The sequence below is a fragment of the Streptomyces sp. NPDC003456 genome (genome assembly GCF_042878735.1).
Classification (GTDB): domain Bacteria; phylum Actinomycetota; class Actinomycetes; order Streptomycetales; family Streptomycetaceae; genus Streptomyces.
In genome coordinates this window covers 508,039-563,359 of the sequence record NZ_JBIAOK010000006.1, presented here as the reverse complement: position 1 = coordinate 563,359, position 55,321 = coordinate 508,039, and the positions used below count along the sequence as shown (strand labels likewise).

Here is a 55,321-nt window from a genome sequence, read left to right as displayed (position 1 = left end):
CGAGGACACCTGGCCGCCCGACCCGGAGTGCCCGCCTCCCCCCGCATCCCGACCCCGGGCAGGCCGCCCTCAAGACGAGCCGGGATCCGGCGGCCGGGAGGGCGGCCTGGGCCGACCGGGTAGATCCCGCCCCGGGCAGGATGAACGGCACGCGCCCGGCGGGCAGTGACCTCCCGTGGCCCCCGCACCGCAACCGGTCCCCCGCGGCCCGCGCCGGCACCTCTGGCCGCGGGTGCTGGTCCTGCTGCTCGCCCTGCTCCTGCCGGGCGCACACGCCACGACCTCCTTGGGGCCGGTCCTCACCGTCGCCGGGGAGAGCACCACCGCCGAGGCCGACGTCCTCGACACGGCCCTGCGTCCCCCGGCGCGAGCCACCCGGCGCACGAAGGCCACCCCGCGCCGCACCCCGCGCCCTGCCGCCTTCCGGCCCGCGCGCACGGCCCGCCCCTCCGCGCCCGTGCCGCCGGGCCCCCCGCACGACCCGCGCCCCCCGCGTTCCTGGGTTCTGCGCTGCTGACCGGACCCGCCACCGGTCCCCCAGCCCTTACGAACCAGAAGGAACGGCACCCCCATGCTTCACGACCCCTACGCGGTCCTGCGCGCGCTGCTGCGCGCCGAGGCCGCCCGCAGCGCCCCCAAGGCCGACCGCCGCACCCGCCCGCCCGAGCCGCCGAGGCCCCCGGAGGAACGCGACCGCGGCTGATCCGCCCGCGGCGGCGGAGGCACCCCGGCCGGCCGGTCTCCGCCGCCGCGCGCGGACCGCGACACCGAGACGCACCCGTGCCCGTGCCCGCAGGGACGGCGCACGGGCGCCCGTCGGGGACAGGCGGCCGGAGTCAGCCTCTGCGGCGGTCCGGCGGCGCGCCGTGCCTACGAAGAAGACCCGACCTCTTTCGAGCGAATCAGGCGCACGGTCCTGGCGAGAGCCGCGGCCGAACGTCCTGGTTCTGCGGACCGGAGAAGGCGTAGCCGGAGACGCTCCCCAGAGCCTCCCGGGGCAGGGCGGCGTTACGGGCGGACACCCCGGGGGCCGGAGTGGACGGCATGGACTCGTGATCCGGTATGTTCGCGCCGCTGTTTCCGGTTCGTACCGCCTTGCATGGATTTTTTCAGCGCCGCACTCCGCCGCCATGGCTGCGCCCGGAAGGTCTTGACCGGTAGGCTTTCCGTGTGATCTTCAAGCGCATCGGAAACGGCCGGCCGTACCCCGACCACGGCCGGGAAAGCACCCGGCAGTGGGCGGACGTCGCGCCGCGCCCGGTCCGCCTCGATCAGCTCGTCACGACGAAACAGCAGCTCGACCTGGAGACGCTCCTCGCCGAGGACTCGACCTTCTACGGCGACCTCTTCGCGCACGTCGTGAAGTGGCAGGGCGACCTCTACCTGGAGGACGGCCTGCACCGCGCGGTGCGTGCGGCGCTCCAGCAGCGCCAGGTGCTGCACGCGCGCGTGCTCGAGCTCGACTGACCCACGCGGCGCCCGCCGCCCGCACCCCCGCCGGGGGCCCGTTGGCCCTTTCGGGTTCCACTGGGCGATGTCGAATGATCATCTAGTAGGCATCGTCGCCCGGGCGCACTACGCTGCGCTCATGAGCATGCTGACTCCCCCCGGCATGGGCGGCAAGTACCGCATCACGGGCAACAAGTACCCCCGGATGCGCCGGCCCCGGCGGCACGGCAGGCTCGTCGCGTTCGGCGTGACCTCCGCCGTCGTGCTGGGCGTGGGCGGCTGGGGCACCCTGCAGCTCATCGACGTCTTCACCGGCGGCGGCCGGAAGGCCTCGGCGGCCGGCGGCGGCACCGAGTGCGAGCCGACGACCAGGACGAGCGCCGCGCCCGTCGCCCGGGCCGTGCCCGAGCCGCGCACGATCACCGTCAACGTCCTCAACGCCACGACCCGCAGCGGCCTGGCGAAGAAGACCGCCGACGAGCTGAAGAAGCGCGGCTTCAAGATCGGCGACGTGGGCAACGCGACCAAGGACTACGACAAGAAGGTCAAGGGCACCGGCGTCCTGCTCGGTCCCTCGGCCGCCCTCGACACCACGCTGCCGGTGCTCGGCACCCAGCTCCCCGCGGCCGAACGGCGTACCGACGCCACCCGCAAGGGCACCGTCCTCGACCTCGTCATCGGTGACGCCTTCAAGGACCTGGCCAAGAAGCCGGACGCCGACCGGGCACTGACCGAGATGGCCAGACCCGAGCCGGCGCCCAAGTCGAAGAAGAAGTGCTGAGACCTGCCGTCGAGAACCCCGGCCGCACGGCCGGGGCGACCCGACCGGGCTACTCGGCCGCCCCGTACATCCGGTCCCCCGCGTCTCCGAGGCCGGGGACGATGTAGCCCTGCTCGTTCAGGCGCTCGTCGACCGAGGCGGTCACGACCGTCACCGGCGTGCCCGCCAGCTCGCGCTCCATGATCTCCACGCCCTCGGGCGCCGCCAGCAGCACCACGGCCGTCACGTCGTCGGCGCCGCGCCGGATCAGCTCCTGGATCGCCGCGACCAGCGTGCCGCCGGTGGCGAGCATCGGGTCCAGCACGTACACCTGACGCCCCGACAGGTCCTCCGGCATGCGCGTGGCGTACGTGGAGGCCTGCAGCGTCTCCTCGTTGCGGATCATGCCCAGGAAGCCCACCTCGGCGGTCGGCAGCAGCCGCACCATGCCGTCGAGCATGCCGAGCCCGGCCCGCAGGATCGGCACCACCAGCGGGCGCGGGTGCGACAGCTTGACGCCGGTGGTCTGCGCGACCGGCGTCAGGATGTCGACCTGCTCGGTGCGCACGTCGCGCGTGGCCTCGTAGGCGAGCAGGGTGACCAGCTCGTCGGCGAGGCGGCGGAAGGTCGCGGAGTCGGTGCGCCGGTCGCGCAGGGTGGTGAGCTTGTGGGCGACCAAAGGGTGGTCGACGACGTGGAGACGCATGGGCCCCACATTAACCGGGCAGGGTGACCCCGGCCGCACGGCAAGGTCCCCGCAGGCCCGTCACCCGCTCGCTGGCGTCAAACCGCCCGTCCGGGGGAAGGTGGGAGGGACGGACTGGGGGTGGTGAACCAGATGCCCGACCGGGATGCCCGATACGATCCGTCGCCGCGCGTGCGGCCGGTGGCGGACCCGGAGACCGACCGGATGCCGGAGAACGGCCGACGGCCGAGGACCGGCAGGACGCCGGAGGACGGCCGGATGCCGAGGACCGGCCGAATGCCGGAGAGCGACCGTATGAACGAGCCGGACGAGACGTACGTGACGGACGAGACGGACGCCGAGCGCCGCAGGCGCCGCGCCCGGTTCCTGCGCGACCTGGCGGAGGCGCGCGCACTGCGCGACCGCGTGCAGCCGCGCCGCGCCAAGACGGCCCGGCTGCGGCACGCGATGCGCATGCGCACCTTCCGCTGGTAGGCGACGGACGGGCGAACCGCCGGAGAAGATCACGAACCGCGCGGCCGTTCTTCGCGGGTGACCGTGCGTGAGGCGGGGCAAAGCCGCGTACGATCCGCAGGTGGCGGCAACGAGCGTGCCGTCGAAACTGCCGGACACAGGGAGCCGAAGACGTCCCCTGAACGCCTTGTTTCTGCCACGATTCCGAGTGGGCGGGGCTCGGACGAGCACTCCCGCCCGCAACCTCCGCCGGGGGGACCCCCAACCGGCACGCCTATGACCAGTGGGAGAGTCACGGTGTACTTCGCCGCACTGCTCGCGCGCACCGAAGACGGGTGGGAAGCGAGCGACACAGAGCTCGACGATGTGGAAACCCTGTCGGATCTGGCCGACCTGGCCCGTGAAGCCTCCCCCGACGAGGACACGGTGCTCGTGCTCATCGAGCAGGAGGACGCCTGGTTCGGCGTCGTCCGCGTGGACGGCGAGGAGGATCCTCGCATCTACGTCTCGGACGCCGCCGCCGCTGCCCGCAGCAGCTACGGCGAGATCCTGCTCACCGACGAGCTGCTCGGCCGGGATCCGGACGACGGGGACGACCTCGACGCCCTCGACCTCGACGGCACCGAGGACGGTGAGTCCGACGACGAGGAGGCCGACGACGACGGCGACGGGGCGGCCGGCTCCGCCGACGCCGTGCCGCACGGCCCGGTCGGCGACGCCGCGGTCCTCGACGACCTCGGCGTCAGTGAGAAGGAGCTGCGCTCCATGACGACCGACGCCGTCACCGAGATCGCCGAGTCGCTGGGCGCCTCGGAGACCCTGGAGACGGTCCGCTGACCGCTCGCACCGCCGCAGGGCCGCCGGACCCGGTACCCGACCCCGTACGGGACCCCTGGCGGCCCGCGATGCGGCTCGCCCTGGACCAGGCCGCCGAGGCGGCCCGGGGCGGGGACGTCCCCGTCGGCGCCGTCGTGCTGGCGCCGGACGGGGCGACCGTGGTCGCGACCGGGCACAACGAACGCGAGGCCGGCGGCGACCCCACCGCGCACGCGGAGGTCCTCGCCGTCCGGCGGGCCGCGGCCGCCCTCGGGCAGTGGCGGCTGGCCGGCTGCACCCTCGTGGTCACGCTGGAGCCCTGCACGATGTGCGCGGGCGCCGTCCAGCAGTCCCGCGTCGACCGGCTCGTCTACGGCGCCCGCGACGACAAGGCCGGTGCCGCCGGCTCGCTGTGGGACCTCGTGCGCGACCGCCGCCTCAACCACCGCCCCGAGGTGATCGAGGGCGTGCTCGCGGACGAGTGCGCCCTGCTGCTCACGGAGTTCTTCCGCGGCCGCTGAGAGGTCGCCGCAAACCGATTTCGAAGCACGCCGCACCTTGCTGTAAGGTCTCCCTCGGTAGCGTGTCCGAGCGGCCGAAGGAGCTCGCCTCGAAAGCGAGTGTGGCGCAAGTCACCGAGGGTTCAAATCCCTCCGCTACCGCTGGAGAAGGGCCCCGTCGCGAGACGGGGCCCTTCGTGCGTTCCGCCCTTCGGGGTGCCCGGCCCGTCGTGCGATCATGTGCGCTGCATGGGACACCAGTGACAGGGGAGGCCGCGATGGCGGTGAACGCGAAGAAGGTCGCCGTCTACGTCCTCGTGGTCTTCGCGCTGTACGTGATCATCACGGACCCGGAGACGGCGGCCGACTACGTCCAGATAGGGTTCCAGGGCATTTCGGACGCCGCCGGGGCCCTCGGCGACTTCGCCACCTGGGTCGCCAAGGGAGGAAAGTGATGATCCGCCACCTGGTCCTCTTCAAGCTCGACGAGGGCGTCGGACGCGACGACCCCCGGGTCGTCGCGGGCGTCGAGGCGTTCCGCGCCCTCGACGGCACGATCCCCGAGATCCGCCACTGGGAGCTCGGCTGGAACGTCAGCGACCGCCCCATCGCCTACGACTTCGCCATCAACTCCGCCTTCGAGGACGCCGAGTCGCTGCGCCGGTACGTCGAGCACCCCGACCACCAGGCCGGTGTCGCACTGTGGCGGGAGTTCGCCACCTGGGTGATCGCCGACTACGAGTTCTGACCCGGCCGCACCCGACCGCCCCGAGCCCCCCGTCGACAGGACGGGGGGCTCTTGCGTGAGGCTGTTCAGTTATGCGGGCTTTCATCACTCAACACGGAGTGATTGGGTGCTTGCACACAGTGCACATGTCTTGTGATGCTATGACCGCTTTTGATGGAAGAGTTGACCGATGAGTTGACGATGACGAGGTGGAGTTGACCGTGCTGGCCAGTACCGCACCTCAGGCACCGTCCCCTCAGGCGCCCGCGCCCCAGACACCGGCAGCGGCAGCCGCACAGGCACCGGCACAGGCGCAGCCCGCCCCTCCCGCTCCGGCCCCCGAGGCCGCTCCCCAGCGGAGCCGGGGCGCCGACACCCGGGCGCTGACCCAGGTCCTCTTCGCCCAGCTCAAGGAGCTCCAGCCGGGCACGCCGGAGCACGACCGCGTGCGCGGGGCGCTCATCGAGGCGAACCTCCCGCTCGTGCGCTACGCGGCCGCCCGCTTCCGCTCCCGCAACGAGCCAATGGAGGACGTCGTCCAGGTCGGCACGATCGGGCTCATCAACGCCATCGACCGCTTCGACCCGGACCGGGGCGTGCAGTTCCCGACGTTCGCGATGCCGACGGTCGTGGGCGAGATCAAGCGGTACTTCCGCGACAACGTCCGCACGGTCCACGTGCCGCGCCGGCTGCACGAGCTGTGGGTGCAGGTCAACAGCGCGACGGAGGACCTGACGACCTCCTTCGGCAGGTCCCCGACGACCGCGGAGATCGCCGAGCGGCTGCGCATCGGCGAGGACGAGGTGCTGTCCTGCATCGAGGCCGGGCGCTCGTACCACGCGACCTCCCTGGAGGCCGCGCAGGAGGGCGACGGGATGCCGGGGCTGCTGGACCGGCTCGGCTACGAGGACCCGGCGCTGGACGGCGTGGAGCACCGCGACCTCGTACGGCACCTGCTCGTGCAGCTGCCGGAGCGGGAGCAGCGGATCCTGCTGCTGCGGTACTACAGCAACCTCACGCAGTCCCAGATCAGTGCGGAGCTCGGAGTTTCGCAGATGCACGTCTCGCGCCTACTCGCGCGTAGCTTCCAGCGATTGCGGTCTGCGAACCGGATCGACGCCTGACCGCAAACGCGAGCGAGAGGTCACCGGGGGGAGGGAATCGCTCATCAGGGCGGTTGCCGACAGTTCCCGGCCGACAACCCGTCAGACCCCTTGTTTGCAGGGCTGATTCGCGTCTCACATGTCGACAAGTCACTACAGCGCGTTGCCGACATGTGACATTCTGCGGGAAGCGCGTTTGCCGGAGCTTCGGCTCCGGTATTCAGGTGAAGGCTGCGTTCCCCGGTGGAGCGTCCGCCGCGACCGTCCCGCGACCCAAAGGGGGTGGCATGTCCGCAGAACAGGGCAGCTCGAAGGTGCTCACGCTCGCGGAGAGCGACACAGCTCCCCATGCTCTCGACTCACTCGGCCCCATCGACGAGGCTCCCGCCCTCGTGGCGGAGCCCGTCCCGGTCCTTCCGGCCGCGGGCGCCATCGACACCCGCACCCTGTCCCGCTCCCTGTTCCTGCGGCTGGCGGCGCTCGACGAGGACAGCCCCGAGCGTGCGTACGTCCGTGACACGCTCATCGAGCTGAACCTGCCGCTGGTGCGGTACGCGGCCGCGCGTTTCCGGTCGCGGAACGAGCCGATGGAGGACATCGTCCAGGTCGGCACCATCGGGCTGATCAAGGCGATCGACCGGTTCGACTGCGAACGGGGCGTGGAGTTCCCGACGTTCGCGATGCCGACGGTGGTCGGGGAGATCAAGCGGTTCTTCCGGGACACCTCGTGGTCGGTGCGGGTGCCGCGGCGGCTTCAGGAGCTGCGGCTGGCGCTGACCAAGGCCAGCGACGAGCTCTCGCAGAAGCTGGACCGGTCGCCGACGGTCACCGAACTCGCCTCCGTGCTCGGGGTGTCCGAGGAGGACGTGGTCGACGGGCTGGCGGTGGGGAACGCGTACACGGCGTCCTCGCTTGACTCGCCGGCCCCGGAGGACGACGGTGGCGAGGGGTCGCTGGCGGACCGGCTGGGGTACGAGGACACGGCGCTGGAGGGCGTGGAGTACCGCGAGTCCCTCAAGCCGCTGCTGGCCAAGCTCCCGCCCCGGGAGCGGCGGATCATCATGCTGCGGTTCTTCGCGAACATGACGCAGTCGCAGATCGGCGAGGAGGTCGGCATCTCGCAGATGCACGTCTCCCGGTTGCTGACGCGGACGCTCGCGCAGCTGCGGGAAGGCCTTATCTCGGACTGACCGCACCGCGGACCGCGACGGGCCGCCGAGGGCCGAGTGCCTGCGGCGGCCTGCGCCGTGTGCGCGTCCCGTGCCGCCCTCCGGCGCCGTCCGGCGCGCGGGCCGCCGTGCCGGGCCGAACGCCCGGCGGCCGGCGCCCGACGGCAGGAGTCCCCGTACGGGTTACGACAGCGCCAGCCAGGCGACGCCCGCGATGATCGCCACGGCGACGATGACGCCGACGACGACACCGATGCGCGGTCCGCCGGAGGTGGTCGCGGCCCGGCGCCCCTGCGGCGCCTCGTCGACGAAGGCGCGGAACATCTGGGTGTTGCCGGCGGGGTCGTGGTGGCCCTGCGGGGCCTGGTTGTTAGCCATGGCCCGAGACCCTAGCGAAAACGCCGGGGCTCCCCAAGTGGGGGTTCGCGTTCCGGTCGGCCTCGCGTGAACCCCGCTTCCAGGCCCGCCACCTGCACATTTACTCTCGCAATACACGCCTTTGCCAACTTTTGGCCCCGCACCACCCCTTTTTATTTGCCTACAGCAACCAACGTTCCTATGGTTGCCCTAAGCAACGAAAGCGGGAGGTGTCATGGCCGGGAGGGCGCAGTACGAGGAGCTGGTGCGCCAGTTCAGCGCCTTCGGCGCCGTGAAGCGGGAGCTGGGCCGGATCATGCCGGCCGAGTGCCCCGGCGGCTCGGCGGCCGTACTGACGCTGCTGGGCCGGCACGGCGACATGCGCATGAGCCGGCTGGCCGAGCTGCTCGCGGTGGACATGTCGGTCACCAGCCGCCACGTCGCGCACGTGGTCGACCGGGGCTGGATCGAGCGCTCCCCGGACCCGGCGGACAAGCGCTCGCGCATCCTGCGCCTGACCCCCGCGGGCCGGGCACAGCTCGACGAGCTGTCCCGGCGGACCACCGAGGTCCTCGCCGAGCGCCTCAGCGACTGGACCGACGAGGAGGTCGGCCGGCTCACGGACCTGATGGCGCGGCTGCGGGAGAGCTTCGACTGCCGGCCCGCGGCCCGGGCGGCATCGCCCGCTCTCGAACAGACCACCCGTACACCCGCAAGCACGTAAGCAAAGGAAGCCCATGGCAACGACCACACCAGCCGGTGTGCGGGCTCATGCCAAGCACGGGGGAGGCTCCCACGGCTCCTCCGGCGACGCTCCGATGACACACCGCCAGATCATGGAGGCCCTCACCGGCCTGCTGCTCGGCATGTTCGTCGCGATCCTGTCGTCGACGATCGTCTCCAACGCCCTGCCCCGGATCATCGGCGACCTCGGTGGCGGCCAGAGCGCCTACACCTGGGTCGTGACCGCGTCCCTGCTGACGATGACCGCCACCACCCCGCTGTGGGGCAAGCTCGCGGACCTGTTCTCCAAGAAGCTGCTCATCCAGATCGCGCTGGTCGTCTTCGTCCTGGGGTCGGCCGCGGCGGGCATGTCGCAGAACCCCGGCATGCTGATCACCTTCCGCGCCGTCCAGGGCATCGGCATGGGCGGTCTGTCCGCCCTGGCCCAGATCATCATGGCGGCGATGATCTCGCCGCGTGAGCGCGGCCGGTACAACGGCTACCTGGGCGCCGTCTTCGCCACCGCGATGGTCGGCGGACCGCTGGTCGGCGGTGTCATCACCGACACCGACTGGCTCGGCTGGCGCTGGTGCTTCTACGTCGGCGTCCCCTTCGCCGTGATCGCCCTGATCGTGCTGCAGAAGACCCTGCACCTGCCCGTGGTCAAGCGGAAGGTCAAGGTCGACTGGGCCGGCGCCTTCTTCATCACCGCGGCCGTCTGCCTGCTGCTCATCTGGGTGACCTTCGCCGGTGACAAGTACGACTGGGTCTCCTGGCAGACCTACGCCATGGTGGGCGGCTCCGTCGCGCTGCTGGCGCTGTTCGTCCTGGTCGAGGCCAAGGCGAGCGAGCCGATCATCCCGCTGCGGCTGTTCCGCAACCGCACCATCACGCTGGCCTCGCTGGCCTCGCTGTTCGTCGGTGTCGCGATGTTCGCCGGGACCGTCTTCTTCAGCCAGTACTTCCAGCTGGCCCGGGACAAGTCGCCGACGATGTCCGGCGTCATGACCATCCCGATGATCGCGGGCCTGTTCGTCTCCTCCACCGTCTCCGGCCAGATCATCACCCGCACCGGCCGCTGGAAGGGCTGGCTGCTCGCCGGCGGCGTGCTGGTGACGGCCGGACTCGGGCTGCTGGGCACCATCCGCTACGACACCGAGTACTGGCACATAGCGATCTTCATGGCGCTGATGGGCCTCGGCATCGGCATGATGATGCAGAACCTGGTGCTGTGCACGCAGAACCAGGTGGAGGCGGGCGACCTGGGCGCCGCCAGCTCCACGGTGACCTTCTTCCGGTCCCTGGGCGGTGCCGTGGGCGTCTCGGCGCTGGGCGCCGTGCTCGGCAACAAGATCACCGACTACGTCAAGGACGGCCTGGCCGGACTCGGCGCCAAGGGCGAGGCCCTCGGCCACGCCGGTACGGGCGGCGGCGGCATCCCGGACCTGGACACCATGCCCGCGCCGATCCGCACGGTCGTCGAGAGCGCCTACGGCCACGGTGTCGCGGACGTGTTCCTCTACTCGGCCCCGATGGCGCTGCTCGCCCTGCTGGTGTCGCTGTTCATCAAGGAGGTCCCGCTGAAGACCAAGGGCGCCCTCGCCCAGGCCGCGGAGTCCCGGACGCCCGCCGGGGCTCCCGCCGAAGCCGCCGCCGAGCCCGTCGCCACGGACAAGGCCGCGCCCTCCTGGGCCGCGACCGGGACCGCCGACGGGACCGGACCGGAGGAGACGCAGCGGCTCGCCGCCGTGGCGACCGCGGCCCGGCCCGAGCAGCCCGCGCCGGGCGGGGGCGGGGTGCCGGTGCGCGGCTTCGTGCGCGGGAACGAGTCCGCGCCCGTCCCGCAGGCGGCCGTCACCCTCATCTCGCTGGCCGGACGCCAGCTGGGCCGGTCGGTGGCGCAGGCCGACGGCTCCTACGCGCTGGACGCCCCGGGCACCGGGTCGTACGTGCTGATCGCCTCGGCCGACGGCTACCAGCCGCAGGCCTCCACGATCGTGGTGAACGGCGAGCCGGTCGCCTACGACGTCCTGCTCAGCGGCACCAGCGGGCTGACCGGCCTGGTGCGCGCCGCGGAGAGCGGGCAGCCGGTCCGGGGCGCCATGGTCATCGTGACCGACGTGCGCGGCGACCTGCTGGCCACCCGGGCCGCCGACGAGCAGGGCGAGTTCTCCTTCGCCGAGCTGGTGCCGGGAGCGGTGACCGTGGCGGTCAACGCCGCCGGGTACCGGCCGCGCGCCCTGCCCGTCGAGGTGGGCGGCGCCGGGATCACCCGCGTCGAGGTCGACCTGGAGGCCGGCGCCCGGGTGCAGGGCGTCGTCCGCGCCCCGCACGGCCCGCTGGCCGACGCCCGGGTGACGCTGGTCGACCAGGCGGGCAACGTCGTCGGCTCGGCCACGACCGGGCCGGACGGGGCGTACGCCTTCACCGACCTGGACGGAGGCGAGTACACCGTGATCGCCACGGGCTACCCCCCGGTGGCCACCGCCCTGACGGTGACCGGCGCCGGCACCGACGCCCACGACATCGACCTCGCCCACCCCGGCGAGTAGCAGACCCCGGCCCGTGGCGGGCGGGCGCGCTCCGAGCGGAGGTGCGCCCCCTGCCGCGGGCCGGTCTCATTCCGAGGAGTTGTACGAGATGGGACTGACCGCGAGGATCCGCACCCGGGACGGATGGGCCGTGTCGCACGCGGTCGTCACGGTGGCGGACGCGACCGGCGCGCAGGTGCTGCGGGCCGAGGCCGACGCGGAGGGCGCCGTCCGGGACGCGACACCGCTGCGGCCGGGGGCGTACACGGTGATCGTCACGGCCGTCGGGTACGCGCCCGCCGCGTCCAGTGTGATCGTCACGGCGAGCGGGCGGGCCGAGGCCGGCACCGTGACGCTGGCCCGCCAGGGCGGCACCGAGCTGCCGCCGCCCGGGCCGTGGACCGTCGACCCAGTGCACTCCAGCGTGGCCGCGGTGGCCCGGCACCTGGGCATCTCCAGCGTGCACGGCCGGTTCACGGAGTTCACCGGCGCGATCGAGATCGCCCCGGGCGACGTCACCGCGTCCCGGGTGGAGGCGGTGATCCGGGCCGCGTCCGTCGACACCGGCAACGGCATGCGCGACGGGCACCTGAGGTCGCCCGACTTCCTGGACGTCGAGCGCTTCCCGGAGATCACCTTCCGGTCCACGGGCCTGACGGCCGCCGGGGCCGACCGGTGGACCGTCCACGGCGAGCTGGGCATGCGCGGCGTCGTCCGGCCGGTCGACCTCGACCTGGCCTACCTCGGCACGGGCCCGGACCCGTGGGGCGGCACCCGCGCGGCGTTCCGCGCCACGACCGAACTGCGGCGCGAGGACTTCGCGATGAACTACAACCAGGTCCTCCAGGCGGGCATCGCCGCCATCGGCACGACCCTCAGGGTGGAGCTGGACATCCAGGCCGTGCAGGGCGGGTCACTGCCGGCGGTCTGAGCCCGGGGCGGACACCTTCGCCACCAACTGGCCGCACAGGTCCCGCAGTTTGACGTTGCGGTCCTGTGAGGCCCGGCGCAGCCGCTCCAGCGCGGTGCGCGCGTCGAGGCGCTCGCGGGCCATGAGGATGCCGATCGCCTGGTCGATGACGCTGCGGGAGAGCAGCGCGGTGCGCACGTCGGCCGCGGACTGGCGGCGCCGCTCGATGGCCAGCGCCACGTTGATCGCCTCCCCGGCGCGGGCGGCGAAGGCCCGGGCCGCCTCCCGGCCCGGGCCGAGCTCCCCCGTCCCGGCGCCGTAGTAGTTGATCGCCGCGCCCGTCTCGCCCTCCACGGCGACGGGCACCGCCAGCACGCAGCGGACACCCACGGACAGCGCGTAGCCGGTGTACGCCGGCCAGCGGGTCTCCGCCGCCAGGTCCGGGGCGTACTGCTCGCCGCCCGTCTCGGCGGCGTCCACGCAGGGCCCGGCACCGTACTCGTACTGGCGCAGGTCCAGGCCGCTCGGCATGCCGTCGCTGCCCGCCAGGGTGAGCAGCCGGCCCGCCCGGCGCACCGTGACGCTGCACGCGACGGCCCCCGGCACCTCCTGGACCGCGCGGTCGGTCAAATCGCGCAGCAGGGTGTCGAGACCACTGCTGCGCACCATCGCCTGGTCCAGCGTGCCGGACGTCTCGGAGCTCATGGCGTACGGGTATCCCGTCGCCCGGCGAACACGCCCGCGGACAAGCGGGCGCCTCTCAGGGCCCGTTGTGGATGTCGACGATCCGGCGGGCGATGTCGCGCAGCTTCACGTTCTCCCGCTGGGAGGCCCGCACCAGGCTCTCGAAGGCCGCGGCCGCGTCGATGCCCTGGCGCTCCATGAGGATGCCGGTGGCCTGGCCGATGAGGTCCCGGGTGTGCATGGCCTCGGTCAGCTGCTCGCGCACGGTCGCGGAGTCCAGGGCGATGCTGACGTGCGCGGTGAACAGCCGGCCGATGCGCGTGGCGTCCTCGTCGAAGGCGCCCGGCTTGCGCGCGTAGGCGGTGAGCACGGTCAGCCTGCGGCGGTCGGCGCGCAGCCGCAGCGACAGCGCCGAGCGCAGGCCCAGCGCCGCCAGCACGTCCCCGCCGTCGTCGGCCTCGCTGTCCGTTATCGACGCCACCGGGCCGTCCCACATCCGGTCCCAGAGGCCGTGCTGCCCGTCGCCGGTCCGCCCGGCCTCGGCCGAGCGGACCACGTCGTCGGTCCAGGCGAGCGTGCGCGGCGCGGTGCCGCGCTCGATCTCGCAGATCCCGGCGTGTTCGGCCCCGGGCAGGATGTCCACCGCCAGGCGGGCGGCCGTGCGCAGGGTGCTGTCCGGTGTGAGGGTTTCGTGCAGTTGCTGAGAAGCCGCCGTCAGCGCTTCGGCCAGCTCGAAGCCAGCCGGAAAACGGGGCAAACCAGGAAACTCGGACGCAGCCACCACGAACCTCTTCGGCATGCACGGCCATGGCCGTGCGCAGGAGAGCTCCGCAGCACATTCCCGACTGCGAGCACAGGACGGACAGCACTCTAACCGTTCGGTTGCCTCGAAGTGACGCCCGGCCGACGGCGGCCGGGCCTGGGCCGCTTCCGTCCTCGCCGCCCGGCGTGATGAAATGGCCGCGGGTCAGGAAGCGGCCTTACCGGTACCCGGACGAACGTCTGTCAGGTGATCGCCGTGACCTTCTTCCCGAATCCCACAGAGCCGCACGACCTGCCCGGCCGCGTCCATCTCACGATGCCGCCGGAGATCGACTTCTGCACCGCCGGGAAGCTGCTCCCGCACATCATGTCCGCGGTCCGGGACCGCGGTGACCGGCTGAAGGTCCTCGTGCTGGACCTGACCACGACCTCCTTCATGGACTCCCAGGGCATCCGCCTGATCAACGAGGTGCGGCACGGCCTGCGTCCCGGCGCCCGGGTGCGCCTGGTGGCCCGCCCGGAGGGCATCGCGAGCCGGGTGCTGGAGCTGACCGGGATGCGCCGGGACGTGCCCGTGTACGACAACCTCGCCGAGGCCCTGGCGACGTAGGCTGCCGGGCATGGCACGGAACATCGCGACGAACACCCGCGTCTCCCTGGACGAGTTGCTCGCCTTCGTACGCCCCCGCCACCACGCGATCCTGCTCACCCGCAGGGGTGACGGCAGCCCTCAGGGCTCACCGCTCACCTGCGGGGTGGACGACTCGGGTCGGATCGTGGTGTCGACCTACCCGGAGCGGGCCAAGACCCGCAACGCCAAGCGGGACCCGCGCGTGAGCCTGATCGTGCTCAGCGACGACTGGAACGGTCCCTGGGTGCAGATCGACGGCACCGCCGAGGTGGTCGACGCGCCCGACTCCGTCGAACCGCTCGTGGAGTACTACCGCAACATCTCCGGGGAGCACCCGGACTGGGACGAGTACCGCGCGGCCATGGTCGAGCAGGGCAAGTCGATCATCCGGATCACCCCGCAGCGATGGGGGCCGGTGGCCACCGGCGGGTTCCCGGCGCGGCTCGTCGAGGGGGAGTAGGGCCGCAGGGCCTCACACGCGGCCGACCGTCGCCTCGATCCCGGCGATCAGCAGTTCCAGCGCGAAGTCGAAGTCGCGCTCCAGCATCTCGGCGACGGTGTCGCCGCCGCGCGCCGCCATGATCTCCTGGGACTCCCGGACGACCTCGGCGGCCTGCGGGGCGGCCCGCACCGCGGTCAGGGCCTCCTGGAAGTACTCGTCCACCGTCAGGCCGCCGGCCGCGGCCCGCGCGGCGAGATGGCCCTCCAGGGTGCCGTAGCCGTAGACGAACTGGAAGACGGCGGAGATCGTGCTGGTCATGCGCTGCGCGGGCAGCCCGGTCCGGCGCACCACGCGCTGGACCACCCGGGAGAACGCCAGGCTGTTGGGGCCGATGTTGAGGTAGGCGCCGACCAGCGGGGACACCCAGCGGTGGCGCACCAGCAGCGTCCGGTACTCGTGGGCCAGCGCCCGCACCTGCGCGCGCCAGTCCTCCCCGGCGTCCGGGTCGGGCAGCCGCATCTCGCCCATGGCCTCGTCCAGGGCGAGTTCGAGGAGGTCGTCCTTGGTGTCGACGTACCAGTAGACGGACATCGCGGTGACGTTCAGCTCGGCGGCCAGGCGCCGCATCGAGAACCCGGCCAGGCCCTCCGCGTCCAGCAGCCGCACGCTGGCCTCGACGACGCGCGCCCGGTCCAGCCCCGAGGGCTGCCCGCCGCCGCGCCGCCGGTCCGCCTTGCCCTCCAGCCAGACGCTGGTCCGCGGCCTGTCCTGCCGGGCCGTCCTCACCATCGCGCACCTTCCTCGATCCTCGCAACGCGGCTCGTGCCGGCCGCGTTCGCCCTCCGCCGGTCCCGGGGACCGGGTCCGGCGGACGGCCCCGCCGCGACCGGCCGCGGCGGACCCGCATCCGCACGACGCCGGCCGGCGCCGGGCCCTCAGGCGGCTTGTGCCCGCTCCGCCCGCCGCAGCAACGCCGCCGCGACCAGTCCGCCCGCCAGGACGGCGACCGCCCCCACCAGCTGACTGGTCTCCAGACCGGCGGCGAACGCATCCGAGATGCGGGCCTTCTCCTCGGCCGAGTCCGCCGCCGCCAGCGCCGCCGGGAGCGAGGCGGCGGACACCGCGACGAGCGAGGCGAAGCGGGAGTTGAGCACCGCTCCGAGGACGGCGACGCCCAGGCCGTTGCCGAACTCCGCGAGCGTGCCGTTGATCCCCGCTCCCACGCCCGCCTTCTCGGGCGGGATCACCCCCATGATCGCGTTGGCCATCGCGGGCATCGACAGGGCCACGCCCGCGCCCATGACCACCAGCCCGAGCAGCATCCCGCCGTACCCGTGCCCGCCGAGCAGCGCGATCGCCGCGAGTCCCGCCGACACCAGGGTCATGCCGAGCGCGATCGCGGCCGGCGTGCCCGCCTTGAGCACCAGCTTCGCCCCGACGCCGGTGAAGTTGAGCGCCACGACCGTCAGCGCCAGCGGCGCGGTCCGCAGCCCCGCGTCCAGCGGCTCGTAGCCGAGGACGAACTGCAGGTGCTGGGTGAGCAGGAACAGCGAACCCGTCATGCCGAACGCCACGAGGACAGCGCCCGCGACCGCGCCGACGAACCGCCGGTCGCGGAAGAAGTGCATGTCGAGCATCGGGTGCTCGATGCGCAGTTCCCACAGCACGAACAGGCCGAGGACGGCCAGGCCGACGAGCGCGGGCAGGAGCACCCGGGCCGAGGTCCAGCCGTGCTCGGGGCCGGTGATGATGGCGTAGACGGCGGCCGTCATGCCGACGGTCGACAGCACCGCTCCGAGCAGGTCGGGCCGGTCACCGGCCTTGTGCTTCGACTCCGGCACCAGCGCGGCGACCGCGGCCAGGCCGAGCAGGGCGACCGGGATGTTGACGATGAAGATCGCGCCCCACCAGAAGTGGTCGAGCATCACCCCGCCGATCAGCGGACCGGCCGCGAAGCCGAGCGAACTGACCGTCGACCACAGCGCGATGGCCTTCACCCGCTCCTGGTCGTCGAAGATCTGCACGACCACGGCGAGCGTGGTGGTCATCAGCAGGGCGCCGCCGACGCCCATGCCCGCGCGGGCCGCGATGAGCTGGCCCGGGCTCTGGGACAGCCCGGCGGCGAGCGAGCCCACGCCGAAGATCGCCAAGCCCGACATCAGCATCAGCTTGCGGCCGTAGCGGTCCGCGGAGTTGCCCGCGGTGAGCAGCAGACCGGACTGCACCAGCGAGTAGGCGTTGATCATCCACTGGACGTCGGCGGTCGAGGCGCCCATCTCGCGGGTCAGCGAGGGGATCGCCACGTTGAGGATCGTGTTGTCGAGCAGCACGGTGAGCTGCGCGAGGCAGATGACACCGAGGATCAGCCAGCGCTGGGGGTGGCCGGAGCGCGCCGCCTGCGGCGGGGCCGTTTCCTGGGGGGACGTCGTCATGCTGTACACCGTAGAACAGCTCCCTTACGGCGTACAACGAACGTTCGCCGGGGCCGCCGGGGGGCGGCGGTTTCCGGCCACCCCCCGGCCGCCCCACGGCTCCCCGGCGACCCGTCCGCCACGGGTCGGCCGGTCGCCGCCTCACGCGTTCAGCCGGCCGCCTCGCGCGTGAGGTCGTAGAAGGTGGACGAACCCACGGTGACCTTCGTGAAGTTGGCCTCGACCCAGGACGTGATCTGCACGGAGGTGCCGTTGCCGCCCCCCATGCCGCCGCCAGGCCCGGAGGCGATGAAGTAGTGGATCCTCCCGTCGGCCACGTACTGCTGGAACCGGGCGAGGGTCGGGGACGGGTCGCTGCCGTTGAAGCCGCCGACGGCCATCACCGGTTCACCGGTGGCCAGCTGGTAACTCGCCGCGTTCTGGGCGCCGACGGCGGCCGCGGCCCAGGTGTACCGGCCGGCGTCGGCCGTGAGCAGCTTCTTCGCCCGTTCGCTCACGGACGCGCCCCCGAGCAGACCGCCGAGGCCCCCGCCGCCCGCGAACGGGCCGGTCCGTCCCGGCGGCTGCCCGCCCTGCGGGCCGCCGCCCTGCCCCGGCATGCCACCGGGGAAGCCCCCGCCGGGCAGTCCCTGGGGGGCGCCCGCGCCGTCGCGCTGGTTCGGGCCGCCGCCCGGGAGGCCGAAAGCGCCGGGGTCGAACCCAGCGGGGGGAGCGCCGTCGCCGCCCGGGAAGCCCCGGCCGCCGGCCACCGCGGGGCCGGCCGTGACGATGGACCCCGAGTGCCCCTCGTCCACCGTGGTCAGCGTGTACGCCGCCGGCCCCGCCAGCGCCGCGGCGAGGCCCAGCCCGGCCGCGGCCCCCGCGAGCCGCCGGACCGGCCGGCCGGCGAAGACCAGCCCCAGGGCGGCCGTCAGACCCCCGACGAGCACGCACCACTTCAGCCACGGCAGATAGCCGGAGGAGCGGTGGAGCAGGACGTACCCCCAGGCCGCCGTCGCCGCCGTCGCGCCGGCCAGGACCAGGGACGCCCACGCCCGGTCCCGCCGCTCCCAGAGCAGCACCGCCCCCATGCCGGTCAGCGCGGCCACGTAGGGGGCCAGGGCCACCGTGTAGTACTCGTGGAAGATGCCCTGCATGTAGCTGAAGACCAGCATGGTGGTGATCAGGGCACCGCCCCAGACGAGGAACGCGCCGCGGGTCGCGGAGGTGCGCCGGGCCCTGCGCGTGGCCACCAGCGCGGCCGTCAGCAGCAGCAGCGCGGCCGGGATCAGCCAGGAGACCTGCCCGCCGAGGGAGGAGCCGAACAACCGGTCCCAGCCGGTCTCGCCCCAGGCCCCGCCAGGGCCGCCGGCCCCTCCGCCGCCGACGCTGCCGGTCTCGTCGCCGTTGAGCCGGCCGAAGCCGTTGTAGCCGAAGGTCAGTTCCAGGAAGCTGTTGTTCTGCGAGCCGCCGATGTACGGGCGGGAGGAGGCGGGCCACAGCTCGACGATCGCCACCCACCAGCCGCCGGAGACCAGGATCGCGGCCAGGCCCGCGGCGAGCTGCCCGATCCGCCGCTTCACCGGCACCGGCGCGCAGACGCCGTACACCAGGGCGAGCGGCGGCAGGATCAGGAACGCCTGGAGGGTCTTGGCGAGGAACGCGAACCCGATCGCCGCGCCGGCCCACACCAGCCACCGGGTCCGGCCGTCCTCCAGCGCCCGCAGGACGAAGAAGCAGGCCAGCGCCATCAGCAGGGCCAGCATCGCGTCCGGGTTGTTGAAGCGGAACATCAGCGCCGCGACCGGGGTGAGGGCGAGCACCGCGCCCGCGATCAGCCCGGCCGCGGGGGCGAACCGGCGGCGGACCGCCGCGTACACGACGGCGACCGTGCCGACGCCCATCAGCACCTCGGGGACGAGGATCGCCCAGGAGCTCAGCCCGAAGAGCCGCACGGACAGAGCCATCGGCCACAGCGCGGCCGGGGGCTTGTCGACGGTGATGGCGTTCGCCGCGTCCAGCGAGCCGAAGAAGAAGGCCTTCCAGGACTGGCTGCCGGCCTGGACGGCCGCCGAGTAGAAGGAGTTGGCGTAGCCGGAGGCGCTCAGGTTCCACAGGTAGAGCAGGGCGGTGGCGAGCAGCAGCGCGAGGAAGGCGGGCCGGGCCCAGCGGGGGTCCTCGGGCCGTCCGCGCCAGAGGCGGCGGGGCAGGGACCTGAGGGGTGGGGCGGAAGCGGGCGCGGAGGCCGGGGGCCGGTCCCCGCTGCCGGACGGTGTGCCGGTGGCCGGCTGGTGGGCGTGGACGGTCATCGAAGGTCCCCCGGGTCGGTGTCGTGCGGGTGAGCCGGCCGCAGGGGCGGGCCGGAGTGCTGGTCGTCGTGGGCCGGCTCCAGGAGCCGGCCGGAGTGCTGGTCGTCGTGGGCCGGCTCCAGGAGCCGGCCGGAGTGCTGGTCGTCGTACGGCTGCCGGGTCGGGCGCCCCGGGAGGGGGCCGTCCGAGGGGGCCGGCGGCGCTGGGGCCGCGGCCGGCTGCGGGGGAGCGTCCGGGCGCCGGTCGGGGAAGACCCACGCCCGGAAGAGCAGGAAGCGCAGCACCGTCGCGGCCAGGTTGGCGGCGACGAGGACCGCCAGTTCGGTGGAGTGCGCGGGCGCGGAGGTGGCCGCGTCGAGCGCGGCGAGCGAACCGCTGGTGAGGACGAGTCCGATGCCGAACACCACCAGCCCCTGCGCCTGGTGGCGCACGACCCCGCCGCGCCCCCGCACCCCGAAGGTGAGCCGCCGGTTGGCCGCGGTGTTGGCCACCGCGGAGACCAGCAGGGCCAGGGCGTTGGCGGTCTGGGAGCCCGTGAGGACCCGGAAGCCGCTGTAGAGCAGCAGGTAGAACAGGGTGGAGAGGGCACCGACCACGCAGAACCCGACGAGCTGACGGGCCAGCCCGTGCGGCACGTCCTCGATCTCGCGGTCGCGCGGGTCGTCGCCGAACGGCCGGGCCAGCCGGTCCAGCGGCAGCGCGCCGGTGGCCAGGGCCCTGCCGACCCGCCACACGCCCTTCAGGTCGTCGGTCGCCGTCCGGACGAGGTGCACGCTCGAGTCGGGGTCGTCGACCCAGTCGACCGGCACCTCGTGGATGCGCAGCCCGGCGCGCTCGGCGAGGACCAGCATCTCGGTGTCGAAGAACCAGCCGGTGTCCTCGATCAGCGGCAGCAGAAGCTGCGCCACGTCACGGCGGATGGCCTTGAACCCGCACTGGGCGTCGGAGAAGCGTGCGTGCAGGGAGCCGCGCAGGATGAGGTTGTAGGCCCGGCTGATGAACTCCCGCTTCGGCCCGCGCACCACGCGGGAGGTGCGGGCCAGCCGGGAGCCGATCGCCAGGTCGGAATGGCCGGAGATCAGCGGCGCCACCAGCGGGAGCAGGGCGTTGAGGTCGGTGGACAGGTCCACGTCCATGTAGGCGAGGACGGGGGCGTCCGAGGCCGACCAGACGGCCCGCAGGGCCCGGCCGCGGCCCTTCTGCTCCAGCCGGACGCTGCCGACCTCGGGGATCTCCGCCGCCAGGCGGGCGGCGACCCGGGGGGTGGTGTCGGTGGAGGCGTTGTCCGCGATCGTGATGCGGAACGGGTAGGGGAAGGTGCGGGCGAGGTGCGCGTGCAGCCGGCGGACGCACGGCTGGAGGTCCCTCTCCTCGTTGTGGACGGGGACCACCACGTCCAGGACCGGCGTGCCTGCCGGTGCGGCGGGGAGGTGCTCCCGCGCCGGCAGGGTCCCGGGGGAAGTGTCGGTTCGCATGGGACCGACTGTCGTCAGGCGCCCTGTCGCAGCCGTGTGGTGAGGCTGTGGCCCACCTGTGAGTGAGTTCGCTCGCCCGGATCGTGACGGGGCTGCTCTTCCCGGCCGTGGTGGGGCGGCTCCTCCCCGTCTCGGTGCGGCGGGTGCGCCGGGGCAGGATGCGCCGGGGCAAGGTGGGGCGAGGCGGGCAGGCGCAGGGTGAACACGGTCCGCCCCGGCACGCTGCCGACGGTCACGGCACCGCCGTGCGCGGCCGCCACGGCCTGGACGATGGCGAGGCCGAGCCCCGTCGAGCCGGTCGCCCGGGACCGGGCGGAGTCCCCACGGGCGAACCGCTCGAAGACGTGCGGCAGCAACCGCGCCGGAATGCCCGGCCCGTCGTCCTCCACGTCCACGCACAGCCACGGGCCGTCCCGCCGGACCCGGGCCGTGACGGTCGTGCCGGGCGGCGTGTGGGTACGGGCGTTGCCCAGGAGGTTGACCAGGAGCTGCTGGAGCCGGGCCGCGTCCGCCGCGACGGGCACGGGCTCGTCGGGCAGGTCGAGCCGCCAGGTGTGGTCCTGACCGGCCGCTCGGGCGTCGCTGACGGTGTCGACGACGAGCGGCACGAGGTCGGTCGGCTCGCACCGCAGCGGCCGTCCGGCGTCCAGGCGCGCGAGCAGCAGCAGGTCTTCGACCAGCAGGGTCATCCGGCCGGCCTCGGACTCGATCCGCCCGAGGGCGTGCCGGGTGTCGGGCCCGACCTGTTCGCGTCCGCGCCGGGTGAGCTCGGCGTACCCGCGGATGGAGGCGAGGGGGGTGCGCAGTTCGTGGCTGGCGTCGGCGACGAACTGCCGGACCCGCGTCTCACTGCGCTGCCGTGCGTGCAGCGCGGCGTGCACGTGGTCGAGCATCCGGTTCAGCGCGGCCCCGACCTGCCCCACCTCGGTGCGCGGATCGGTCTCGGAGTCGGGCACCCGCTCACGGAGATTCACCTCGCCGCTGTGCAGGGGCAGTTCCGACACGCGGGTGGCGGTGGCGGCGACCCGGCGCAGGGGGCGGGTGGCGACGCCGATGAGCACGGACCCGGCGATGGCCGCGGCGACCAGTCCGGAACCGGTGAGGCTGACCTCGACGAGGATCAGCGTGTTCACGGTGGCGTCGGCCGACGCCGTGGGCAGGGCGACGTAGTAGCCGCCCCCGCCCGCGCCGGGGGCGTACTGCACGCGGTACTCGCCCAGGCCGGGGACGTCGACCGTGTGGACGCCCTCGGCCGGCACCGCGGCGAGGGCGCTCTTCTGCTCCGCGGTCAGGCCGACGGCCGAGTTCCGCTCGAAGGGGCCGTCGTCGACGGCCTGTTCGGCCAACGCCGCCCGGGTGATCGTGCCGTCGGCGGCGACCCCGGCGGCGATGGTCCCCGGCTGCGCCGGCCCCCGGACGAAGCCCGTGATCCGGTCCGCTTCCGTCAGCTCGGGGCCGCCGTCCATCAGAACGGGTTTCAAGGGCGCCGACAGACGCTTGCCCGCGTCCTCGACCTGCCCGTCCAGCTGCTCGTACAGATGGGACCTGAGCGCGAGGGTCGTCACGGTGCCGATCACCGCGCACACAGCGGCGATCAGCACCACGGACGCGACGACGAGCCGTGTCCGCAGCGTGCGCGGCCGGCCCGCCCACCGGACCGCCCGTCGGCCGGCCTGTTCGCGCCCCCCGCGCGGCCGCCGCCGTCCGCTCACGATGCCGCGGGCTTGATCAGGTAACCCGCGCCGCGCCGCGTGTGGATCATCGGCTCGCGCCCGGCGTCGATCTTCCGCCGCAGGTAGGAGATGTACAGCTCGACGACGTTGGCCTGCCCGCCGAAGTCGTACGACCAGACCCGGTCGAGGATCTGGGCCTTGCTGAGCACGCGCCGCGGATTGCGCATCAGGAAGCGCAGCAGCTCGAACTCGGTCGCGGTGAGATGGATGCCGTCCCCGCCCCGGGTCACCTCGTGGCTGTCCTCGTCCAGGGTCAGGTCCCCCACGACCAGTACGGACTCGGACCGCCGGTCGGCCGCGCCGGAGCGCCGGATCAGCCCCCGCAGGCGTGCGACGACCTCCTCCAGGCTGAACGGCTTGGTGACGTAGTCGTCGCCGCCCGCGGTGAGGCCGGCGATCCGGTCCTCCACCGCGTCCCTGGCGGTCAGGAACAGCACCGGCACGTCCGGCAGCTCCCGCCGCAGCCGCCCGAGGACGGACAGCCCGTCCATGTCGGGCAGCATCATGTCGAGCACGACGGCGTCGGGCCGGAAGGCGCGGGCGGCCCGCACGGCGCCCATGCCGTCACCGGCGCTGCGGATCTGCCAGCCCTCGTAGCGCAGCGCCATGGACAGCAGCTCGGTGATCGACATCTCGTCGTCCACCACCAGCACGCGGACGGGGCTCCCGTCCGGCCTCAGCAGTTCGGTGCGCCCCTGGGGCGAGGTCGTGGTCATGGGAACACGATGTCGGCGGGCTCTGAGAGCGCCCTTTCGCGCGTCTGTGATTTGCCTGAGAACCACACAGGCACTTCTCAGGGAACTCCTGGGAACCGGCCCGCCCTCAGAAGAGCCCGTCCTGCACCCCGGTGTCCTCCTTGAACCGCCGGACCGGCAGCTCCCGTTCACCCCCCTGGGCGGGGCCCAGCTCCCACCCGGTCATCAGCCGCGTGTCGAGCACGACGACACCGCTCCCGGTGTCCAGGTGCAGATCGGGCCCGGCGGCGGCGACCAGCTCCCCGCCGACCGCACCGCCCGCGACCAGCTCACGCACCTCCCCCACGGCGGTGTCGAGCCCTGCCAGCCCGAACACGCCCGCGTGATCGACGACCCGCAGCGGCTCCCGCGCCAGCGACTCCGGCCACGCCGGCAGCGCCACGGCCCGCCCGTGCAGCTCCGTGATCTCCCCGGCCCGCTCCGCCTCGGTCCCGGGCAGCGCCGAGCGCACGGCCCGCTTGTCGGCGTACGGGATCCGGTCGGGCACCCGCAGGGCGGCCCGCAGCAGCTCCTCGGTGCGCCGGGCGGCCATCAGCGGACCGGTCCCGAGCCAGCTGAAGCAGACGGCACCCTGCTCCAGCAGCCGGGCGGATCCCCGCTCTTCGGCGGTGATGCCGACCTTGGCCATGCCGGGCCCGAACCACGCCAGGTAGACGCGGTAGGGCCGGGGGTCGTCGGCCAGGGTGTCCGCCGCCACGGAATGGGCCCGGTCCAGCCGCGCGCACTCCTCGCACCGGGCTCCCGTACTGCGCCCCGGTACGGCCGCGGCGGCCGGACACGGATGCCCCCGCGCCCCCGTACACGTCCGTACGCCCCCCTCCGCGACCCCGAAGGCCACCCGCTTCCCCCGGGTCAGCGCGCTGCGCCGCCCGCCGGACCACATCAGCACGGGACCGTCCGCCGACCACCGCAGCCCCGAGCACTTCCATGCCTGTGCCATCACCGCCGAGCGTAGGGGCCCCCACTGACAGCGCTGCCCGCGGCCGACGCTACGGGTCCGGGTCGACGGTACGGGTCCGGACCGGGGAGCCGGGTCCGGGTCCGGACCGGGGAGCCGGGTCCGGGTCGGCAGGCCGGGTCCGGGTCCGGGCCCGGGGGCAGGCTCGGGGAGGGCCGGACCGGCATGCGGCTTCGGGGCAGCCCGGCTGGATCAGCGTGCGGCTTCGGACAGGGGGCGCCGGATCAGCTTGCGGTGTCGGTGCCCGCCGCGCCCACCAGGGCCGTCTCCGGTTCCGCCGGGCCGCGCCCCGCGGGCACCGCTCCGGTCTCCCGCCCGGCATGCTCCACGCGCCGCCGCCCCCGACCGGCCAGCCGGCACCCGAGGCAGTCCGCGTGCCCGCCCGGCGCCGCCGAGTCCCGCACCCGCCACGCCCACTCCTCGCGGGGCCGCGCGCCCGGGCCCTTGCCCCAACCGCCGAGGTGCAGTGCCCAGGTGACCAGGAGGGCGACCACCCCGACGGCGAGCCCGGCGGAGATCAGCAGGCCCGAGCCGGTGCAGACACCCGCTCCGGCCACGGTGGCCCCGGCGCTGGCGATGCCGCATCCGACCCACCCGGCGGCCGTGTGCCCGTGGTCATACTGATGTGCGCTCACGTGCATCCTCCGATCAAGGGCTCGACCTCCGGGCAGAACCCCTCACGAGCTAAGAATTTAACAACCCAAATATCTCACGAACTAAGGGATCTGGGAATGCAAGCCAAGCCGCGTCCGGCCGCCACACCGGAGCAGGCACTGTCGGCCATGGACCAGCTCATCGCGACGCACCTGGTCGGACAGCAGGAGATCGCCCAGCAGGTGGGCCTGAGCGTGACCGACCTCACCTGCTTCGGCTACGTCATCGAGGCCGGCGACAACCACCCCACGGCGGGAGACCTGGCAGCCCGCGTCCACGTCACCACCGGCGCGGTGACGGGCATCCTGAACCGGCTCGAACGCGCCGGCTTCATCACCCGGCTCCCCGACCCGGCCGATCGTCGCCGGGTCCGCGTGGCCGCCCGGCCCGACGCGGTCGCCCGGGTGCGCGAGGTCTACGAGCCGTACTACGCCCGCCTCGGGGCGCTCTTCGCGGACTACACCCCCGACGAGATCGCCGTGCTCACGGACTGGTTCACCCGGGCCGGCTCCCTGGCCGCGACCTACTTGGAGGAGTACTGCCGCCCCAGCTGACCGAGGCGCGGGGGCACCGCACCTCCCGTGCCGCTCCGCCGCGCCGGCGGCCGGGGGCGAACCCCTTGATCCACGACCGGGCCGTGTGCCCGATCCGGGAGGCCGCGGCGCCCGCGCCAGTCGGCCACGGAGAGGCCCGGCGCAAGAGCCGCCCAGCGACGTACCGGGGACCGGGAGTTGACCCGACCCCCCCGCGGGGAAACGCCAGAGGCCCCGGATCTCTCCGGGGCCTCTGGTCTGTGTGCACTCGGCAGGATTCGAACCTGCAACCTTCTGATCCGTAGTCAGATGCTCTATCCGTTAAGCTACGAGTGCTTGTTCTGTTGTTTCGCCGCTCTCGGGCCTTTCGGCTCGCTCGCGGCGACAGGAAGAACATTACATGACTGCCGCCGCCATGTGAAATCCATTGGCCGCACCCCTTGTGACCTGCGAAAACAGCAGCGCAGGGGCACAACGACAGCGAAGCCCCGGTCAGGTGACCGGGGCTTCGTGATCAGGTGCGGAGGCGGAGGGATTTGAACCCTCGATGGGCTTTAAGACCCAAACCGCATTAGCAGTGCGGCGCCATAGACCGGACTAGGCGACGCCTCCAGCGCATCCACCCGCGCGAGCGCGAGTCGGTGCGTGCCGATGATGACACAGTCGAGCGGGGTGTCACCAATCGACCCCCACGGTACTAGGCGGGAAGGGCGCGGGGCAAAGGCGTTGTCGGGCGCGCGGGTCTCCGGGAGGGACCGGAGGGAACCGGACGGACCGGACGCGGGTCGAAGGGAACCGGACGGGGCCGGACGGGGACGGGACGTGGGCCGGACGGGGGCCCGGCCGGCGGGGAGCGGCGGGCGGGCGCAACGTCCCGGGCCGCACGGCGTTAGGCAGGGCATGTTGCGTGCCACCCCCCACCGGGCCACCGCCCGCCCCGTACTGCGGCGCCTCCTCCTCGGCGCCGCCGCCTCCGCCGCCGGCGTCGGTTCGCTGGCCGCCCTGTCCCCGGCCGCCTACGCCGGTGCCGCCGCGACCGACCCGGTCCCCCGGCAGTGGATCGACGACCTCCGGGACCGCGACCACCTCACCGTCACCGTGCGGAACGCCGGCGAGGAAGCGGACGGAACCTACGAGCTGTACTGCGGCCCCGACGGCGGCAGCCACCCCGACCCGCGCGGCGCCTGCGAGCTGCTGGAGCGGGACACGCGCTGGGGCCAGGACGTCTTCGCCCCGGCGCCGCAGGGCGGCATGTGCACCATGCAGTACGGCGGCCCGGCCACCGCGCACGTCACCGGCACCTGGGCCGGGCGCCCGGTCGACGCGACGTACGACCGCCGCGACGGCTGCGGGATCACCCGCTGGGACCGGCTCGTGCCCCTGCTGCCCGGCGTCGCCCGCTAGCCGGAGTCGTCCGGCCGGGATCGGTCCGGCCCGGCCGCATCCCCGTCCGCCGGGGACCGGCCGGGCCGCCCCGGCACGTCCCCGCGCATCCCGCCGCACCCCCGTTCGCGCCCCACCCCGCGCGCATCAGGCCAGGTCGGCCGAAACATACAGAAACGTCTTCGTCGTAAAGGTCCGGCGAAGGTCCTGCGACGTCGTCGCAGGAGGGCGGGCCCCCGCGGTCGCCCGGCCGCCGGTCCGGGGTCACTTCCCCGTGCGACGTCCCTCTCATCCGGCGTCGCGAGCGCAACCCCAGCCCTTAGACTCCCTCGCGTGACACGCCGCGGGACGGTTGGCAAGATGACCCGAGCGGTCGGCAAGGTGCGGTAACAGGGAGGAAGCGTCTCGTGAGCAGCAGGCCATCCCGAGGCGCTGCTCGCCTCGCAGCCATACTGGACGCCCTCCCCGACGCGTTGGTGCTGGTCAACGCCAACGGGACGGTGGTCAACGCCAACACCATCGCCCTTGAGGCCTTCGAGACCCCGGGCACCGCCCTGGTGGGGCGCGGGCTGCTCGACCTGCTGCCGCAGTTCGACTCCAAGCTCATCCCCGGCTCCATGCGCAGGCCCGAGCACCTCGACCCGCGGGCCCGCACCAAACCGACCCGGATGGTCGCGCGCCGGACCGACGGGACGGAGTTCCCCGTCGAGGTCACCAGTGCGAATCTCGAGAACGGCCAGCAGGCGTACGACGGTTACGGCTACACCGGTGACGAGCTGCTGATGCTCGTCGTGCGCGACCTGTCCGGGACCGTGGACACCGAGGCCGAGCTGGCCCGCTCGCAGCGGCAGACCGAGATGATCCTGCGGGCCGCCGCCGAGGGCGTCGTCGGCACCGACACCGACGGGCGGATCGTCCTCGTCAACCCGTCGGCCGCCCAGATACTGGGCTACCGGGCCAGCGATCTCGGCGGGCGCGAGCTGCACACCCTCGTGCTGCACTCGCGGGCCGACGGCTCGCCCTTCCCGTACGACGACTCGCCGCTCGCCGACACCCTGCGCTCCGGGCGCAAGCACCGGGTGCGCGGGCAGGTGCTGTACGCCAAGAACGGCGCGAAGGTGCCGGTCGACCTCACGACCGCGCCCGTGCGCGACGGCGACCAGCTCGTCGGCGCCGTCATGACCTTCACCGACCGGCGGCCCTACGACGCCGTCGTGGCGGAGAAGGAGGCGGCCGGTAAGGCCCACGCCGAGGAACTGGAGCGGCTCTCCGAGGAGCACGCCTCCGAGCTGACCGCCCTGCGCCAGCAGCACGTCACCGAGCTGGAGGAGCTGCGCGAGCGGCACGCCGAGGAACTCGCCGCGAACGAGGAGCGGTACGCCGCGCTCGGGGAGCGGGAGAAGGACCGGTTCGACGCGCTGTCCGCACGGCACGAACAGCTGCTGACCCTGCTGGGGCGGTCCCTGCGCGGCCCGCTGGAGGAGCTGCGGCGCGAACTGGCCGCGCTCGCCGCCGACGACGCGGGCCAGCTGTGGCCGGAGGCCAACCAGGTGCTGCACCACCTGTCGGCCGGCTACTCGCGCATCACGACCCTGATCGACAACGTCCTCGGCTACCAGCGGCTCGACGCCGGCAGCGAGAACATCACGCGGACGAACGTGATGCTCGACGCCGTCGTCGCCGCCGGTGTCGACGGGGCCGTCGAGCTCATCGGGCCCGGGCGGGTGCAGTTCGCCGTGCACGCCCCGCCCATCGAGGCCGAGGTCGACCCCCGGCTGCTCGCCACCGCCCTCGCCCACCTCGTGGCGGACGTGGCCGGGGTCGACGCGACCGGCAACGCGCCCGTGTCGACGGGCGGTTACATGGACAACACCGTCGTCGTGGCGGCCGCGCAGCGCGGCGAGGTCGTGCGGATCGAGGTCCGCGGACCCTACGCCGGTGGCGACACCGTGCACGAGCCGATCGTGCGCGGGATCGTCCGGGCCCACGGCGGTGTCCTGCAGACGCACGAAGTGCCGGGGATGAGCGGCAGCGCCTACGTCCTCGAAGTCCCGCTCGGCGGTGGGGCCGGGGCCGTCACCGCGCAGCCGGCGGCCGAGGCGGCGGTCGCCGTCGCAGCCGCTCCCGCGCCCGCTCCCGCGCCCGATGAGCAGCCCTCCGGGGGACGCCGACGTGCCCGGCGCGGCACGACGGACGCGTTCCTCGACGGGGACGTCCCGGCCGGTGAGGGCGAGGGCGAGGCGGGTTCCGGCGCCGAGGCCGGCGTGCCCACCGGGCGGCGCAGGAGGCGGGCGGCCGGGGAGCCGGCCGCTCTGCCCGCGCAGGCCTCCGGCGAGGGTGCCCCCTCCGGCGGTACCGGGCGGCGTCGCGGGCGGGCCGCCGAGGACGCCGGTGCGGCGGCGGTCGGCAGTGCCGTTCAGGGCGTCGCCGAGGGGGCCGTCGTGATGGCGGGGGAGCACGCGGCCGGGGCCGCGGCCTCCAACACCGGGCTGGGCGGCACCGTTCCGCCGCAGGGCGTGCCCGTGCCGTCCGGGCGGCGGGCCCGGCGTGAACCCGGCGAGCAGCACGCGCTGCCTCCGGCGCTTCCGGCGGCGCCGTCCGGGGCGGAGCAGGCTCCGGAGCAGGGCCCGCCGGACCAGGAGCAGGGTCCGGCGGAGGCGCCGCAGCCGACGGGGCGCCGGCGCAGGGCGCTGGCCGCCGCGAACGAGCGGGCCGCGGCCGCACAGGAAGCGGCGGCGGCCGGACCGCGTCCGGTGTTCGCACTGCCGCCCGCCGAGGCCGACCAGACGGCGTCGAGTACGGATGCGGAGGCGGCGCCTGCCGGTGCCGGTGGCGCCCAGGCCGCCGGGGCCGGGGCCGCTCCCGGATCCGTCCGTGGTGACGGGGGTGCCGAGCAGGGGCGGCACGACGCCGTTCCGCACGACCAGTCCGCCGATCACACGCCTCCCCAGCCGCATCCGACCAGCCAGCCGACCGGGCGCCGCCGGCGTGCCGTGGCCGCACCGCAGCCGACCGGAGTGCCCGGGGCGCCTGGGGTGCCTGGGGCACCTGGGGCGCAGGCTCCTGGCACGGCCGTGCCGGCTCCGGCCGCGCAAGGGGCAGGGCAGCAGGCCGCCGCACCCGAGGGTGCCGGGCAGCCGGAAGCCGTGCCGGGTCATCCCGGCCAGGTGGCTGCCGCGCCGGGGGGAACCGCGCCGGCGGCCGGCGTGCCTGCGGGTCCCATTGCTGCGGGTTCCGTTGCTCCGGGTGTCGTGGCACCTGGCGTCGTGGCTCCGGGTTCCGTGCCTGCCGGTGCAGTGCCTCCCGCTTCCGTGCCTCCGGGTGGCGCGCCCTCGGGTGGGGTGACGCCCGGGGCCTTGCCTCCCGGCGCCGTGCCCGCTGCCGGTGCCGCGGCTCCTGGTGCCGTGCCTCCCGGTGCCGTGCCTCCGCACACAGGGCAGGGTCTTCCCCCGCAGGGCGTTCCCCCGCAGGGCGTTCCCGCGCAGGGGTTCCCTGCTCAGCAGGGGTCCGGGGTTGTTCCGCCCGGGGCGGCCGTTCCGGCGCAGGGGGTGGCCCCGCAGGGCGACGGCGTGCCCCGGGGCAACGTCGTTCCGCCCCAGGGCAACGGCCCCCAGCCGCAGGCGACTGCCGTACCGCCGCAGGGCGTTGCCCAGCCGTACCCGAACGCCGTGCCGCCGCAGGGCGGCCCCGTGCCCGCCCAGGGCGTCCCCGTCCAGGCCGGGCTCGGGCACAGCGTGCAGGCGGTGCTGCCGGGACAGGGGGTGCAGTTGCAGGCGCAGGCGCAGCCGCTGCCCCCGCAGGCCGCACCCGCACCGGACCCGCACGTCTCGGCCGGTCAGCCGCTGCCCGCCGAGGCCACCGCCGGACAGGACCCCGGCGTCCCGGCCCAGGCGAGCCCGGCCCCAGCAGTCCCGGTGACAACGCCTTCCGCGCCGGTGACGCCCGCTCAGGGAACGCCGGTGCAAGGGAACCCCGCTCAGGGAACGCCCGCCCAGGGAACCCCTGCTCAGGGCGCCCCCGTGCCCGGCGGCCGGCCCGCCGGCGGCGGCACCTCGGGCGCCGGGGTCCCCGTGGCTCCGAACGGTGCCGCACCCAACGGCCATCCCCCGACCACCCCGCCCGGGACGACGCACCAGGCCGACACCCCCGCTCCCGGTACGCCGCTGCCGCCCCAGGGTGCCGCGCCCCGGGCCGGGGCCCAGCCGCTGCCCGCCGAGGCCGCGGCGCCCGTGGACCCCAACTCGACGCAGGGACGGGCGATCAGCGTCCGGACGCTGGGCCAGGGCGTGCCGTTCACCCGGCAGGCGGCCCAGGTCCAGCAGCCGTCGGCCGCCCACGGCACCGCGACGCCTCCCCCGCACGCGCCGGGCGGTTCGGGCCGCCGCCGCAAGCTCGGTACGCCGCCCGACCCGGCCGCGCGTGCGGAGCAGCCGGCCGGCCCGGACCAGGCAGCGCGCCCGACGGGCCGTCCGGACCAGGCCGCCCGGCCGCATCCGGCGAGCGACCCGACGCCCCCGGGCGGGATCCCCGCCGGGACGCCGGTGGCGCCGGGAGCACCGGCTCCCGCGCCCGTTCCCGCACAGCCCTCGCTCGCCGGGCAGACGCGGCTCGCGCCGATGACCGAGGGCGGCGGGCGCTCGTACGCCATAGGCGCGCCGGACGAGAACGCCGCCGAGGGGCCCGAGCCGCTGGACGGTCCCGGCGGGGCCGTCGAGGTCGCCGATCCGCCCCGGCAGCAGCCGATGGACGACGAGCTGCCGCCCGAGCCGCTGGACAATCCGCGGCGGCTGCTGGTGTGGCCCGCCCCGGACGTCAGCACGCAGCAGGCGCTGAGCGACCGCGGCTACCGGCCGGTGATCGTGAACTCGCGCGAGGAGGTCGACGCGCAGATCGCGGCGTTCCCGGCCGCGCTGTTCGTCGACCCGCTGACGGGCCCGATCACGCGGACGGCGCTGCAGTCGCTGCGGCAGGCCGCGGTGGCGGCCGAGGTGCCCGTCCTGGTGACGGCCGGGCTCGGGCAGGCGTCGCGGGACGCGGCGTACGGGGCCGATCCGGCCGTGCTGCTGAAGGCGCTGGCGCCGCGCGACAGCGAGCAGCATCCGCCGCGGGTGCTGCTCATCGAGGAGCACGCGGAGATCGCGCTGGCGCTGACGTCGACGCTGGAGCGGCGCGGGATGCAGGTCGCGCGGGCCGCGAGCGACGCGGACGCGGTGACGCTGGCGGGGCAGTTCCGGCCGAACCTGGTCGTGATGGACCTGCTGCAGGTGCACCGGCGGCAGGCCGGTTTCGCCGGGATCGTCGACTGGCTGCGGGCGAACGGGCAGCTCAACCGCACTCCGCTCGTCGTCTACACCGCCGCCGTCGACCCGGCGGACCTGCCGCGGCTGGCGTCCGGCGAGACGGTGCTGTTCCTCGCGGAGCGGTCGACCAGCAACGAGGTGCAGTCCCGGATCGTCGAACTGCTCAGCCGCATCGGCACCAATTAGCCCGACCGGGGCCGGCTCGGACCGGCTGCGACCGACCGGCTGGAAGGACCGGCTGCGGCCGACCGGCTAGCGGGCCGTCAGGCGGCGGGCCGCCTCCTTGACCGAGGCGCGCAGCCGCTCCCGGTCGGGGTCGCCGCCGCCGACCAGGATGCGCCGCATCTGCGGGACGACAGCCGTCCAGTTGGCCAGGGCGGTCAGCAGGAACAGCAGGTCGGCGGCCGGGATCGCGGCGGTGACGACACCCCGCTCCTGGCCGTCGCGCAGGGCGGCGACCTTGCGGGCGTAGTGCTCCTGGCGGTCGGACTCGTGGGGCAGTTCGGCGCTGCCGTACTCCAGGCCCTCCCAGAAGAGCAGGCGGAGCAGTTCGGGGTGGGCGGCGTGGTAGTCCATCAGCCGGTCGATCCAGCCCTCGATGTCGTCGGGGTCGACGGGGACCGCCTCGGCGAGGTGGAGCATCTTGCGTTCGAGGACGATCGCGAAGAGCTCGGACTTGTTGCCGAAGTAGGCGTAGATCAGCTGCTTGTTGGCCTTCGCCTCGGCGGCGATGCGGTCGATGCGGGCACCGGCGATCCCGTGCCGGGCGAACTCGGCGACCGCCGCCGCGAAGATCCGGGCCTTGGTGGCCTCGGGGTCCCTTGCTGCCATGGGGGAGAGGGTAGCGCGACCAGGTAACCAACTGTTTGGTTGACATGGAATGGCGGGGCGCTCCAGACTGTTGTCCGGTCAGCCAACCAACCGGTTAGTTGTTAGAGCCGACTCCAAGGAGTCCTCCCTCATGCCGTCAGCGACCACGATGACCTCCCCGCAGGCGGGCCGCACCGCGACCCGGGCGCCGCGCACGCCCTCCCCCGGCCTCTTCCTCACCCTGCTCGCGGTGTGCAGCGCGGTCACCGCCGCCAACATCTACCTCGCCGCGCCGCTGCTGTCCCTGATGGCTCGCGACTTCGGCTCGACCCCCTCGGCCCTGGCCTGGATCGCCTCCGTCGCACAGCTCGGCTACGCGGTGGGCCTGCTGTTCTTCGCCCCGCTCGGCGACAGCGTCAACCGCCGCCGGCTGGTCGCCGGGCTCACCCTGGTGACCGCGCTGGCGCTGACGGCCAGTGCCCTCGCCCCCGGCGCCGGGATCCTCGCGGCCGCCGTGTTCGTGGCCTCGGCGGCGACCGTCGTCCCCCAGCTGCTCGTGCCGCTGGTGGCCGAACGGGCCCCGGCCGAGCGGCGCGCCCGGCATGTCGCCGCCGTCATCGCGGGCCTGTTCACCGGCATCGTCGGGGCCCGGGTGCTCGGCGGTCTGGCGGGAGGGGCCTTCGGCTGGCGCTGGGTGTTCGCGGGTGCCGCCGCGGCGACGCTGGTCCTGGGGCTGGCGACCGCGTACGTGCTGCCGTCGCGGCGCAGCCGGCAGGGCTCGCTGTTCTCGGGGCTCGCCGCGCTGCCGTCGGTGCTGCGGGGCTCGCCGGAACTGTGGCGGGCGTGCGTGCGCCAGGCCGGGATGTTCGGTGCGTGGAGCGCGCTGTGGACCTCGCTCGCGGTGCTGCTGACCGGGCCCGCCTACGGGCTGTCCACGGCGGCCGCCGGGCTGTTCGGGCTGTTCGGGCTGACCGCGAGCGCGGTGGCGCCGCTGGCCGGCGGGCTGGTGGACCGGTTCGGCGCGGCCCGGGTGGTGCGCTCCGCGTATCTGGTGGCGGCCGTGTCCGTGCCGCTGTTCTGGCTGGGCGGGCACGCACTCGGCGCCCTGTTCGCCGCGGCGGTCGCGATCCACGCGGCGCTGGTGGCCTCGCACGTCGCCAACCAGACGCTGGCCCTGACCGCGACCTCCACCCCGGCCACCGCCAACACGGCCTACGTGGTCGCCGGTTTCGCGGGCGGCGCCGCCGCCTCGGCCCTGGCGGGCGCCGCCTACGGCCCCTTCGGCTGGGCGGGGGTGTGCGCGGTGGCGGGGCTGTGGCTCCTGCTGGGCTGGGGCGTGACCGCCGTACGACGCTGAGACCTCGCCGTACGGCGGTCCGCGGGACCGTCAGAGGCGGGTGACGTCCAGCTCGCCCTGCGCGTACTGCTTGCGGAGCACCTTCTTGTCGAACTTGCCGACGCTCGTCTTGGGGACCGACTCGACGATCGTCCAGCGCTCGGGGAGCTGCCACTTGGCGATCTTGCCTTCGTCGGCGAGGAAGCCGCGCAGGGCCTCGAAGCCGATGGAGGCGCCCTCCTTGAGGACCACCGTGGCCAGGGGGCGCTCGCCCCACTTGTCGTCGGGCACGGCGACGACGGCCGCCTCGGCGACGTCCGGGTGGGACATCAGCGCGTTCTCCAGCTCGACCGAGGAGATCCACTCGCCGCCGGACTTGATGACGTCCTTGGCGCGGTCGGTGAGCGTGAGGTAGCCGTCGGGCGAGATGGTGCCGACGTCGCCCGTCTTGAGCCAGCCGTCCTCGCTGAACTTGTCCGCAGGACGCAGGGGTTCGGCGTCGGGGCCGTTGTAGTAGGCGCCCGCGATCCAGGAGCCGCGCACCTCCAGCTCACCGGCCGACTCCCCGTCCCACGGGAGGCGCTCCCCGCCGGGGCCGGTCAGCCGCGCCTCGACCCCGGCCGGGAAGCGGCCCTGGGTGAGGCGGTAGGCGAACTCCCGGTCGGTGCCGACCGCGGAGGCCGGCGGGCGGGCGACGGTGCCCAGCGGGGAGGTCTCCGTCATGCCCCAGGCGTGGCAGACCCGCATGCCCAGCTTGTCGAAGGCCTCCATGAGCGACGGCGGACAGGCCGAGCCGCCGATGGTGACCTGGGTGAGGGAGGAGACGTCCCGGGGGTGTGCGGTCAGCTCGGCGAGCAGGCCCTGCCAGATGGTCGGGACGGCGGCGGCGTGGGTCGGCTTCTCGCTCTCGATCATCGCGGCGAGCGGGGCCGGCTGCAGGAAGCGGTCCGGCATCAGCATGTTCACGCCGGTCATGAACGTGGCGTGCGGCAGGCCCCAGGCGTTCACGTGGAACTGGGGGACCACGACCAGCGAGGTGTCCTCGTCGGTCAGGCCCATCGACTGGGCCATGTTGACCTGCATCGAGTGCAGGTAGATGGAGCGGTGGCTGTAGACCACGCCCTTGGGGTCGCCGGTGGTACCGGAGGTGTAGCACATGGCAGCGGCCTGGCGTTCGTCCAGCTCGGGCCAGTCGTAGGAGACCGGCTTGCCGGCGAGGAGGTCCTCGTACTCGTGGACCTGCGCGGTGGCCTCGGCCAGCAGGGAGCGGTCGCCGGGGCCGGTGACGACGACGTGCTCGACGGTCTTCAGGTGCGGCAGCAGCGGGGCGAGCAGGGGGAGCAGCGAGCCGTTGGCGATGATCACGCGGTCGGCGGCGTGGTTGACGATCCAGGCCAGCTGCTCGGGCGGCAGGCGGAGGTTCAGGGTGTGCAGGACCGCGCCCATGGACGGGATCGCGAAGTAGGCCTCGACGTGCTCCGCGTTGTTCCAGGCGAGGGTCGCCACCCGCTCGTCGCCGGTGACGCCGAGGTCCTCGCGCAGCGCGTGGGCGAGCTGGGCCGCGCGGGCGCCGATCTCCGCGAACGAGCGGCGGTGCGGTTCGTCCTCACCGGTCCAGGTGGTCACCTGTGATGTCCCGTGGATCGTCGACCCGTGGGTCAGGATCCTCGAGATCAGCAGCGGTACGTCCTGCATGGTGCTCAGCACGGCGTCCTCCCGGGGCGACATTGCCTGCGCGGTGGTAAGGGATGCGCTGATTCTGCGCACATACCACGCGGTATGTCACTAGGACCGGGTGATCGATCAGATCACGCCGTTGCGGAGGGGAGGCTCACAGCGGCGGACGGCGGGCCGCGCGAAGGGCTTCTCGGGGGTGCCGCGGGCTGCCGGGGCGGCGGGGCCACCGGGCGCTGCGGGCGGTGGGGGCGGGCTGTCCGGATTGCCGCCGGAGGCCGGAGAGGGGGTACGGGTTGCCGCCGGAGGCCGGGGGGTGGGGGCTCGGGGCGGTCGGGCTAGTGGCGGACGAGGCCCAGGTCGGTGTCCTCGCGGAGCTTGCCGAGGGCGCGGGAGACGGCCGACTTGACCGTGCCCACCGAGACGCCGAGCACCTCGGCCGTCTGCACCTCGCTCAGGTCCTCGTAGTACCGCAGGACGACCATCGCGCGCTGCCGGGCGGGCAGGCGCATGATCGCCCGCCACATCGCGTCGCGCAGGGCCTGCTGGTCGGCCGGGTCGTCGCCGCCGGGGCGCGGTTCGGGCTCGGGCAGCTCGTCGCAGGCGAACTCGTCGACCTTGCGCTTGCGCCACTGGGAGGTCCGCGTGTTCAGCAGGGCCCGGCGCACGTAGCCGTCCAGGGCGCGGTGGTCCTCGATCCGCTCCCAGGCGACGTACGTCTTGGTGAGCGCGGTCTGCAGCAGGTCCTCCGCGTCGCTCGGGTTGCCGGTGAGCGAGCGGGCGGTCCGCAGCAGCACCGGCCGGCGGGCCCTGACGTACGACGAGAACGACGGGTAGGGAAGGGTCTGCGCCGCTGGCGCGGCCGCCTTCGAAGCGGTGGTGCAGACGAGTGTGGTCATGGCTCCACGCTAGGAGCGGGGCGTGCCCGGCGGATCGGCCGCAGGTCCCGAAGCGGGATCCCCCTCAGGTTGTAGGGGCGGGGGTGACTGCACCTCCTGTAGGTGGAGCGCGGGCCGGGGAGTACTGCGGGTTCACCCCTGAGGACAGGGACGCGGCCGGTCCGCGGACACGCCTGGGCGGCGGCACCGAAGTACCGCCGCCCAGGCGTTCGTCACCCCACGAAGGAACCCCCCGCACCCCCTGCGCCCCCCGGGCCGGTGCCGCCGCACCGGCCCCGCTCAGCTCACCACCACAGCGGGGTGAAGCTGATCGCCGTGTTGGCATTGCCCTGGTTGACGGCCGTGAAGGCCGAGCCGTTGACCTGGGCGGTGTTGCTCTGGTTGGAGGCGCCGTCACCGACGGCCTGCTGCTGGGTGGTGGCCGCGTTGCCGAAGTTGTCGCCGCCGACGCCGCTGCCGAGGACGCCCTGTTCGGCCTCGGTGACGGCCGCGATCGATCCGCCGTCCGCGAAGGCGCCGTTGTCCGCCGTCGCGACGCCGGCGAAGAGGGCGGCCGCGAGCGGAAGGGCGGAGGCGGCCGCGAGGACGCGGGCGGTGCGGATGCTTGCCATGGTGCTGTCCCTCCAGGACTTCGGAAACCGTGGTCGTGCCGGCTCAGGCCGGCGGTGTGGAACTGCTGTCTTCACCGGGGAAGTTGGCCGGCCGCCCCGGTGCGGTGCTCGACGTCGCGAGTCCAGAGTTGCCCGCCGGACCCCCGGCGAACCACCCCGGAAGCCCTCATTCGCGCGCAAGCGTGAGGACAAGTCGATAAACCCCCTCACGTCACTTCAGCCCCGAACACGGGCAAAAGGGAGCGTTCGATCCCAGGCGCCGCAAGAGGTGAAGCGTTCCGCCACATGTCCCCCGCCGCTTCCCGCTCCCGGCGCGTCCTCCTCGCTTCCCCTTTCCTTTTTCGAACGTACGTACGAAACTAGAGGCATGGCCACCACCGACCGGCAGGCCACGACGCTGGCCCTCGCACACGCCCTGTCAGCCGCCGAGCGCGGGCTGGCCGTCATCCCCCTGTCGCGCACCAAGCTGCCCGCGCTGCGTTCCCCCCACCGCGACGACCCGCTCCCCTCCCCCTGCCACGGCGAGTGCGGCCGTCTCGGGCACGGGGTGTACGACGCCTCCAGCGACCCCGCCCGCATCCGCGAACTGTTCGCCGCCGCGCCCTGGGCGACCGGCTACGGCATCGCCTGCGGGCTGCCCCCGCACCACCTCATCGGCGTCGACCTGGACGTGAAGACCGGCACCGACTCCTCGGCCGCCCTGCGTGAGCTGGCCTTACGGCACCTGTTCACCATCCCGCCCACCGTGGTCGTCGTGACCCCGTCGGGCGGGCGGCACCTGTGGCTGAGCGGCCCGCCGGACGTGGTCGTCCCCAATTCGGCGGGCCGCCTCGCGCCGGGCATCGACATCCGCGGCGCGGGCGGGTACCTCGTCGGCCCCGGCTCGCGCACCGCGCACGGGATCTACGCCGCCGCCCCGGGCACCGCCCACCTGCCGCCCGCACCCTGCCCGCGCTCCCTGCTGCGGCTGCTGCTGCCGCCGCCGCGCACCCACCACCCCCTGCCGGGGCCGACCGGCGGCCACGGCCAGGGCCTGGTCCAGTTCGTCCTCGCCGCGCACGAGGGCCAGCGCAACACCCGGCTGTTCTGGGCCGCCTGCCGGGCCTACGAGGACGGCATCGGGCCCGCGCTCGTGGAGCCCCTGGTCGAGGCCGCCGTCGACACCGGCCTGTCCGAACGGGAGGCCCGGGCCACCGTCGCGTCGGCGGCACGGCTCACCGGGCACCGGCCGTGACCACCGCCCCGCCCGCGCCGGGCGCAGCCCTCACCAGGAACAGCGAAAGTCCCCCATGCCACAGCACGTCAAAGCGCCGGCCCTGGCGCTCGCCCGCCTCGTCCTGGCCTCCGGCCGCCCGGTCGACCTCGCCGAGCTGCGGTTCACCTCGACCTACGGCGACCTGGAGGGCTACCCCTGCAAGCCGGTGAACGACCTGCGGATCCAGGGCCTGCTGCGGGCCGCCCGGCGGGCCCGGCCCGGCACGCCCGTGCACCTGGTCCCGCCGCCGCGCGAGTACCCCGACCAGTACGCGGGCGGCCTCGGGCCGGTCGAGGTGCTGCCCCCGGTGGCCTGCCTCGGCACGTTCCACTCCGCGGCACTCGACCCGGCCCGCGACCCCGTCGCCTACCGCTCCCGCCTCACCGTCCTGTGGTTCCAGACCGCTGCGCGCCTGCCCTCGGACTGCCGGGCCGAGCCCGGGCTGCGGGACCTGGACTGGCCCCGGCTGGCCCGCGACGCCCCCTCGCCCGCGTAGGGACGGGCGGTGAGCGGCGTGAGCGCGTCCCGGACGCAACTGCTGCGCGGGCGGCGCACTCCCCCCGGGCGCACGGACGTCCTCCGGCCCGAACCGCCCGGGCCGGTCCGGCCCCCGGCGCCCCGGGCGTCACGCCCCGGGGCATGACATCGTGAGGGCATGAGCATCGTCGTACGGCCGGCGTCGGAGTTCGAGGACGTCCGGGCCGTCCTGGGCCCGAAGTCGCCCGACGCGAACGTCTGCTGGTGCCTGAGCTACCGGATCCCGTCCCGGCTCAACAACGAACTGCGCGGACCGGCGCGGGGCGAGTACGTCGCCGGGCTGTGCCGGACCGACCCCGCCCCGGGCGTACTCGCCTACGACGGCGACGCACCGGTCGGCTGGGCCGCGATCGCCCCCCGCGCGCAGACCACGTTCGCCCGCAACCGCAAGATCCCGCACGTCGACGACCTGCCCGTGTGGTCCCTGTGGTGCGTCCGGGTCCGCCCCGGCCACCGCAAGCAGGGCATCTCGCACGCCCTGATCGCCGGCGCCGTCGACTTCGCCCGGTCCCACGGCGCCCCGGCCGTCGAGGCCTACCCCCTCGACAACGGCGACGCCAAGGTCGACCTGACCATGGCCTACGCGGGTCTGCGGAAGAACTTCGAACGGGCGGGCTTCACCGTCGCCGCCCCGACGACCTCGGTCCTGTCCGGTCATCCCCGGGTGCTGATGCGCCTCGACCTGCGCTGACGGCGCGCCGGGGACCGCGCACGGAGGACGGGGAGGACGCTCGCGGAAGACCAGGATGGAAGAAGCGCACGGAAGACGCGGAGGGCGCTCACCGAAGACGCGGGAGACGCGGCAGACGCGCATGAGAAGACCCGACCGCTGGCGACGGGGGATGCACCAGCGGTCGGGCCATGGCCAAGGGTAACAAGCGCTTGCGCACCGCGAGCCGACTCTCGGCGACTGAGTGCCGGTTGTGACTGGTATCACTCAACTCCCTTGCCTCACACGGGTGTTGGTGCGTACCGGTGCCGTTCAGCCGTCGCAGGGCGGGTCGTAGGAGAGCCGGGGCAGGTACTCGTGCCAGGTGTCCGGGGTCAGCACGCCCCGGGTCATGGCGCACACGCGCCGCGCGGCCCGGTCGACGTCCAGGTCCCACAGGCGGATGGAGTCCGCTCCGCTCGACACCGCCAGCATGCCGCTGCCCGGGTTGAACGCCAGGTAGTTGCCGGCCTTCGCGCTGGTCATGGACTGGCCGATCGCGTCGGCCGCGGCCGGGTCGGAGACGTTCCACAGCCGGACGGTACTGTCGTTCCCGCCGCTGGCCAGGAACCGGCCGTCCCGGCTGAAGGTCAGCGCCACGACCGCCTCCGAGTGAGCGGTCAGACGCGTCCGCTGCACGGCCCGGGCGGGTGCGGACACGTCCCAGAGCCGGACCGAGGTGTCGTCGCCCGCGCTGGCCAGCGTCAGGCCGTCCCGGCTGAAGGCCAGGACGTTGACCGCGCCGAGATGACCGCGCAGCGGGGCGCCGGCGAGCCGGATCCGGCCCGGGTCGGTCGCGTTCCACAGCCGGATCGTGCCGTCCGCGCTGCCGCTGGCCAGCGTCCGGCCGTCCGGGCTGAACACCAGGTGGTTGACGTACCCCTTGTGCCCGGTCAGCGGCGCGCCGAGCGGACGCGGGCGGGAGCGGTCGGAGATGTCCCACAGCCGGATCGTGCGGTCGTCGTCGGCGGTGGCCAACGTGCGGCCGTCCGGGCTGAAGGCGAGCGGATCGGCGTACCGGATCCGCAGCGGGACGGGCGGTCCGTGGGCCACGGGATGCGCCGGATCAGCGACGTTCCACAACTGCACGGCCCGGTCGCCGGTCACCACCGCCAGCGTGCGGCCGTCCGGGGAGAACTCCAGTGAGCGCACGTCCCCCTTGCCGGGCCGGAACGCCTCGCCCAGCCGCAGCGGCCGGCCCGGCGAGCGCACGTCCCACAGCCGCAGCCGCCCGTCGCGCCCCGCCGTGGCCAGCACCTGCCCGTCCGGCCGGAAGGTCCCGGTCCGGCCGGTCATGTCCGAGCGCGGCAGCGCCCACAGCCGCACCTTGTTGTCACCCGCGCCGGTGGCGAGGGTGCGCCCGTCGGGGCTGAACCCCAGCGCGAACATCTCCCCGCTGCTGCCCGACAGCGGCCCGCCCACCTGCGCCGGGTGGGCCGGGTCGGCCACCTTCCACAGGCTCGCCGTGGTGTCCGAACTGGCGGCGGCGAGCATGCCCCCGTCCGGGCTGAACGCCACCGACCAGACCGGTCCGGTGTGGCCGATCAACGGTGTTCCGACGGCCTCGGGCCGACCGGATCCGGCCATGTTCCACAACCGGATCGTGCCGTCCTCGCCCCCGCTGGCCAGCGTCCGGCCGTCCGGGCTGTACGCCACCGAGTGCACGGTGGAGGTGTGGCCGGTCAGCGGCCCGCCGGCCGGCTCGGGACGCCCCGGCCCGGACGTGTCCCACAGCCGGATCGTGCCGTCGTCGCCGCCCGCCGCCAGGGTCCGGCCGTCCGGGCTGAACGTCACCGAGCGCACGGCGGCCGTGTGCCCGGTCAGCGGTGCGCCCCGTGGCCCCGCCCGGCGCGGATCGCTCATGTCCCACAGCCGCACGGTCCGGTCGTCGCTGGCGGAGGCGAGCGTGCGGCCGTCCGGGCTGAACGCGATCAGGTAGACGGTGCCGCCGTGGCCGGTCAGCGGTTTGCCGAGCGCCTTCGGACGGCCCGGATCCGTCACGTCCCACAGCCGGATCGTGCCGTCGTCCGAGGCGCTGGCCAGGGTCCGGCCGTCCGGGCTGAAGACCGCGCTGCTCACCCAGCTGGTGTGCCCGGTGAGGGGCTCGCCCAGCGCCCGGGGCCGCTGCGGGTCGGCGACGTCCCACAGCCGTACGGTCCGGTCGTAGCTGGCGGTGGCCAGGGTCTGGCCGTCGGGGCTGAAGGTCGTGAGGTACACGGCGCCGGTGTGGCCGGACAGGGGGGTGGCCAGGGGGGCGTTCACCACGGAGATCAGCCGGCTGCTCGCGCCCTCGTCGTCGGGCCGGAGCCGGTGGGCGACCAGGTCGAGCTGCGCGGACAGCGACGGGTCGGTGTCCCGGACGCGGTCGGCCTGCGCGAGCACCTGCTCGAACACGGCCTCGTCGCGCTGCTTCCAGGCGATCACGGCCGCCCCGACCGCCAGCAGGGCCAGGGCCATCAGCGACGCCACCGCGGCCCGGCTGATCCAGATGACGCGCCGGCGCAGCCGCACGGAGGCGGCCAGGAACTCCACCGCGCTGCGGGTGAGGAAGGTGTCCCCGGCCGACTTCGCCCAGGTGTGGGCCTGCTCCAGCCGGGAGCCCCGGTACAGCAGCGACGCGTCGCGGTGCGACTCCTCCCAGGCCCGCCCGTCCTCCTCCAGGCGCTGGCGCAGCAGGTTGCCCTGCCGGTCCTCGTCGATCCAGTCGCGCAGCCGCGGCCAGGCGTGCAGCAGCGCCTCGTGCGTGATCTCCACGGTCTCCGCGTCGAGCGTCACCAGCCGGGCGCGGACCAGCGCCTCCAGGGACTCCTCGGTCTTGTCCGGGTCGGCCGACTCCTCCGCCAGCTGGCGCCGGGTGCCGCGCCGCCGCGTGGCCTGGGTGTCCTCGCCCAGCCGGACCAGCCGGAGCAGCAGCAGCCGGGCCGCCGTGCGGGCGGCCGGGTCGAGCCGGGACCAGGCCCGTTCGGCCGTCGCCGCGACGGCGCCCTGGATGCCGCCGGCCGCGCGGTAGCCGGCCAGGGTCAGCCGGCCCGCCTTGCGCCGCTGCCAGGTGGCCAGCAGGGCGTGCGACAGCAGCGGCAGCGCGCCCGCGTCGTGCGCACCGCGCGGGCCGTCCGCGCCGACCTCCCGGACGATCAGCTCCGCGAGGCCGGGCTCCAGTTCCAGTCCGACCGCCTTGGCCGGGCCGGTCACCGCCTCGCGCAGCTCCGCGGCGGTCAGCGGCCCGAGCACCATGTGCCGGTGCTGGAGGGCGTCGGCCAGCTCGGGGTGGCGCAGGCACTGCTCGTAGAAGTCCGCCCGGATGCCCAGGACGACGATCGCCGGGGCCGGTTCGCCGGGGGCGGCGGGGGAGCAGGCGGCGTGCAGGGTCTCGATGAAGATCCGGCGCTCGGTCTCGTCGGAACAGAGCGTGAACGTTTCCTCGAACTGGTCGACGATGACGACCGGGCGGGCCCCGGAGGGATCCTCGCGCAGCGCCCAGGCGGTGACGGCGGCGCGGACGGCGGCGGAGAAGGAGGGAGTACCGGGTTCCGGGGCGGGGACCGGGGTCGTGGGGCCCGGGGCCGGGGCAGCGTCCGGTGACGGGGCGTCCGGTGACGGAGGTGGCGTGGGGGTGGTGGCCCGGGAAGGCCGGGACCGGCGGTGGGGTGCGCCGGGCGGATCGGGCGAGCCGGGCGGACGGGGCGAGCCGACCGGGCCGGGGTGCCCACTCGGGCCGCTGGGGCCGGGGGCTTCCGGACCGGTCCGGCCGTCCCCGTCGGACGGGGCGGTCGTGTGTGCGGGACCGGTGAGAGGGGTCCCGCCGGTGTCGGCAGGGGTGCCGGGGGCGTCGGGGTCCGGGGCGATGCCCGGAGCACCGGCGTCCGGGGTGGTGGCGGGGGTGTTTGCGTCAGGGGCTGCTCGACGGGTGTCCCGGTCCGCTCCGTGCGGGGCGTTCCCGTCCGCACCCGCACCCCCCAGGGGCCCGTCCGCACCCGCACCCCCCGGGGTCCCGGCCGCACCCGCACCCCCCGGGGGCCCGGCTGCTCCCGCACCCCCCGGAGCGTCCCCGCCCGGCCAGGCCCCCGGCGGTCCCCCGGGGTCCCGCACGGTCGGGAGGACGGAGGCCAGTTCGGGCACGCACCGGGTGAGTTCCGCCAGCGGGTCACTGCCCGGCAGGAGTTGGGCGACCAGCCTCTCCGGACCGGCCCGGCCCTCACCGTCCAGGTCGGCGGCGGCCCCGCCGTCGGCCGGCGCGCCCTCCCGGAGGGCCGGCACCAGACCGGCGTTGAGCAGGGAGGACTTCCCCGCTCCCGACGCACCGACCAGCATCACCAGACCGCCGCCCGCCGACGGCACGGCCGCGAGCTGCTCGACGAGCGCGTCCGTGCTGCGCTCCCGGCCGAAGAACCACCGGGCGTCCTCCAGCCGGTAGGAGGCGAGTCCCCGGTAGGGGCACACCCCGCCGGGCGCGGGCGCCGGGTCGGCCGGGACCTGCTCCTCGGCCGGTGACGCCGCCGGTCGTTCGCCGGCCGGACCGGCCACCGCGCTCTCCCACAGCCGCTGCCACTGCCCCACGTCGTAGAGACCGGGGGACACCGGGGTCGGCCGCGCCCGGCGCGCCTCCGGGATCAGCACCTGCAGCACGGCCGCGAGGGCGGCGAACTGGGCCGGTACGTTCCGGGCCCGCCGCCAGTCACTGATGCGCTGGGCGGACACCCGCACGGGGCGTCCTCGTTCGTCGACCCGCTGGAGCCGTACGACCGCTTCGGACACTCGTTTGAGCGGGGGATTGCCGGCTTCCTTGTACAGCAGGGCGAGGCGTTCCGCGAAGGCGGTGCGCGCCCCCGAGTCGGAACCCAAGGTCTCCCCTCCTCACTTCCGATCGCCTGTACGTCCGGTCCGGAAAACTCACTCTATATATCTGACCTGCAACGACGCCGTCCGCTGAGCCCCGGAACCTCCTCCTCCGTGGCCTGAAATGGCAGGATCCGGACGCAGTAGCGCACCCCATCCGGACAGCTTCCGTCCGAGCCGACGACGGCGGAATCCACCGTTCGGTACCGGTCCCCACGAGGGGAGGGACCGGTGCCGGACGACGTGGTGAGCCTCCCCGGCCGGGTGCGCTCTCCAATCCTTTGCACCGCCCCGGGCCCCGGCGTCCCGCCGCCCCGTGCGCGCGTACCCGGCACGGCCGCCCAGACCGGTTCAGCCGGTGGCCGGCTGGGCAGGGAACACCCGAAGCGCGCGGCAGGCGACGGCGTCCGGAGGGGGACGAGGGTTCATGAAGGTCTCGGTCGACCGCGATCTCTGCTACGGCTCCGCCGAGTGCGCCTACCGGGCCCCGGACGTCTTCGAGTTCGTGGACGACTACGGCGTCGTCCGCCCCGGCCGCGCGGAGTCGGGCGACGACCCGCGGGTGCGGGAGGCGGCGGAGAGGTGCCCGAGCCAGGCGATCTCCTTCACCGGGCCACCGGCGCCGCCGCCCGGGCCGGCCGCCGGATGACGGCACCGGGCCTGCTCGCGGTCTTCGCCCACCCCGACGACGAGTCCCTGTCGGCCGGGGGCGTCCTCGCCCGGCACGCGGCGGCCGGCGGCCGTACGGCGGTGGTCACGGCGACCTGGGCGCCGGACAGCCCGCGCGCGGCGGAACTGGCCGACGCCCTGCGGCTCCTGAGCGCCGGCGAACCCCGGATGCTGGGCCACGCCGACTCCCGCGTCCCGCACTCCGCCCCCGGCAGACCGCGCCTGTGCGACGCCCCGCTGGACGAGGCGGTGGGCGCCCTGGTCGCGCAGATCCGGGCCGTGCGCCCGGAGGTCGTCGTCACCCACGACGCCTACGGCGGCCTGACCGGCCACGAGGACCACGTCCGCACGCACCGGATCACCCTGCTCGCCGCCCACGCCGCCGGCCTCGAACGCCTCCACCCCGACGCCGGCGCCCCCTGGCAGCCCAGCGCCCTGTACCTGGCCACCCATCCCCACTCGGCGGTCGGGTCCTGGGGCGAGCACCTGGCCTCGGTGGGCAAGAACCTGCGCACCGTCCCGGACGAACACGTCACCGCGACGGTCGACGTCACGCCCTGGCTGGACCGGAAGGTGGCGGCCGTCCTGGCCCACCGCACGGAGGTCGAACGGGGCGCGGCCCCGGCCCTGATCGCCGGCCTGTCCGGGCCCGAGCGCGCACGGCTGCTGGGCACGGAGCACTACACCCGCCACACCCTGCTCCCCACGCCGCCGCCGCGCACGGACCCCATGACGTGGCAGGACCAAGCGGATTGACGTAGCAGCACCACACGGACCCGCCCGGACCGGACCGCCGGGTGGCGCCGTCCGCCGGACGCCGCCGTCCGCCGGGCGCCGCCGCCGACGCACGAGCGTGCCGACGGCGCCGTCGGCTCACTGCTCGGCCGAACTGCTCCACCGCAGCCGGGACAAGGCGCGCGCCCGTGCCTCCACGACGGCCATCCGGGCCTCCCGCTCGCCCCGCTCGGCATGGGCCGGCTGCCCCGTGACCTGACCCTCCCACTTGCGGTACAGCAGCCCGACCTCCGCCGAGAACCAGCCCCGGCTGACCGCGTCGAGCGCGAGCAGCAGGCCGGTGTCCTCGGAGGCGGGCAGGGCCATCCACCCGCCGAGCGCGAGCAGCAACTCCCGCCGCACGCACAGCGAGGCCGGGTGCACCGGGAGGAGGAAGCCGTCGGCCTTCCACCGCTCCAGTACGCTCCCGCGCTCGATCGGACCCTCGCCGGGATCGCCGGGGAAGGCGGCGGTCGTCCCGTCGGGCAGCAGGTCGAGCACCCGGGAGGTCACCCAGCCGATGCGCGGATCGCCCTCCAGCACGGCCAGATCCCGCGCGAGCACGCCGGGCGCCAACCGGTCGTCGGCGTCCAGGACCTTCACGTACGCCCCGTCCGCACGGGCCAGCGCGATCGTCCGGGCCACTCCGGGCCCTCCGGCCCGCCCCTGCCGGAACGTCACACGGGGGTCGCTCGGCACGTACGGCCGCACGTCCGCGCTCTCCCCGTCCTCCTGCACGACCCACTGCCACCGCCACCCCTCGGGCAGCCGCTGCTCGCACAGAGACGCGTAGGCCTGCGGCAGGAAACGGGCATGCGGCCCGTGCACAGCGGTGACCACGACGACACACCGACCGCCGACGACGACCACCCCTCACCTCGCCCCGCCGGCGCCCGGGACACCACGGCGCCGGCCCACACCCCGAAAGCCTACGGACCCCCGATCACCGGCCACGAGGCACCCCGGGCGGAGACGCGGGGGTCAACAGGACGCCCTGGTAAGCCCCTTGGCAACGTGCTCGAGGTCATCACGCCACGAGATCCGGCCGGTACGCTCGCGCGCATGACCCCATCCCCGACGGACTCCGAGGCAGCCCGCCCGACCGCGTTGCGGGGCGTCTCCCTGGTCTCGCTGGGCGTCTTTCTCGTCAGTTGGGCGCCCGTCCCCACGAAGTGACACGTAGGGCCAAAGTCCCCTGCCCCGGCCGCGCGTGACCGAGCGGGGAGCACCGGGGAAGCGACGGGCACGCACGGGCAGCACGCAGCAGAACGGCCCCTGACCGGTGTTCCCGGTCAGGGGCCGTTCTCACTGCTCATCGCGCGGAGGCGGTGGGATTTGAACCCACGGTGACATCGCTGCCACGACGGTTTTCAAGACCGTTCCCTTCGGCCGCTCGGGCACGCCTCCCCGCGCCGGCCGTGATCGGCGGCGCGGGGACAAGGGTAACGGGTCGGTGCGCGCGGGTGGGGTCAGTCGCCGACGCGGGAACCCAGCGTGACCTCGACCGTGCGCTCCTTGCCGTCACGCTCGTACGTGAGGGTGACCGTGTCGCCCGGCTTGTGCGTCCAGATCTCGCCGATCAGGGTGGGCCCGGAGTCGATCACGCGGTCGTCGAGCTTGGTGATGACGTCGCCCGGCTTGAGACCCGCCTTGGCGGCCGGACCGCCCGGCTCGACCGGTGCCGAGCTGCCCGCGCCCTCGTCCGTGATCTGCGCGCCGCCGGAGCTGTCGTCCAGGGAGACGGACGCGCCGATCTTGGCGTACACCGGCTTCCCGTTCTTGATCAGCTCCTGGGCGACGTACTTGGCCTGGTTGATCGGGATGGCGAAGCCCAGGCCGATCGAACCGGACTGGCCCGTGCCGAAGCCGCCGTTGCCGGTGGACTGGATCGCGGAGTTGATGCCGATGACGTTGCCCCGCGCGTCCAGCAGCGGACCGCCGGAGTTGCCCGGGTTGATGGAGGCGTCGGTCTGCAGGGCGCTCATGTAGGAGGCCTGGCTGCCACTGCCGTCGCTGGAGGCCACCGGGCGGTTCTTGGCGCTGATGATGCCCGTCGTCACCGTGTCCGACAGGCCGAAGGGCGCGCCGATCGCGATGGTGGCGTCGCCGACGGCCACCTTGTCCGAGTCGCCGAGGGTGAGGGGCCTGAGGTCGGAGGGCGCGTTCTTGAGCTTGATGACCGCCACGTCGTAGCCCTGGGCGTTGCCGATCACCTCGGCGTCGTACTTCTTGCCGTCCGGGAACGTCGCGGAGAGTTTGCCGCCGTCCACCGCGTCGGCCACCACGTGGTTGTTGGTGACGATGTGGCCCTGCTTGTCGAAGACGAAGCCGGTGCCGGTGCCGCCCTCGCCGCTGTCGCTCTCGGCCTGGATGGTGACGGTGCTGGGCAGCGCCTTGGCGGTCACGCCCGCGACGGTGCCCGGGTCGCGCTTGACGTCCCCGCCGTCGGTGGAGGCGGAGACCGTCGTCGAGCCGGTGTTCTCGTCGTTGTCCTTGGCCAGGGTGTAGCCGAGGCCGCCGCCGACACCGCCGGCGACCAGCGCCGCCACCAGGATCCCGGCGATCAGTCCACCGCGCCCGCGACCGGACTTCGGCGCGGGCTGCTGGTACGACGATCCCCAGCCGCCCGGCCCCGAACCGGAACCGCCGTCGCCGTACGGACCGGCCGGCGGCGGGGGCGGCGGCCAGGACGGGTCCGGGGCGGAGGAGGTGACACCGGGACCGGCGGGACCGGCGTAGCCGCCGGGAGTGCCGTGGCCGCCCGCGTCGCCGGGGCCGGTGGGGCCGCCCGCGGCGGGGCCGCCGGGGCCGCCCGGACCGGCGGGCTCACCGGCGGCGCCCTGCCCGTACGGTCCCTGCGCGGCCTGGTCCTGCGGCCCGTGACCAGCCCGGCCGGCCTGTTCCTGCGGCGCCGGAGCAGCAGCAGGAGCGTCCACCGGCACGGGGGGTGCGGACGGGGCGGGGGGTACCGCGTTGCCCTCGTTCTCGGTGCTCACAGCTTCTCTCCTCGATCCACGGCTGTTCCCTGGGTCGCACGCGGTCGTGCTCCGTGCACATCGGCGCGACCGGCCCGGCGCGCCTGCGGCGTGCTTGTCCCTTTGTATGCCGTCAGCTTTTCCCACGGGCCGTCAGAGCACCATAAGCGGCGGCTGTGCGTCCGGGGTCGTTCTTTATATAGGTCATCAGCGACGAAAAGGATGCAATCCCGGTGCCGCCGTCCGGATCCGCGCCTGTGCGGAGCCCGTCCGACCGGACGCGTACCCGCCCGCGGTGGCACCATGACGCGGTGACCCACGCACGACAGCACGTGATTCAAGTCGTCGCCCACCGCGGAGCCTCCGAGGACGCCCCGGAACACACCCTGGCCGCGTACACGAAGGCCATCGAGGACGGCGCGGACGCCCTCGAATGCGATGTGCGCCTCACCGCCGACGGCCACCTGGTGTGCGTGCACGACCGCCGGATCAACCGTACGTCCAACGGCCGCGGCGCCGTCTCCGCCCTGGAGCTCGCCGACCTCGCCACGCTGGACTTCGGCTCCTGGAAGACGCGCGACGCCTGGAGGGGACGCGACGAGGAGCCGGACTGGGAGCACCGCCCGGAGGACCGCGAGGCGACCTCCGTGCTGACCCTGGAGCGGCTGCTGGAGCTCGTCGCCGACGCCGGGCGCCGGGTGGAACTGGCCATCGAGACCAAGCACCCCACGCGCTGGGCCGGGCAGGTCGAGGAGCGGCTGCTGGCCCTGCTCCAGCGGTTCGGCCTGGACGCCCCGGCCTCCGCCGGGGAGTCCCAGGTGAGGGTCATGAGCTTCTCGGCGCGTTCGCTGCACCGCGTGCGTGCGGCCGCGCCCACCCTGCCGACGGTCTACCTGACCCAGTTCGTCTCGCCCCGGCTGCGCGACGGGCGGCTGCCACCGGGCGTGGGGATCGCCGGCCCCTCGCTGCGCATCGTGCGCAGCCACCCCGCGTACATCGAGCGCCTGAAGCGAGCCGGTCACCAGGTGCACGTGTGGACGGTCAACGAGCCCGCGGACGTGGACCTGTGCGTCGCTCTGGGCGTCGACGCGATCATCACCAACCGCCCGCGCGCGGTCCTGGACCGGCTCGGCCGCTGACCCCTGCGCCTCATGAGTCCCACGAGTCACGTGCACACCTCTTGACCCGGCGCCTCCGACACACGATCCTCACATCTCGGCCACACCGATGATTTCCAGCCATACGGTCACGGGGAGTGCACCGGCACGTCCGCCGTGTGCCGGCCGGCGACGTGGGTCACCGAGGCGTCTTGGCCGGTTTCCGGTACAGGCCAATGGGGCATCCACACCGTGGCGTGGGGCTAAGGAGGTCTCGGGGGTGGCGTTGGTGGTGGCACAGGAGGTGCCCACGTCGTCGAGCATGGCCGTACCCCATGGCCCTGCGGGCGTGGGGGCAGCGAGGCAGCGCATGCGCACGCAGCTGCGCAGCGGCGGGGTGGCGGAATCGGTCATCGACGACGCCGTACTGATCCTTTCCGAGCTGCTGAGCAACGCGTGCAAGCACGGCAGGCCCCTGGGCGACGCGCTCTCCGGCGACGGTGACGTCCGCGCCGCGTGGCGGGTGGACCCGGCGGGCCGGCTCGTCGTGGAGGTCACGGACGGCGGCGGCCCGACCCGCCCCGCCCCCGCGACCCCGTCGGTCACGGCGCACGGCGGCCGCGGGCTGAACATCATCACCGCGCTGGCCGACGACTGGGGCGTGCGCGACGACGTCCGCGGCGAGGTCACCGTGTGGGTCGTCGTCCACGAGGACGTGCACGACCCGGACGCCGGCCACCGCCGCGACGACTTCGCGACGCGCGTGACGGCCCCGCCGGTCTCCCGGACGGCCGGCCCGGACTTCGCTGACGTCCTCGACGAACTGGGCTGAGCCCGTCGCGACGGGGGCGGTGTTGTCCACAGGAACCCGTCGCCCCGGGCCCGAAGGGCTAGGCTCGCGACCGTACGAGACCAGCCGTAACCGGGAGACCCATCGATGGCCAAGAAGCGACCCCAGACGAAGGCCGAGCGCCCGCAGATCACGGACGGCGAGGTCCCGGTCGTCGGCGCCCGCGAGCCCTGCCCCTGCGGCAGCGGCCGCCGGTACAAGGCCTGTCACGGCCGGGCCGCCTCGCACGCCGTGACCGAGCTGGTCCACCGCCCCTTCGAGGGCCTGCCCGGCGAGTGCGACTGGGTCGCCCTGCGCGAGCTGGTCCCGGCGGCCACGGTGGAGCTGACCCTCAAGGACGGACTGCCCGAGGGCGTCCCGTCGGTCACGCTGGCCACGGTGCTGCCGATGGCCTGGCCCGCCCTGCGCCGCGACGACGGCTCGGTCCTGCTCGGCCTGCAGAACGACACCTCCTCGGGCGACATCAGCCGCGACCTCGCCGACACCCTGCAGCGCGCCCTGGAGGCCGCGCCGGGCACGCCCGTCCAGGGCCGCCGTGCCCCGGCCGGCAGCCCGCGGCTGCAGGACCTGCTCGACCCGGACGGCGCCTTCGAGCCAGAAGTGCACAGCGGCTTCGAGTTCTGGGTGCCGGACGCGGAGAACGCCACGCCCGAGGTGGCCGCCTCCCTGGAGCGGGCCAACGCCGCGGCCATCCCGACCGTCAAGCTCCAGGGCGTGGACGCCGCCTACTGGTGCGAGACACCCGACAAGAACCACCTGCGGTGGGTCATGCCGCACCCCGAGGAGCAGCTGCTCGACGCCCTCGCCCGGCTGCACGCGGCGGGCCGGTCCAGCCTCGGCGAAGGCACCCGCCTGGTGGGCTCCTTCCGCGCCCACGGGCTCACGGTGCCGGTGTGGGACCTGCCGAGCGGCGTCGGCGCCGATGACGTGGAGAAGCCCGCGGCGGAGTTCGCCGAGCGTCTCGCCACCGCCCTCGCGGCGGACACTCCGCTCACGCCGGAGGAGCGCCGCGCACGGGGCGGCCTGACCAACCGGCAGGTCACCCTGAGCTGACGTCCGCCGCGCGCGCCCCGGCCGGCCGGACCACTCACCGGCGGGCCGCCCGGCGCGCCCGTACGGGAACACAACTCCCGTCGCGGACAAGCCAGTCGGTGACCGGAAAGGCGAGTTCGAATTTGCGAACCGCCGATCTCTTGTTACCGTTCCTGTAGCCCGGTTGCTGGTGCATCCCCCGTCGCCAGCAACCGGGTCTTTCCATGTGCACGCACCTTCACCGTACGCAATCGCGCGTCAACTACTGGTCCGCGCAGGCGAGTTGCTCCCCGAGCGCAGCAGCAGCGGGCCCTGCCCGCCCCGCCGTGCGAACTCGGTGACGGCGGTGTACGCCGCCAGGTCCCCACGCGCGCGTTCCCGCGGCGTCTCACAGGCCCCCGGCTCGTCCCCGGCGGCCACCGCGCAGGTGATGCGCACGGTCCGGTCCGCCGGGCCCATCAGACTCAGCACGGCGTCCAGCGCCGCCCCCGTCGTATTGCGGTAGTAGGTGCGCGCCCAGGTGTCCGTGCCCCGGGCGACGAGACAGGTCTGCGCCTCGATGCCGTCGGGCGAGGCGAGTTCGGGCCCGCAGCGCACGGCGGACGCCAGGTCCCGGCCGGGCGCGGCCGTCCGGGCCGGCCCGCCCCCGGCACCCGGGTCCGCCCGGCGGTCGCCGGCCGCGGCGGACGAATCCGGGCCAGCGGGACGCGCCGGACGCTCGGGCCGTACGGCCCCCGAGGCCGCCACGGCCAGGGGCAGGGCGACCGCGCACGCCACCAAGGTGCCCACCAGGGCGGTCAGTCTGGCCTTCCGGGGATCCCGGGCCAGGCCCCGGGCATGACGCCGCATGGCCCCGGCATACAACGCACCGGGGCGCGAGCGGCGTGCGGCACGCCGGGGAGCCTAGAACTCGGGCGCACTCACACCCGTACGAGTGAGGACGTCGACCACCGCGTCCACCACGGCCTCCACGTCCGGCACCCAGGGGGAGGCGGAGCCGGGCAGCGGCGCGCGCTCCCAGCGGATCTCGCCCGGGCCCGTCACCGACGGCGGCAGGGCGAGGTAGCCGCCCTCGCCGTGGAAGCGGAGCGAGCCGGGCACGAAGTCCTTGGCGTAGAGCAGTTCGCCCAGCTGCTCCAGGGAGTAGGGCTGCACGAGGATCGCCCAGCGGGAGGGGGAGGCGACGACCGGGCCGAGCCGCACGCCCGTCCGGTCGAGGGCCTGTAGGGCGCGGGCGGCCGGGGCGGCCGGCAGGGAGACCGCGCAGGGTGCCTTGCCGCCGGTGGCGAGGACGATCGGCGCCGTCGGCCGGTTGCCCCACCACCAGCGGACCATGCGCGCGTCGGTGGTGGCCGCGAGGAGGCCGGGATCGAAGGGGTGTGCGCCGGGCACCGTGCACTCCGGGTCGGGGCAGGCGCAGCGGTCCGGCCGCTGCGGGTCCGCCGTCACGCCCGGGAGTACGGGCCACTGCCATTCCGTCGCGTAGGTCAGGGCCGCGCCGATGAGCTCAGGCCTCCCGTCACCGCGCCGGAACAGAAGCCTGCGTCGCCTTCCGGGGATCTCGCGCATGAGCGCTCGTCCTTTCCGTTGCACGCCTGGCAACACCGTGGTCCACATCACAACATGTGTCGATCACTTCACTGTGCGTACCTGTTGGCGCATCACACCCCTGCCGCGCGCAAGGGGAACCCCTGTGGGTCGAGCGTGGGCTGCCTCCGCGGCCGTCCCGCCCATACTGCGTCCATCGAAAGCACGGGCGTGGCGTAGGGGTGGCGAAGTATGGCGTTTACTGTCGCGCGTATTTCTCTCCGCCTCCGCCACGGGAGGATGGGGCACGGTCGTCGGTGGATAGGACGCCCGGTTCCGTCACCAGGTTCCGGGTGGTTCCGACCACCCCTGGCCTTCTCCGAGTACGTACCCATCACGACCGTTGTGACGCTCCGTCGAGCAAGGCCAGTCGACCGCAATAACCCGTCCACTGCGGCAGTTTTAAGCCAAGTTTGCTTTTCCGCAAGAGGAAGGAAGGACTTCTCTTAAGCCTCACTGACACCAGGAATCCCGGCAGGACAATGCTGGACATCTCCTTACGAGTCCGTGTACATGTGGAGACACTGCTGGCGGCGCAGAATGACATGGGGGTTTGCGATGCTTTTGAGCAGTACGCGCCGGTCCGAAGGCCGGACGCCATGAACGCCCCGCACCCTCCGAAAGTGGCTGGAATCGATTCAACGGTTCCGGCCCCCGCACACACTGTCGCGCCCGCCGCGAGTACCTCCCCGGCCTCCCCCGCAAACCCACCCGTCCCACCCGGCGCGGTACTTCAGGACCGTCTCGCCGGCTGGGTCTCCGACCTCACCACCCTCCACGAGCTGACCGAACGGCTGGCCCGCACCGCCTCCCTCGACGAGGCCCTGCACGAACTGCTGCGCGCCGGAGCCGCTCTGGTCGGCGCCGGACGCGGTCTCGTCGTCATGGAACCCGGCGACGGACTCGGCCCCGACAGCACCGTCGGCCTGGGCCTGGGCCGCGCCGACCTCGGCCACATCGAGACCGTCCCGCGCAGCGCCCTGTCCTACGGCCGGATCCTCGACGGACTGCCCGGCGGTGAGGGCGGCATCGCCGACCCCGATCTGTTCGCCGAGGAGGGGCTCGACCCCCGCCACCGCGAGGTCGCCGCCCGCCTCGGCTACGCCGCCAGCTACACCCTCCCCCTGTCCACCGAGTCCGCCGGCCGTCTGGGCGCCGCCGTCTGGCTCTACGACGAGCCCGCCGAACCGGGCGAGCGGCAGCGCCACCTCGCCGGCCTGTACGCGCGCTACGCCGCCGAGCACCTCGCCCGCCTCCTCGAACTGGAGCGCACGCGCGCGTCCATGGCCACCATGTCCGACGAGCTGCTGCCCGCCCGGCTGCCCCGGGTGGCCGGTGTGCAGCTCGCCGCCCGGCACCGCACCGGCCCGCGCGGCGGCGGCGACTGGTACGACGCGCTGCCCCTGCCCGAGGCCGCGCTCGGTCTCGCCGTGGGG

General features: G+C 74.1%; 50 protein-coding genes and 4 tRNA genes (1 of these 54 cut by a window edge). 30 read left to right on the top strand and 24 right to left on the bottom strand.

What is annotated here, in order from left to right; genetic code table 11:
• The first annotated feature begins 175 nt into the window (after window positions 1-175).
• The 4 genes from ACFYWG_RS26910 (at window position 176) to ACFYWG_RS26895 (ending at window position 2,230) form a co-directional block, all read left to right on the top strand.
• Complete coding sequence (locus ACFYWG_RS26910; RefSeq protein ID WP_389203949.1) at window positions 176-517, top strand: hypothetical protein; 342 nt, start codon at window positions 176-178, stop codon at window positions 515-517.
• A 54-nt stretch (window positions 518-571) separates the two neighbouring features.
• Entirely contained in the window at window positions 572-703 is a 132-nt protein-coding gene (locus ACFYWG_RS26905; RefSeq protein ID WP_389203948.1) for a hypothetical protein, read from the top strand.
• Window positions 704-1,170: 467 nt separating this feature from the next.
• Window positions 1,171-1,467 carry a type II toxin-antitoxin system VapB family antitoxin gene (locus ACFYWG_RS26900; RefSeq protein ID WP_004943146.1) on the top strand — a complete coding sequence of 99 codons (297 nt, stop codon included), beginning with the start codon at window positions 1,171-1,173 and terminating at the stop codon, window positions 1,465-1,467.
• A 145-nt stretch (window positions 1,468-1,612) separates the two neighbouring features.
• Window positions 1,613-2,230 (top strand): LytR C-terminal domain-containing protein, encoded by a 618-nt coding sequence (locus tag ACFYWG_RS26895; RefSeq protein WP_385412109.1) that lies wholly within the window; start codon window positions 1,613-1,615, stop codon window positions 2,228-2,230.
• A 49-nt stretch (window positions 2,231-2,279) separates the two neighbouring features.
• Here ACFYWG_RS26895 and upp read toward each other — a convergent pair whose 3' ends face one another.
• Window positions 2,280-2,915: a uracil phosphoribosyltransferase gene (gene upp, locus ACFYWG_RS26890; protein ID WP_383499105.1), complete on the bottom strand. Its 636-nt coding sequence runs from the start codon at window positions 2,913-2,915 to the stop codon at window positions 2,280-2,282.
• 276 nt (window positions 2,916-3,191) lie between these two features.
• On the opposite strand from upp, the gene ACFYWG_RS26885 reads away from it, so the two are divergent.
• The 8 genes from ACFYWG_RS26885 (at window position 3,192) to ACFYWG_RS26850 (ending at window position 7,704) form a co-directional block, all read left to right on the top strand.
• On the top strand, window positions 3,192-3,389 hold the full coding sequence (locus ACFYWG_RS26885) for a hypothetical protein (protein ID WP_376325901.1): 198 nt from the start codon (window positions 3,192-3,194) through the stop codon (window positions 3,387-3,389).
• Between the two features lie 276 nt (window positions 3,390-3,665).
• Complete coding sequence (locus tag ACFYWG_RS26880; protein ID WP_383499183.1) at window positions 3,666-4,205, top strand: hypothetical protein; 540 nt, start codon at window positions 3,666-3,668, stop codon at window positions 4,203-4,205.
• 68 nt (window positions 4,206-4,273) lie between these two features.
• Window positions 4,274-4,705: a tRNA adenosine(34) deaminase TadA gene (tadA, locus tag ACFYWG_RS26875; RefSeq protein WP_376325899.1), complete on the top strand. Its 432-nt coding sequence runs from the start codon at window positions 4,274-4,276 to the stop codon at window positions 4,703-4,705.
• A gap of 56 nt (window positions 4,706-4,761) precedes the next feature.
• Window positions 4,762-4,846: transfer RNA gene (locus ACFYWG_RS26870), tRNA-Ser, on the top strand.
• Window positions 4,847-4,962: 116 nt separating this feature from the next.
• On the top strand, window positions 4,963-5,139 hold the full coding sequence (locus tag ACFYWG_RS26865) for a hypothetical protein (RefSeq protein WP_333931632.1): 177 nt from the start codon (window positions 4,963-4,965) through the stop codon (window positions 5,137-5,139).
• Complete coding sequence (locus ACFYWG_RS26860; RefSeq protein ID WP_376325897.1) at window positions 5,139-5,432, top strand: Dabb family protein; 294 nt, start codon at window positions 5,139-5,141, stop codon at window positions 5,430-5,432. The genes ACFYWG_RS26865 and ACFYWG_RS26860 overlap by 1 nt, the downstream gene beginning before the upstream one ends.
• Window positions 5,433-5,632: 200 nt before the next feature.
• Window positions 5,633-6,535 (top strand): RNA polymerase sigma factor SigF, encoded by a 903-nt coding sequence (locus tag ACFYWG_RS26855; RefSeq protein ID WP_385412112.1) that lies wholly within the window; start codon window positions 5,633-5,635, stop codon window positions 6,533-6,535.
• 266 nt (window positions 6,536-6,801) lie between these two features.
• Window positions 6,802-7,704 (top strand): RNA polymerase sigma factor SigF, encoded by a 903-nt coding sequence (locus tag ACFYWG_RS26850; RefSeq protein ID WP_333931634.1) that lies wholly within the window; start codon window positions 6,802-6,804, stop codon window positions 7,702-7,704.
• A gap of 162 nt (window positions 7,705-7,866) precedes the next feature.
• On the opposite strand, the gene ACFYWG_RS26845 is transcribed toward ACFYWG_RS26850, so the two are convergent.
• The gene (locus ACFYWG_RS26845) at window positions 7,867-8,061 is read right to left on the bottom strand and encodes a hypothetical protein (RefSeq protein WP_376325893.1); all 195 of its coding nucleotides are present in this window, start codon (window positions 8,059-8,061) and stop codon (window positions 7,867-7,869) included.
• Window positions 8,062-8,275: 214 nt separating this feature from the next.
• On the opposite strand from ACFYWG_RS26845, the gene ACFYWG_RS26840 reads away from it, so the two are divergent.
• The 3 genes from ACFYWG_RS26840 to ACFYWG_RS26830 all read left to right on the top strand — a co-directional run bounded on the left by ACFYWG_RS26840 (window position 8,276) and on the right by ACFYWG_RS26830 (window position 12,225).
• A complete protein-coding gene (locus tag ACFYWG_RS26840) occupies window positions 8,276-8,764 on the top strand; it encodes a MarR family winged helix-turn-helix transcriptional regulator (RefSeq protein WP_376325892.1) in 489 nt (162 codons plus the stop codon).
• 13 nt (window positions 8,765-8,777) lie between these two features.
• A complete protein-coding gene (locus tag ACFYWG_RS26835) occupies window positions 8,778-11,315 on the top strand; it encodes an MFS transporter (protein WP_383499097.1) in 2,538 nt (845 codons plus the stop codon).
• An 88-nt stretch (window positions 11,316-11,403) separates the two neighbouring features.
• The gene (locus ACFYWG_RS26830) at window positions 11,404-12,225 is read left to right on the top strand and encodes a YceI family protein (protein WP_389203947.1); all 822 of its coding nucleotides are present in this window, start codon (window positions 11,404-11,406) and stop codon (window positions 12,223-12,225) included.
• On the opposite strand, the gene ACFYWG_RS26825 is transcribed toward ACFYWG_RS26830, so the two are convergent.
• Both ACFYWG_RS26825 and ACFYWG_RS26820 read right to left on the bottom strand, forming a co-directional pair.
• Complete coding sequence (locus ACFYWG_RS26825; protein WP_376325887.1) at window positions 12,208-12,909, bottom strand: GAF and ANTAR domain-containing protein; 702 nt, start codon at window positions 12,907-12,909, stop codon at window positions 12,208-12,210. The genes ACFYWG_RS26830 and ACFYWG_RS26825 overlap by 18 nt on opposite strands.
• A 55-nt stretch (window positions 12,910-12,964) precedes the next feature.
• Window positions 12,965-13,687: an ANTAR domain-containing protein gene (locus tag ACFYWG_RS26820; protein WP_383499088.1), complete on the bottom strand. Its 723-nt coding sequence runs from the start codon at window positions 13,685-13,687 to the stop codon at window positions 12,965-12,967.
• 210 nt (window positions 13,688-13,897) lie between these two features.
• Between ACFYWG_RS26820 and ACFYWG_RS26815 the strand changes: the two genes are divergently transcribed.
• Together ACFYWG_RS26815 and ACFYWG_RS26810 are read left to right on the top strand one after the other, a co-directional pair.
• The gene (locus ACFYWG_RS26815) at window positions 13,898-14,260 is read left to right on the top strand and encodes an STAS domain-containing protein (protein ID WP_389203946.1); all 363 of its coding nucleotides are present in this window, start codon (window positions 13,898-13,900) and stop codon (window positions 14,258-14,260) included.
• A gap of 10 nt (window positions 14,261-14,270) precedes the next feature.
• Window positions 14,271-14,741, top strand: a complete 471-nt coding sequence (locus ACFYWG_RS26810; protein WP_383499085.1) for a PPOX class F420-dependent oxidoreductase — start codon at window positions 14,271-14,273, stop codon at window positions 14,739-14,741.
• A gap of 12 nt (window positions 14,742-14,753) precedes the next feature.
• On the opposite strand, the gene ACFYWG_RS26805 is transcribed toward ACFYWG_RS26810, so the two are convergent.
• From ACFYWG_RS26805 to ACFYWG_RS26770, 8 genes are all read right to left on the bottom strand, one after another.
• On the bottom strand, window positions 14,754-15,512 hold the full coding sequence (locus ACFYWG_RS26805) for a TetR/AcrR family transcriptional regulator (protein WP_389203945.1): 759 nt from the start codon (window positions 15,510-15,512) through the stop codon (window positions 14,754-14,756).
• Window positions 15,513-15,658: 146 nt separating this feature from the next.
• On the bottom strand, window positions 15,659-17,155 hold the full coding sequence (locus tag ACFYWG_RS26800) for an MFS transporter (RefSeq protein WP_389203944.1): 1,497 nt from the start codon (window positions 17,153-17,155) through the stop codon (window positions 15,659-15,661).
• 149 nt (window positions 17,156-17,304) lie between these two features.
• Window positions 17,305-19,443: an ArnT family glycosyltransferase gene (locus ACFYWG_RS26795; protein WP_389203942.1), complete on the bottom strand. Its 2,139-nt coding sequence runs from the start codon at window positions 19,441-19,443 to the stop codon at window positions 17,305-17,307.
• A complete protein-coding gene (locus ACFYWG_RS26790; protein ID WP_389203941.1) occupies window positions 19,440-20,918 on the bottom strand; it encodes a glycosyltransferase in 1,479 nt (492 codons plus the stop codon). Before ACFYWG_RS26790 ends, ACFYWG_RS26795 begins: the two co-directional genes overlap by 4 nt.
• A gap of 14 nt (window positions 20,919-20,932) precedes the next feature.
• A complete protein-coding gene (locus ACFYWG_RS26785) occupies window positions 20,933-22,630 on the bottom strand; it encodes an ATP-binding protein (protein ID WP_389203940.1) in 1,698 nt (565 codons plus the stop codon).
• The gene (locus ACFYWG_RS26780; RefSeq protein ID WP_376325874.1) at window positions 22,627-23,367 is read right to left on the bottom strand and encodes a response regulator transcription factor; all 741 of its coding nucleotides are present in this window, start codon (window positions 23,365-23,367) and stop codon (window positions 22,627-22,629) included. Before ACFYWG_RS26780 ends, ACFYWG_RS26785 begins: the two co-directional genes overlap by 4 nt.
• Window positions 23,368-23,473: 106 nt before the next feature.
• The gene (locus tag ACFYWG_RS26775; protein WP_389203939.1) at window positions 23,474-24,346 is read right to left on the bottom strand and encodes a DUF2797 domain-containing protein; all 873 of its coding nucleotides are present in this window, start codon (window positions 24,344-24,346) and stop codon (window positions 23,474-23,476) included.
• A 242-nt stretch (window positions 24,347-24,588) separates the two neighbouring features.
• The gene (locus ACFYWG_RS26770; RefSeq protein WP_389203938.1) at window positions 24,589-24,999 is read right to left on the bottom strand and encodes an HGxxPAAW family protein; all 411 of its coding nucleotides are present in this window, start codon (window positions 24,997-24,999) and stop codon (window positions 24,589-24,591) included.
• A 96-nt stretch (window positions 25,000-25,095) separates the two neighbouring features.
• Between ACFYWG_RS26770 and ACFYWG_RS26765 the strand changes: the two genes are divergently transcribed.
• A complete protein-coding gene (locus ACFYWG_RS26765) occupies window positions 25,096-25,572 on the top strand; it encodes a MarR family winged helix-turn-helix transcriptional regulator (protein ID WP_383499062.1) in 477 nt (158 codons plus the stop codon).
• 242 nt (window positions 25,573-25,814) lie between these two features.
• Here the strand turns inward: ACFYWG_RS26765 and ACFYWG_RS26760 are convergent.
• A tRNA-Arg gene (locus tag ACFYWG_RS26760) sits at window positions 25,815-25,887 on the bottom strand.
• Between the two features lie 185 nt (window positions 25,888-26,072).
• Window positions 26,073-26,163 (bottom strand) — tRNA-Ser (locus tag ACFYWG_RS26755).
• Between the two features lie 288 nt (window positions 26,164-26,451).
• Between ACFYWG_RS26755 and ACFYWG_RS26750 the strand changes: the two genes are divergently transcribed.
• Window positions 26,452-26,955 carry an SSI family serine proteinase inhibitor gene (locus ACFYWG_RS26750; RefSeq protein WP_383499059.1) on the top strand — a complete coding sequence of 168 codons (504 nt, stop codon included), beginning with the start codon at window positions 26,452-26,454 and terminating at the stop codon, window positions 26,953-26,955.
• Between the two features lie 386 nt (window positions 26,956-27,341).
• On the top strand, window positions 27,342-32,420 hold the full coding sequence (locus ACFYWG_RS26745) for a PAS domain-containing protein (protein ID WP_389203937.1): 5,079 nt from the start codon (window positions 27,342-27,344) through the stop codon (window positions 32,418-32,420).
• A 66-nt stretch (window positions 32,421-32,486) separates the two neighbouring features.
• Here ACFYWG_RS26745 and ACFYWG_RS26740 read toward each other — a convergent pair whose 3' ends face one another.
• Window positions 32,487-33,065, bottom strand: coding sequence for a TetR family transcriptional regulator (locus ACFYWG_RS26740; protein WP_389203936.1), 579 nt, complete (start codon window positions 33,063-33,065; stop codon window positions 32,487-32,489).
• A gap of 130 nt (window positions 33,066-33,195) precedes the next feature.
• Between ACFYWG_RS26740 and ACFYWG_RS26735 the strand changes: the two genes are divergently transcribed.
• The gene (locus ACFYWG_RS26735; RefSeq protein WP_383499053.1) at window positions 33,196-34,401 is read left to right on the top strand and encodes an MFS transporter; all 1,206 of its coding nucleotides are present in this window, start codon (window positions 33,196-33,198) and stop codon (window positions 34,399-34,401) included.
• A gap of 30 nt (window positions 34,402-34,431) precedes the next feature.
• Here the strand turns inward: ACFYWG_RS26735 and ACFYWG_RS26730 are convergent, their stop codons facing one another.
• From ACFYWG_RS26730 to ACFYWG_RS26720, 3 genes are all read right to left on the bottom strand, one after another.
• A complete protein-coding gene (locus tag ACFYWG_RS26730) occupies window positions 34,432-36,108 on the bottom strand; it encodes a long-chain fatty acid--CoA ligase (protein ID WP_383499050.1) in 1,677 nt (558 codons plus the stop codon).
• A gap of 284 nt (window positions 36,109-36,392) precedes the next feature.
• Window positions 36,393-36,953: a SigE family RNA polymerase sigma factor gene (locus ACFYWG_RS26725; RefSeq protein WP_383499047.1), complete on the bottom strand. Its 561-nt coding sequence runs from the start codon at window positions 36,951-36,953 to the stop codon at window positions 36,393-36,395.
• 284 nt (window positions 36,954-37,237) lie between these two features.
• Window positions 37,238-37,564: a hypothetical protein gene (locus tag ACFYWG_RS26720; RefSeq protein ID WP_383499044.1), complete on the bottom strand. Its 327-nt coding sequence runs from the start codon at window positions 37,562-37,564 to the stop codon at window positions 37,238-37,240.
• A 367-nt stretch (window positions 37,565-37,931) separates the two neighbouring features.
• Between ACFYWG_RS26720 and ACFYWG_RS26715 the strand changes: the two genes are divergently transcribed.
• The 3 genes from ACFYWG_RS26715 to ACFYWG_RS26705 all read left to right on the top strand — a co-directional run bounded on the left by ACFYWG_RS26715 (window position 37,932) and on the right by ACFYWG_RS26705 (window position 40,047).
• The gene (locus ACFYWG_RS26715) at window positions 37,932-38,798 is read left to right on the top strand and encodes a bifunctional DNA primase/polymerase (protein ID WP_389203935.1); all 867 of its coding nucleotides are present in this window, start codon (window positions 37,932-37,934) and stop codon (window positions 38,796-38,798) included.
• A 55-nt stretch (window positions 38,799-38,853) separates the two neighbouring features.
• Window positions 38,854-39,315, top strand: a complete 462-nt coding sequence (locus ACFYWG_RS26710) for a hypothetical protein (RefSeq protein ID WP_383499038.1) — start codon at window positions 38,854-38,856, stop codon at window positions 39,313-39,315.
• 159 nt (window positions 39,316-39,474) lie between these two features.
• Window positions 39,475-40,047, top strand: coding sequence for a GNAT family N-acetyltransferase (locus tag ACFYWG_RS26705; protein ID WP_383499035.1), 573 nt, complete (start codon window positions 39,475-39,477; stop codon window positions 40,045-40,047).
• A 291-nt stretch (window positions 40,048-40,338) separates the two neighbouring features.
• Here the strand turns inward: ACFYWG_RS26705 and ACFYWG_RS26700 are convergent, their stop codons facing one another.
• Window positions 40,339-44,907 carry a hypothetical protein gene (locus ACFYWG_RS26700; RefSeq protein ID WP_389203934.1) on the bottom strand — a complete coding sequence of 1,523 codons (4,569 nt, stop codon included), beginning with the start codon at window positions 44,905-44,907 and terminating at the stop codon, window positions 40,339-40,341.
• Window positions 44,908-45,328: 421 nt separating this feature from the next.
• Between ACFYWG_RS26700 and ACFYWG_RS26695 the strand changes: the two genes are divergently transcribed.
• Both ACFYWG_RS26695 and ACFYWG_RS26690 read left to right on the top strand, forming a co-directional pair.
• Window positions 45,329-45,550: a ferredoxin gene (locus ACFYWG_RS26695; protein ID WP_389203933.1), complete on the top strand. Its 222-nt coding sequence runs from the start codon at window positions 45,329-45,331 to the stop codon at window positions 45,548-45,550.
• The gene (locus tag ACFYWG_RS26690) at window positions 45,547-46,326 is read left to right on the top strand and encodes a PIG-L deacetylase family protein (protein ID WP_389203932.1); all 780 of its coding nucleotides are present in this window, start codon (window positions 45,547-45,549) and stop codon (window positions 46,324-46,326) included. Before ACFYWG_RS26695 ends, ACFYWG_RS26690 begins: the two co-directional genes overlap by 4 nt.
• Window positions 46,327-46,443: 117 nt before the next feature.
• On the opposite strand, the gene ACFYWG_RS26685 is transcribed toward ACFYWG_RS26690, so the two are convergent.
• From ACFYWG_RS26685 to ACFYWG_RS26675, 3 genes are all read right to left on the bottom strand, one after another.
• Complete coding sequence (locus ACFYWG_RS26685; protein ID WP_383499026.1) at window positions 46,444-47,184, bottom strand: glycosyltransferase family 2 protein; 741 nt, start codon at window positions 47,182-47,184, stop codon at window positions 46,444-46,446.
• Between the two features lie 480 nt (window positions 47,185-47,664).
• Window positions 47,665-47,751: transfer RNA gene (locus ACFYWG_RS26680), tRNA-Ser, on the bottom strand.
• 62 nt (window positions 47,752-47,813) lie between these two features.
• Window positions 47,814-49,340: a S1C family serine protease gene (locus ACFYWG_RS26675; RefSeq protein ID WP_389203931.1), complete on the bottom strand. Its 1,527-nt coding sequence runs from the start codon at window positions 49,338-49,340 to the stop codon at window positions 47,814-47,816.
• A 290-nt stretch (window positions 49,341-49,630) separates the two neighbouring features.
• Here ACFYWG_RS26675 and ACFYWG_RS26670 point away from each other — a divergent pair, with 290 nt between their 5' ends.
• From ACFYWG_RS26670 to ACFYWG_RS26660, 3 genes are all read left to right on the top strand, one after another.
• On the top strand, window positions 49,631-50,458 hold the full coding sequence (locus ACFYWG_RS26670; RefSeq protein ID WP_389203930.1) for a glycerophosphodiester phosphodiesterase: 828 nt from the start codon (window positions 49,631-49,633) through the stop codon (window positions 50,456-50,458).
• A gap of 238 nt (window positions 50,459-50,696) precedes the next feature.
• On the top strand, window positions 50,697-51,248 hold the full coding sequence (locus ACFYWG_RS26665; protein WP_376325817.1) for an ATP-binding protein: 552 nt from the start codon (window positions 50,697-50,699) through the stop codon (window positions 51,246-51,248).
• A 105-nt stretch (window positions 51,249-51,353) separates the two neighbouring features.
• A complete protein-coding gene (locus ACFYWG_RS26660) occupies window positions 51,354-52,319 on the top strand; it encodes a DUF5926 family protein (protein WP_389203929.1) in 966 nt (321 codons plus the stop codon).
• A gap of 237 nt (window positions 52,320-52,556) precedes the next feature.
• On the opposite strand, the gene ACFYWG_RS26655 is transcribed toward ACFYWG_RS26660, so the two are convergent.
• A complete protein-coding gene (locus ACFYWG_RS26655) occupies window positions 52,557-53,147 on the bottom strand; it encodes a hypothetical protein (RefSeq protein WP_389203928.1) in 591 nt (196 codons plus the stop codon).
• 54 nt (window positions 53,148-53,201) lie between these two features.
• The gene (locus ACFYWG_RS26650; RefSeq protein ID WP_385411516.1) at window positions 53,202-53,867 is read right to left on the bottom strand and encodes a bifunctional DNA primase/polymerase; all 666 of its coding nucleotides are present in this window, start codon (window positions 53,865-53,867) and stop codon (window positions 53,202-53,204) included.
• 500 nt (window positions 53,868-54,367) lie between these two features.
• On the opposite strand from ACFYWG_RS26650, the gene ACFYWG_RS26645 reads away from it, so the two are divergent.
• Window positions 54,368-55,321, top strand: partial view of a PP2C family protein-serine/threonine phosphatase gene (locus ACFYWG_RS26645; protein WP_383499006.1) — the 5' portion only. It continues 558 nt past the right edge of the window; only the first 954 of its 1,512 coding nucleotides appear in the window; the start codon lies at window positions 54,368-54,370; the stop codon falls past the right edge of the window.

Coding starts and splice junctions, on each gene's coding strand:
- ACFYWG_RS26905 (WP_389203948.1), top strand. CDS start 572: ATGCTTCACGACCCCTACGCGGTCCTGCGCGCGCTGCTGCGCGCCGAG.
- ACFYWG_RS26895 (WP_385412109.1), top strand. CDS start 1,613: ATGGGCGGCAAGTACCGCATCACGGGCAACAAGTACCCCCGGATGCGC.
- upp (WP_383499105.1), bottom strand. CDS start 2,915: ATGCGTCTCCACGTCGTCGACCACCCTTTGGTCGCCCACAAGCTCACC.
- ACFYWG_RS26885 (WP_376325901.1), top strand. CDS start 3,192: ATGCCGGAGAGCGACCGTATGAACGAGCCGGACGAGACGTACGTGACG.
- tadA (WP_376325899.1), top strand. CDS start 4,274: ATGCGGCTCGCCCTGGACCAGGCCGCCGAGGCGGCCCGGGGCGGGGAC.
- ACFYWG_RS26865 (WP_333931632.1), top strand. CDS start 4,963: ATGGCGGTGAACGCGAAGAAGGTCGCCGTCTACGTCCTCGTGGTCTTC.
- ACFYWG_RS26860 (WP_376325897.1), top strand. CDS start 5,139: ATGATCCGCCACCTGGTCCTCTTCAAGCTCGACGAGGGCGTCGGACGC.
- ACFYWG_RS26850 (WP_333931634.1), top strand. CDS start 6,802: ATGTCCGCAGAACAGGGCAGCTCGAAGGTGCTCACGCTCGCGGAGAGC.
- ACFYWG_RS26845 (WP_376325893.1), bottom strand. CDS start 8,061: ATGGCTAACAACCAGGCCCCGCAGGGCCACCACGACCCCGCCGGCAAC.
- ACFYWG_RS26840 (WP_376325892.1), top strand. CDS start 8,276: ATGGCCGGGAGGGCGCAGTACGAGGAGCTGGTGCGCCAGTTCAGCGCC.
- ACFYWG_RS26835 (WP_383499097.1), top strand. CDS start 8,778: ATGGCAACGACCACACCAGCCGGTGTGCGGGCTCATGCCAAGCACGGG.
- ACFYWG_RS26830 (WP_389203947.1), top strand. CDS start 11,404: ATGGGACTGACCGCGAGGATCCGCACCCGGGACGGATGGGCCGTGTCG.
- ACFYWG_RS26825 (WP_376325887.1), bottom strand. CDS start 12,909: ATGAGCTCCGAGACGTCCGGCACGCTGGACCAGGCGATGGTGCGCAGC.
- ACFYWG_RS26820 (WP_383499088.1), bottom strand. CDS start 13,687: ATGCCGAAGAGGTTCGTGGTGGCTGCGTCCGAGTTTCCTGGTTTGCCC.
- ACFYWG_RS26810 (WP_383499085.1), top strand. CDS start 14,271: ATGGCACGGAACATCGCGACGAACACCCGCGTCTCCCTGGACGAGTTG.
- ACFYWG_RS26805 (WP_389203945.1), bottom strand. CDS start 15,512: ATGGTGAGGACGGCCCGGCAGGACAGGCCGCGGACCAGCGTCTGGCTG.
- ACFYWG_RS26800 (WP_389203944.1), bottom strand. CDS start 17,155: ATGACGACGTCCCCCCAGGAAACGGCCCCGCCGCAGGCGGCGCGCTCC.
- ACFYWG_RS26795 (WP_389203942.1), bottom strand. CDS start 19,443: ATGACCGTCCACGCCCACCAGCCGGCCACCGGCACACCGTCCGGCAGC.
- ACFYWG_RS26790 (WP_389203941.1), bottom strand. CDS start 20,918: ATGCGAACCGACACTTCCCCCGGGACCCTGCCGGCGCGGGAGCACCTC.
- ACFYWG_RS26780 (WP_376325874.1), bottom strand. CDS start 23,367: ATGACCACGACCTCGCCCCAGGGGCGCACCGAACTGCTGAGGCCGGAC.
- ACFYWG_RS26775 (WP_389203939.1), bottom strand. CDS start 24,346: ATGGCACAGGCATGGAAGTGCTCGGGGCTGCGGTGGTCGGCGGACGGT.
- ACFYWG_RS26765 (WP_383499062.1), top strand. CDS start 25,096: ATGCAAGCCAAGCCGCGTCCGGCCGCCACACCGGAGCAGGCACTGTCG.
- ACFYWG_RS26750 (WP_383499059.1), top strand. CDS start 26,452: ATGTTGCGTGCCACCCCCCACCGGGCCACCGCCCGCCCCGTACTGCGG.
- ACFYWG_RS26740 (WP_389203936.1), bottom strand. CDS start 33,065: ATGGCAGCAAGGGACCCCGAGGCCACCAAGGCCCGGATCTTCGCGGCG.
- ACFYWG_RS26735 (WP_383499053.1), top strand. CDS start 33,196: ATGCCGTCAGCGACCACGATGACCTCCCCGCAGGCGGGCCGCACCGCG.
- ACFYWG_RS26730 (WP_383499050.1), bottom strand. CDS start 36,108: ATGTCGCCCCGGGAGGACGCCGTGCTGAGCACCATGCAGGACGTACCG.
- ACFYWG_RS26725 (WP_383499047.1), bottom strand. CDS start 36,953: ATGACCACACTCGTCTGCACCACCGCTTCGAAGGCGGCCGCGCCAGCG.
- ACFYWG_RS26720 (WP_383499044.1), bottom strand. CDS start 37,564: ATGGCAAGCATCCGCACCGCCCGCGTCCTCGCGGCCGCCTCCGCCCTT.
- ACFYWG_RS26715 (WP_389203935.1), top strand. CDS start 37,932: ATGGCCACCACCGACCGGCAGGCCACGACGCTGGCCCTCGCACACGCC.
- ACFYWG_RS26710 (WP_383499038.1), top strand. CDS start 38,854: ATGCCACAGCACGTCAAAGCGCCGGCCCTGGCGCTCGCCCGCCTCGTC.
- ACFYWG_RS26705 (WP_383499035.1), top strand. CDS start 39,475: ATGAGCATCGTCGTACGGCCGGCGTCGGAGTTCGAGGACGTCCGGGCC.
- ACFYWG_RS26695 (WP_389203933.1), top strand. CDS start 45,329: ATGAAGGTCTCGGTCGACCGCGATCTCTGCTACGGCTCCGCCGAGTGC.
- ACFYWG_RS26690 (WP_389203932.1), top strand. CDS start 45,547: ATGACGGCACCGGGCCTGCTCGCGGTCTTCGCCCACCCCGACGACGAG.
- ACFYWG_RS26660 (WP_389203929.1), top strand. CDS start 51,354: ATGGCCAAGAAGCGACCCCAGACGAAGGCCGAGCGCCCGCAGATCACG.
- ACFYWG_RS26655 (WP_389203928.1), bottom strand. CDS start 53,147: ATGCGGCGTCATGCCCGGGGCCTGGCCCGGGATCCCCGGAAGGCCAGA.
- ACFYWG_RS26650 (WP_385411516.1), bottom strand. CDS start 53,867: ATGCGCGAGATCCCCGGAAGGCGACGCAGGCTTCTGTTCCGGCGCGGT.